This window comes from Mesorhizobium australicum WSM2073, from assembly GCF_000230995.2.
GTDB classification, from domain to species: domain Bacteria; phylum Pseudomonadota; class Alphaproteobacteria; order Rhizobiales; family Rhizobiaceae; genus Mesorhizobium; species Mesorhizobium australicum.
The window spans coordinates 4,343,769-4,398,925 of record NC_019973.1; the positions used below are offsets into that span (position 1 = coordinate 4,343,769).

General features: G+C 62.0%; 60 protein-coding genes and 1 tRNA gene. 30 read left to right on the forward strand and 31 right to left on the reverse strand.

What is annotated here, in order from left to right; genetic code table 11:
- Positions 1–185: 185 nt before the first annotated feature.
- Positions 186–353: a hypothetical protein gene (locus MESAU_RS30370; protein ID WP_015318010.1), complete on the reverse strand. Its 168-nt coding sequence runs from the start codon at positions 351–353 to the stop codon at positions 186–188.
- Positions 354–509: 156 nt separating this feature from the next.
- Here MESAU_RS30370 and MESAU_RS20890 point away from each other — a divergent pair.
- Positions 510–585: transfer RNA gene (locus tag MESAU_RS20890), tRNA-Thr, on the forward strand.
- A gap of 100 nt (positions 586–685) precedes the next feature.
- Here the strand turns inward: MESAU_RS20890 and MESAU_RS20895 are convergent.
- A complete protein-coding gene (locus MESAU_RS20895) occupies positions 686–1,255 on the reverse strand; it encodes a DUF2569 family protein (protein ID WP_015318011.1) in 570 nt (189 codons plus the stop codon).
- Between the two features lie 127 nt (positions 1,256–1,382).
- Positions 1,383–1,997 (reverse strand): TetR/AcrR family transcriptional regulator, encoded by a 615-nt coding sequence (locus MESAU_RS20900; RefSeq protein WP_015318012.1) that lies wholly within the window; start codon positions 1,995–1,997, stop codon positions 1,383–1,385.
- Between the two features lie 91 nt (positions 1,998–2,088).
- Here MESAU_RS20900 and MESAU_RS20905 point away from each other — a divergent pair, with 91 nt between their 5' ends.
- Genes MESAU_RS20905 through MESAU_RS20925 form a run of 5 tightly spaced genes read left to right on the forward strand, consistent with a single transcriptional unit; the run spans position 2,089 to position 6,657 of the window.
- On the forward strand, positions 2,089–3,174 hold the full coding sequence (locus MESAU_RS20905; protein WP_015318013.1) for a polyamine ABC transporter substrate-binding protein: 1,086 nt from the start codon (positions 2,089–2,091) through the stop codon (positions 3,172–3,174).
- 12 nt (positions 3,175–3,186) lie between these two features.
- Positions 3,187–4,047 carry an ABC transporter permease gene (locus tag MESAU_RS20910; protein ID WP_015318014.1) on the forward strand — a complete coding sequence of 287 codons (861 nt, stop codon included), beginning with the start codon at positions 3,187–3,189 and terminating at the stop codon, positions 4,045–4,047.
- Between the two features lie 2 nt (positions 4,048–4,049).
- Positions 4,050–4,832 (forward strand): ABC transporter permease, encoded by a 783-nt coding sequence (locus MESAU_RS20915; protein ID WP_015318015.1) that lies wholly within the window; start codon positions 4,050–4,052, stop codon positions 4,830–4,832.
- Entirely contained in the window at positions 4,829–5,893 is a 1,065-nt protein-coding gene (locus tag MESAU_RS20920; RefSeq protein ID WP_015318016.1) for an ABC transporter ATP-binding protein, read from the forward strand. Before MESAU_RS20915 ends, MESAU_RS20920 begins: the two co-directional genes overlap by 4 nt.
- Positions 5,894–5,895: 2 nt before the next feature.
- Positions 5,896–6,657 carry an MBL fold metallo-hydrolase gene (locus MESAU_RS20925; RefSeq protein ID WP_015318017.1) on the forward strand — a complete coding sequence of 254 codons (762 nt, stop codon included), beginning with the start codon at positions 5,896–5,898 and terminating at the stop codon, positions 6,655–6,657.
- A gap of 135 nt (positions 6,658–6,792) precedes the next feature.
- Here MESAU_RS20925 and MESAU_RS20930 read toward each other — a convergent pair whose 3' ends face one another.
- Positions 6,793–7,716, reverse strand: a complete 924-nt coding sequence (locus MESAU_RS20930) for a hypothetical protein (protein ID WP_015318018.1) — start codon at positions 7,714–7,716, stop codon at positions 6,793–6,795.
- Between the two features lie 284 nt (positions 7,717–8,000).
- Here MESAU_RS20930 and MESAU_RS29645 point away from each other — a divergent pair, with 284 nt between their 5' ends.
- The 5 genes from MESAU_RS29645 to MESAU_RS20955 all read left to right on the forward strand — a co-directional run bounded on the left by MESAU_RS29645 (position 8,001) and on the right by MESAU_RS20955 (position 13,293).
- Complete coding sequence (locus MESAU_RS29645; protein ID WP_140717317.1) at positions 8,001–8,885, forward strand: hypothetical protein; 885 nt, start codon at positions 8,001–8,003, stop codon at positions 8,883–8,885.
- Between the two features lie 15 nt (positions 8,886–8,900).
- Complete coding sequence (gene glf, locus MESAU_RS20940) at positions 8,901–10,085, forward strand: UDP-galactopyranose mutase (RefSeq protein WP_015318020.1); 1,185 nt, start codon at positions 8,901–8,903, stop codon at positions 10,083–10,085.
- Positions 10,082–10,486: a hypothetical protein gene (locus MESAU_RS31280; RefSeq protein WP_015318021.1), complete on the forward strand. Its 405-nt coding sequence runs from the start codon at positions 10,082–10,084 to the stop codon at positions 10,484–10,486. Before glf ends, MESAU_RS31280 begins: the two co-directional genes overlap by 4 nt.
- Positions 10,487–10,743: 257 nt before the next feature.
- A complete protein-coding gene (locus MESAU_RS20950; protein WP_041163462.1) occupies positions 10,744–11,517 on the forward strand; it encodes an NAD kinase in 774 nt (257 codons plus the stop codon).
- A gap of 192 nt (positions 11,518–11,709) precedes the next feature.
- The gene (locus MESAU_RS20955; RefSeq protein ID WP_015318023.1) at positions 11,710–13,293 is read left to right on the forward strand and encodes a DEAD/DEAH box helicase; all 1,584 of its coding nucleotides are present in this window, start codon (positions 11,710–11,712) and stop codon (positions 13,291–13,293) included.
- Positions 13,294–13,444: 151 nt separating this feature from the next.
- Here the strand turns inward: MESAU_RS20955 and MESAU_RS20960 are convergent, their stop codons facing one another.
- From MESAU_RS20960 to MESAU_RS20995, 8 genes are all read right to left on the reverse strand, one after another.
- The gene (locus MESAU_RS20960; RefSeq protein WP_015318024.1) at positions 13,445–14,050 is read right to left on the reverse strand and encodes a hypothetical protein; all 606 of its coding nucleotides are present in this window, start codon (positions 14,048–14,050) and stop codon (positions 13,445–13,447) included.
- Between the two features lie 253 nt (positions 14,051–14,303).
- Positions 14,304–14,954 (reverse strand): YiaD family glycine zipper/OmpA-like lipoprotein, encoded by a 651-nt coding sequence (locus tag MESAU_RS20965; protein ID WP_015318025.1) that lies wholly within the window; start codon positions 14,952–14,954, stop codon positions 14,304–14,306.
- 133 nt (positions 14,955–15,087) lie between these two features.
- Entirely contained in the window at positions 15,088–15,456 is a 369-nt protein-coding gene (locus MESAU_RS20970) for a GFA family protein (RefSeq protein WP_015318026.1), read from the reverse strand.
- Between the two features lie 114 nt (positions 15,457–15,570).
- The gene (locus tag MESAU_RS20975) at positions 15,571–15,939 is read right to left on the reverse strand and encodes a hypothetical protein (protein ID WP_015318027.1); all 369 of its coding nucleotides are present in this window, start codon (positions 15,937–15,939) and stop codon (positions 15,571–15,573) included.
- Between the two features lie 216 nt (positions 15,940–16,155).
- A complete protein-coding gene (locus tag MESAU_RS20980; protein ID WP_015318028.1) occupies positions 16,156–16,341 on the reverse strand; it encodes a hypothetical protein in 186 nt (61 codons plus the stop codon).
- A 183-nt stretch (positions 16,342–16,524) separates the two neighbouring features.
- Positions 16,525–17,656 (reverse strand): peptide chain release factor 2 gene (prfB, locus tag MESAU_RS20985; RefSeq protein WP_015318029.1). Its coding sequence is split into 2 segments (ribosomal slippage): positions 16,525–17,589 and positions 17,591–17,656, totalling 1,131 coding nucleotides; the frame shifts between segments, so codons are not numbered across the junction.
- 124 nt (positions 17,657–17,780) lie between these two features.
- Complete coding sequence (locus MESAU_RS20990; protein WP_015318030.1) at positions 17,781–20,225, reverse strand: penicillin-binding protein 1A; 2,445 nt, start codon at positions 20,223–20,225, stop codon at positions 17,781–17,783.
- Between the two features lie 214 nt (positions 20,226–20,439).
- Entirely contained in the window at positions 20,440–21,717 is a 1,278-nt protein-coding gene (locus MESAU_RS20995; RefSeq protein WP_015318031.1) for an N-acetylmuramoyl-L-alanine amidase, read from the reverse strand.
- Between the two features lie 649 nt (positions 21,718–22,366).
- On the opposite strand from MESAU_RS20995, the gene MESAU_RS21000 reads away from it, so the two are divergent.
- Positions 22,367–25,321: an Rne/Rng family ribonuclease gene (locus MESAU_RS21000; RefSeq protein ID WP_015318032.1), complete on the forward strand. Its 2,955-nt coding sequence runs from the start codon at positions 22,367–22,369 to the stop codon at positions 25,319–25,321.
- Positions 25,322–25,413: 92 nt separating this feature from the next.
- On the opposite strand, the gene MESAU_RS21005 is transcribed toward MESAU_RS21000, so the two are convergent.
- Positions 25,414–26,361: a glutaminase gene (locus MESAU_RS21005; RefSeq protein ID WP_015318033.1), complete on the reverse strand. Its 948-nt coding sequence runs from the start codon at positions 26,359–26,361 to the stop codon at positions 25,414–25,416.
- Between the two features lie 4 nt (positions 26,362–26,365).
- A complete protein-coding gene (locus tag MESAU_RS21010) occupies positions 26,366–27,514 on the reverse strand; it encodes a pyridoxal phosphate-dependent aminotransferase (protein WP_015318034.1) in 1,149 nt (382 codons plus the stop codon).
- A 147-nt stretch (positions 27,515–27,661) separates the two neighbouring features.
- Between MESAU_RS21010 and MESAU_RS21015 the strand changes: the two genes are divergently transcribed.
- The 6 genes from MESAU_RS21015 (at position 27,662) to aat (ending at position 33,020) form a co-directional block, all read left to right on the forward strand.
- Complete coding sequence (locus MESAU_RS21015; protein WP_015318035.1) at positions 27,662–29,056, forward strand: M48 family metalloprotease; 1,395 nt, start codon at positions 27,662–27,664, stop codon at positions 29,054–29,056.
- A gap of 69 nt (positions 29,057–29,125) precedes the next feature.
- A complete protein-coding gene (locus tag MESAU_RS21020; RefSeq protein WP_015318036.1) occupies positions 29,126–29,962 on the forward strand; it encodes a DsbA family protein in 837 nt (278 codons plus the stop codon).
- Positions 29,963–30,108: 146 nt separating this feature from the next.
- Complete coding sequence (gene aroQ, locus MESAU_RS21025) at positions 30,109–30,543, forward strand: type II 3-dehydroquinate dehydratase (protein WP_015318037.1); 435 nt, start codon at positions 30,109–30,111, stop codon at positions 30,541–30,543.
- 26 nt (positions 30,544–30,569) lie between these two features.
- Positions 30,570–31,022 (forward strand): acetyl-CoA carboxylase biotin carboxyl carrier protein, encoded by a 453-nt coding sequence (gene accB / locus MESAU_RS21030; protein ID WP_015318038.1) that lies wholly within the window; start codon positions 30,570–30,572, stop codon positions 31,020–31,022.
- A 10-nt stretch (positions 31,023–31,032) separates the two neighbouring features.
- Complete coding sequence (accC, locus tag MESAU_RS21035; RefSeq protein ID WP_015318039.1) at positions 31,033–32,376, forward strand: acetyl-CoA carboxylase biotin carboxylase subunit; 1,344 nt, start codon at positions 31,033–31,035, stop codon at positions 32,374–32,376.
- 26 nt (positions 32,377–32,402) lie between these two features.
- A complete protein-coding gene (aat, locus tag MESAU_RS21040; RefSeq protein ID WP_015318040.1) occupies positions 32,403–33,020 on the forward strand; it encodes a leucyl/phenylalanyl-tRNA--protein transferase in 618 nt (205 codons plus the stop codon).
- 9 nt (positions 33,021–33,029) lie between these two features.
- Here aat and MESAU_RS21045 read toward each other — a convergent pair whose 3' ends face one another.
- The 3 genes from MESAU_RS21045 to MESAU_RS21055 form a co-directional block, all read right to left on the reverse strand.
- On the reverse strand, positions 33,030–33,413 hold the full coding sequence (locus MESAU_RS21045; RefSeq protein WP_015318041.1) for a hypothetical protein: 384 nt from the start codon (positions 33,411–33,413) through the stop codon (positions 33,030–33,032).
- Between the two features lie 63 nt (positions 33,414–33,476).
- Positions 33,477–34,073: a DUF2155 domain-containing protein gene (locus MESAU_RS21050; RefSeq protein ID WP_015318042.1), complete on the reverse strand. Its 597-nt coding sequence runs from the start codon at positions 34,071–34,073 to the stop codon at positions 33,477–33,479.
- Positions 34,074–34,211: 138 nt separating this feature from the next.
- Complete coding sequence (locus tag MESAU_RS21055; RefSeq protein ID WP_015318043.1) at positions 34,212–34,610, reverse strand: NADH:ubiquinone oxidoreductase subunit NDUFA12; 399 nt, start codon at positions 34,608–34,610, stop codon at positions 34,212–34,214.
- 228 nt (positions 34,611–34,838) lie between these two features.
- Between MESAU_RS21055 and panB the strand changes: the two genes are divergently transcribed.
- Both panB and panC read left to right on the forward strand, forming a co-directional pair.
- Positions 34,839–35,681, forward strand: a complete 843-nt coding sequence (panB, locus tag MESAU_RS21060) for a 3-methyl-2-oxobutanoate hydroxymethyltransferase (RefSeq protein ID WP_015318044.1) — start codon at positions 34,839–34,841, stop codon at positions 35,679–35,681.
- Positions 35,678–36,529, forward strand: a complete 852-nt coding sequence (gene panC, locus MESAU_RS21065; RefSeq protein WP_015318045.1) for a pantoate--beta-alanine ligase — start codon at positions 35,678–35,680, stop codon at positions 36,527–36,529. The genes panB and panC overlap by 4 nt, the downstream gene beginning before the upstream one ends.
- 134 nt (positions 36,530–36,663) lie before the next feature.
- Here the strand turns inward: panC and MESAU_RS21070 are convergent, their stop codons facing one another.
- The 3 genes from MESAU_RS21070 to gatB form a co-directional block, all read right to left on the reverse strand.
- Complete coding sequence (locus tag MESAU_RS21070; RefSeq protein ID WP_015318046.1) at positions 36,664–37,362, reverse strand: AIM24 family protein; 699 nt, start codon at positions 37,360–37,362, stop codon at positions 36,664–36,666.
- 151 nt (positions 37,363–37,513) lie between these two features.
- Positions 37,514–38,008, reverse strand: coding sequence for a GNAT family N-acetyltransferase (locus MESAU_RS21075; protein ID WP_015318047.1), 495 nt, complete (start codon positions 38,006–38,008; stop codon positions 37,514–37,516).
- 4 nt (positions 38,009–38,012) lie between these two features.
- Complete coding sequence (gatB, locus tag MESAU_RS21080; protein ID WP_015318048.1) at positions 38,013–39,512, reverse strand: Asp-tRNA(Asn)/Glu-tRNA(Gln) amidotransferase subunit GatB; 1,500 nt, start codon at positions 39,510–39,512, stop codon at positions 38,013–38,015.
- A 268-nt stretch (positions 39,513–39,780) separates the two neighbouring features.
- Here gatB and MESAU_RS21085 point away from each other — a divergent pair, with 268 nt between their 5' ends.
- Positions 39,781–40,038 carry a YjhX family toxin gene (locus MESAU_RS21085; protein ID WP_015318049.1) on the forward strand — a complete coding sequence of 86 codons (258 nt, stop codon included), beginning with the start codon at positions 39,781–39,783 and terminating at the stop codon, positions 40,036–40,038.
- 44 nt (positions 40,039–40,082) lie between these two features.
- On the opposite strand, the gene MESAU_RS21090 is transcribed toward MESAU_RS21085, so the two are convergent.
- Positions 40,083–40,514: a CBS domain-containing protein gene (locus MESAU_RS21090; protein ID WP_015318050.1), complete on the reverse strand. Its 432-nt coding sequence runs from the start codon at positions 40,512–40,514 to the stop codon at positions 40,083–40,085.
- Between the two features lie 86 nt (positions 40,515–40,600).
- Entirely contained in the window at positions 40,601–41,356 is a 756-nt protein-coding gene (locus MESAU_RS21095) for a rhomboid family intramembrane serine protease (RefSeq protein ID WP_015318051.1), read from the reverse strand.
- A 430-nt stretch (positions 41,357–41,786) separates the two neighbouring features.
- Between MESAU_RS21095 and MESAU_RS21100 the strand changes: the two genes are divergently transcribed.
- From MESAU_RS21100 to MESAU_RS21115, 4 genes are all read left to right on the forward strand, one after another.
- Positions 41,787–42,419 carry a PAS domain-containing protein gene (locus tag MESAU_RS21100; RefSeq protein WP_015318052.1) on the forward strand — a complete coding sequence of 211 codons (633 nt, stop codon included), beginning with the start codon at positions 41,787–41,789 and terminating at the stop codon, positions 42,417–42,419.
- 119 nt (positions 42,420–42,538) lie between these two features.
- Positions 42,539–43,156 carry a PilZ domain-containing protein gene (locus tag MESAU_RS21105; RefSeq protein ID WP_015318053.1) on the forward strand — a complete coding sequence of 206 codons (618 nt, stop codon included), beginning with the start codon at positions 42,539–42,541 and terminating at the stop codon, positions 43,154–43,156.
- A gap of 284 nt (positions 43,157–43,440) precedes the next feature.
- The gene (locus MESAU_RS21110; RefSeq protein ID WP_015318054.1) at positions 43,441–44,049 is read left to right on the forward strand and encodes a transglutaminase-like cysteine peptidase; all 609 of its coding nucleotides are present in this window, start codon (positions 43,441–43,443) and stop codon (positions 44,047–44,049) included.
- Between the two features lie 302 nt (positions 44,050–44,351).
- The gene (locus tag MESAU_RS21115; RefSeq protein ID WP_224682268.1) at positions 44,352–44,834 is read left to right on the forward strand and encodes an ankyrin repeat domain-containing protein; all 483 of its coding nucleotides are present in this window, start codon (positions 44,352–44,354) and stop codon (positions 44,832–44,834) included.
- Between the two features lie 36 nt (positions 44,835–44,870).
- Here MESAU_RS21115 and MESAU_RS21120 read toward each other — a convergent pair whose 3' ends face one another.
- A complete protein-coding gene (locus MESAU_RS21120; protein ID WP_015318057.1) occupies positions 44,871–45,398 on the reverse strand; it encodes a gamma carbonic anhydrase family protein in 528 nt (175 codons plus the stop codon).
- 19 nt (positions 45,399–45,417) lie between these two features.
- Positions 45,418–45,744 carry a DUF6949 family protein gene (locus MESAU_RS21125; RefSeq protein ID WP_041163463.1) on the reverse strand — a complete coding sequence of 109 codons (327 nt, stop codon included), beginning with the start codon at positions 45,742–45,744 and terminating at the stop codon, positions 45,418–45,420.
- Between the two features lie 147 nt (positions 45,745–45,891).
- Between MESAU_RS21125 and MESAU_RS21130 the strand changes: the two genes are divergently transcribed.
- Positions 45,892–46,623, forward strand: a complete 732-nt coding sequence (locus MESAU_RS21130; protein WP_015318059.1) for a hypothetical protein — start codon at positions 45,892–45,894, stop codon at positions 46,621–46,623.
- A gap of 52 nt (positions 46,624–46,675) precedes the next feature.
- On the opposite strand, the gene MESAU_RS21135 is transcribed toward MESAU_RS21130, so the two are convergent.
- Positions 46,676–46,879 (reverse strand): DUF3126 family protein, encoded by a 204-nt coding sequence (locus tag MESAU_RS21135; protein WP_006200852.1) that lies wholly within the window; start codon positions 46,877–46,879, stop codon positions 46,676–46,678.
- 139 nt (positions 46,880–47,018) lie between these two features.
- A complete protein-coding gene (gene cysE / locus MESAU_RS21140; RefSeq protein ID WP_015318060.1) occupies positions 47,019–47,867 on the reverse strand; it encodes a serine O-acetyltransferase in 849 nt (282 codons plus the stop codon).
- A 133-nt stretch (positions 47,868–48,000) separates the two neighbouring features.
- On the opposite strand from cysE, the gene MESAU_RS21145 reads away from it, so the two are divergent.
- Positions 48,001–48,597 carry an HD domain-containing protein gene (locus MESAU_RS21145; RefSeq protein WP_015318061.1) on the forward strand — a complete coding sequence of 199 codons (597 nt, stop codon included), beginning with the start codon at positions 48,001–48,003 and terminating at the stop codon, positions 48,595–48,597.
- A gap of 50 nt (positions 48,598–48,647) precedes the next feature.
- On the opposite strand, the gene MESAU_RS21150 is transcribed toward MESAU_RS21145, so the two are convergent.
- Genes MESAU_RS21150 through MESAU_RS21160 form a run of 3 tightly spaced genes read right to left on the reverse strand, consistent with a single transcriptional unit; the run spans position 48,648 to position 50,614 of the window.
- Positions 48,648–49,415 (reverse strand): alpha/beta fold hydrolase, encoded by a 768-nt coding sequence (locus MESAU_RS21150; protein ID WP_015318062.1) that lies wholly within the window; start codon positions 49,413–49,415, stop codon positions 48,648–48,650.
- A 21-nt stretch (positions 49,416–49,436) separates the two neighbouring features.
- Positions 49,437–49,997, reverse strand: a complete 561-nt coding sequence (locus MESAU_RS21155; protein WP_015318063.1) for a DUF192 domain-containing protein — start codon at positions 49,995–49,997, stop codon at positions 49,437–49,439.
- A 23-nt stretch (positions 49,998–50,020) separates the two neighbouring features.
- Complete coding sequence (locus MESAU_RS21160) at positions 50,021–50,614, reverse strand: cold-shock protein (protein ID WP_015318064.1); 594 nt, start codon at positions 50,612–50,614, stop codon at positions 50,021–50,023.
- Between the two features lie 217 nt (positions 50,615–50,831).
- Here MESAU_RS21160 and gloA point away from each other — a divergent pair, with 217 nt between their 5' ends.
- Together gloA and MESAU_RS21170 are read left to right on the forward strand one after the other, a co-directional pair.
- Complete coding sequence (gene gloA, locus MESAU_RS21165; protein WP_015318065.1) at positions 50,832–51,272, forward strand: lactoylglutathione lyase; 441 nt, start codon at positions 50,832–50,834, stop codon at positions 51,270–51,272.
- 127 nt (positions 51,273–51,399) lie between these two features.
- Positions 51,400–51,693 (forward strand): DUF2218 domain-containing protein, encoded by a 294-nt coding sequence (locus MESAU_RS21170; RefSeq protein ID WP_041163846.1) that lies wholly within the window; start codon positions 51,400–51,402, stop codon positions 51,691–51,693.
- Positions 51,694–51,740: 47 nt separating this feature from the next.
- Here the strand turns inward: MESAU_RS21170 and MESAU_RS21175 are convergent, their stop codons facing one another.
- Positions 51,741–52,295 (reverse strand): DUF1697 domain-containing protein, encoded by a 555-nt coding sequence (locus tag MESAU_RS21175; protein ID WP_015318067.1) that lies wholly within the window; start codon positions 52,293–52,295, stop codon positions 51,741–51,743.
- Positions 52,292–53,548 (reverse strand): threonine ammonia-lyase IlvA, encoded by a 1,257-nt coding sequence (ilvA, locus tag MESAU_RS21180; RefSeq protein WP_015318068.1) that lies wholly within the window; start codon positions 53,546–53,548, stop codon positions 52,292–52,294. Before ilvA ends, MESAU_RS21175 begins: the two co-directional genes overlap by 4 nt.
- Before the next feature lie 396 nt (positions 53,549–53,944).
- Here ilvA and MESAU_RS21185 point away from each other — a divergent pair, with 396 nt between their 5' ends.
- Positions 53,945–55,018, forward strand: coding sequence for an alpha/beta hydrolase (locus MESAU_RS21185; RefSeq protein WP_083883249.1), 1,074 nt, complete (start codon positions 53,945–53,947; stop codon positions 55,016–55,018).
- Positions 55,019–55,157 lie beyond the last annotated feature (139 nt).

Genomic DNA, 55,157 nt, shown 5'->3' on the forward strand with positions numbered 1-55,157 from the left:
TGATCTCCTGGATCTCTGATCGAGGCGACCATTCGCCTCTGAGGATCAGTCGGCGCGCCGCGGCGAAAGGTTCGACAGATCTGGAGATTTTTTTGGCGCACTGTTGGCGAAACTGAGTAGGCAGCACCGGCTCGCGCCATGACCGGCAGCAATTGCTCACTACTCACTACTCACTACTCCCCCACTCAGCCCATGCCGGTGATATGCCGAAGCCAGAAGGCGAGCGCGATAAAGCCGATGAAGGTGGTGACGCCTGTCCAGTCGACATTGGCCTTCTTCACATCGCTGATGAGCTTCACCAGCAGCATCCACGCCACGACGACGATAGGGAGAATGATGACAAGCCTGATCATGCGACACTCCGTTCAGCGCATTGCACTTACCCTGATGTAGGAAGCGCGTTCGCGGATTTCAGCATGCGGACGCGCGGGCATCCTCCACCACGGCTGATGCCCAAAAATGGACTTTTGTCTTTACTGGCGCAACAAATATGCTAACCGGAGCGCCGTGCCCTTGTAGCTCAGCTGGTAGAGCAGCGGTTTTGTAAACCGAAGGTCGGCGGTTCGATTCCGTCCGGGGGCACCACCCTACGCTCTTTGAGCTCCGGGTGGCAGGCCACCCCAAGCCCGTAGACGCAGGAGTGTCCTCCGACCCCCTTGTAGGGCGATTACGTCGCCACCACCATTTACGAAGCGCTCGCGATTTGGGCCGACACGTTCGTCCTGGTGAACGTATTCCTCACCCTCACAGACTTGTAGACATAAGCGGCCCAGATGCTGGTCACCACAAACGAAGCCATGGGTGCCGCCAGCGCGTCGCCTGCGAGCACCTTGTTTACCGGAACGCCCAGGATTGACGAAATCCAGATCGTATCCAGGATAAACACAACAGGAATCGCAAACCATTGGCAGAGAAACAATTGCGGGAATCGACGGCTTCGCCGCAGCATTGAAACCAGCACCACCAGCTGAAGCGCCAGAAATGCCAGATTGAGGGCAACCTCGCCATACACAGCCAGAGAGCCGTTTGGGAGGGTCATGAGTTGCTGGTAGCCGTCGGCGGAATTGCCGAAATCGGCGAGCGTGCGCAGCGGTGACAATGTCTGACCGATAGCCAGCAGCATCAGCCAGCCACCGAAGCCCACAAGTGACTCAGGATTCTGCGACGGCTTCGCGGCTGACCGGACAGCAAAGAAAACAGGCACGCCGATCAGCAGCAGCACGATCGCCCAATGCCAGATGGAAAACGTCCCCATTTACCCTTCCCCCTTTTTATACCCCTATAAGTTGTAGCAGATTTCAAACTCAACTCAAGAGCCAATCATCGCGTAAGACGCCGTCCGATGCCGAAGCGACAACTTCTCCTGCCTGCTCCTGACGCCCTCACACTCCGATCGCCGCCACCAATATCCGGTTCTGCCGCCGTATCGCGGCCCTCAACTCCGGTATCCTGGCTTCATCCCGCTTCACGAATTCGATGAACATCATGTTCATGTTGTTGAAGACCAATTCGCCGAGTGCCGTGCCGTCGATATCCTGCCGCACCAGGCCGATCTCCTGAAGGCGGGCGATCAGAGCGCGGATCTGTTCGGTGAGCGAGCGGTCGAGGCCAGTATAAGCCTGGCCGAACGGGCTGTCGGGCAGTTGCGTCGAGATCGCCATCGCCTGCCGCCACATCTCCTTGCTGAGATAGTGCAGCGAGTGCTCGATATAGATGCCGATCAGCGTGTCCAGGGCGTCGCCGACATTGGCGGGCGGCCGGGCGACCACGCCGCGCCCGGCATTGAGCACCTCGTCGACTTCCATCGAGACGATGGCGCCGAGAATATCGCCTTTGTTCTGGTAGTAATTGTAGATGGTGCCGATCGAGACTTCGGCTTGCGCGGCGATCGTCTCGATCTTGGCGCCCTCATACCCGGCCTCGCGAAAAAGCGCCGCCGCCGCCTCGATGATACGCCGGTGGCGATCCGCCTTTTGCCTTGCCCGCAATCCGCTCATATCAGCCTCTTGCCACAAAAACAGAATTGACTCAATTTTAGAATTGGTTCAGTTTTTTGCAAGAAGCCACAAAGGCAAGGGAGAACACTCGATGTCCGTCAAATCCGGCAATCCGCTTTCCGTCCTGAAGCGCCAGATGCACGCTGCATGTGCCGCCACGGCATTGCTGCTTGCGGCGGGCAGCCTCGCCGAAGCCGCCGATCTCAACGCGCTGATCTGGTGCGACCATTCCGATCCGGCGCTGCTGCAGCCTTTCGAGGAGGCCAACAACGTCAAGGTCAACGTCAAGGAATTCGAAGGCACCGGGGCTGGGCTGGCCATCATCGAGCAGTCGCAGCCGGGCGACTGGGACGTGATGGTGATCGATAGCATCGACGTGCCGCGCGGCGTCGAGAAAGGCCTGTTCGAGCCGCTGCCGGAAGACAAGCTGCCGTTCGCCGATCTCTTCCCGCAGGTGAAGATGGACGGCTCGACCATTGTCGGCGGCAAGCGCTACGGCATCACCGAAAAGTTCGGTTACAACACGATCGGCTTCAACAAGACAAAGGTCGATCCGGCGGACATGCAATCCTTGGCGTCGCTGACATCAGACAAGTACAAGGGCAAGGTCGCCATCTACGATTATTATCTCCCCGTCATCGGCATGGCGGCATTGGCCATCGGCAAGAAGACGGCCGATCTCACGGAAGCCGACCTGCCCGCGCTCAAGGAAGAGCTGCTCAAGATGAAGGCCAATGCCAAGCTGGTCGGTGAAGTCACCGCCAGCCAGACGGCGCTGGCGACCGGCGAGGTCGACATATTGGTCGGCGGCGGCGAATGGGTGACGGCAGGGCTGGCCAAGGAAAACCCGGCGCTGGACTTTTCCATTCCAAAAGAAGGTGCGGTGCTGTGGTCGCAGTCGCTCGCCATGTTCAAGGATTCCAGGAACAAGGACATGGCGCTGAAATTCATCCAGTACATACTGAGCCCCGAGGGCCAGGCACGGCTCGCCACCTCGTCCTGTTACTGGGGCATGCCGTCCAACACCAAGGCCGCATTGACCGACGACCAGAAAAAGGTCCTGCGCTTCGACGAGCAGCCCGGCTTCCTCGCCCGTGCGCAGGCCTATCCGGCGCCGAGCGCCGACCTCGACAAGAAGATGCAGGATATGTGGACCGAAATGCTGCAGGCCAAGTGAGCCGATACGCTGATGAGCGCCGCGGGAAACAGTGAGGGCGCGCGGACAGGCCGTGCCCTTCCCTGGGCGCTGGTCACACCGGCACTTGGCTGGACGCTTCTCTTCTTCGTGCTGCCCTTCGTCGCCATGGGACTTTCGAGCTTCACCGCGCAGGAGGGCGGCGGGGGCACCCTGTCCAACTACAGCCAATTCTTCACCAACCCCGCCTACTGGCAGGCGATGGTGAACTCGCTGCAGGTCACCGCCATCGTCACCGTGGTTTCCGTGCTGCTTGCCTATCCCTTCGCCTGGATTCTGGCCCAACAGATTCCTGAACGCTGGCAGCGGCTGGCGCTGATGCTGGCCGTGCTGCCGTTCTGGACCTCCTATGTCGTGCGCTCCTACTCCTGGCTGCTGGTGCTGGCGCAGAACGGCGTCATCAACCGGGCACTGACTGGCATTGGCGTGGTCTCCGAACCGCTGCAGCTCGCCAATACGCGCCTGGCCACCGTCACAGGCTTCGTGCATTTCTTCGTCATGCTTTTGACCCTGACCATCTTCGCCAATCTGAAGCAGCTCAGCCCCAGTTACCGCAAGGCCGCCGCCGATCTCGGCGCCGGACCGGTGCGCACCTTCCTGCATGTCATCCTGCCATTGACCTTGCCCGGCATCATGGTCGGCGCTTTTCTCACTTTCGTGCTGTGCATCGGCGACTACATCACGCCGCAGATCCTCGGCGGGAACAACGAGCTTCTGATGCCGCAGCTGGTGATGATGCAGATCGGCCGGCGCGGCGATTTTCCATTGGCCTCGGCGCTGTCGATCATCCTGATGGCGGTCGTGACCATCGCCTATCTCGCCTGCGCCCGCTGGCTAAAGATCGAGCGGACCTGATCATGCGCAGCATTGGCCGCATCGCTTCCTGGATTTACGCGCTTGCCGTCTACGGCTTCATCTTCCTGCCGGTCGTCGTGCTGGTGCTGTTCTCGCTGCAGTCGACGTCCTTCCCCATCCCCCCGTTCACAGGCCCATCGCTGCGCTGGTACGAGGCGGTTCTTTCCGATAACCGGCTGACTTCGGCGCTGGCCAATTCGCTGCTGGTCGCGGTTCTTTCCTCGGCCGCAGCCGTCATGCTCGGCTTCCTGTCGGCCTGGGGGTTCGCGCGCTTCGTCCTGCCAGGCTCAGGCCTGCTGCGCGGTTTGATCACCTTGCCGCTCACCGTCAGCTATCTCATCATCGGCATGGGGCTGCTGGTGCTGTTCAACTGGGCCGGCGTGCCGAAATCTCTGCTTGCCGCCGGGATCGGCCATGTGGTGATCAACCTGCCGCTGTGCTTCGCCATCATCTACAGCCAGTTAGGCGACCACCAGATCAACATCGAGCGCGCCGCGCGCGACCTCGGCGCGCCGGAATGGAAGGTGCTGCTGTTGATCACCGTGCCAGTCATGGCGCCGGCCATTTTCGCCGGCTTCTTCCTGTCGATGACGTTCTCCTGGGACGAGTTCGTGATCTCCTTCCTGCTGACGCGCTTCGATACCACGCTGCCGGTGGAAATCTGGAACCTGCTGCGCTCCGGCCTCAACCCCAAGACCAATGCGGTCGGTTCGCTGGTCTTTGCCGTCTCGATCGTGCTGGTGGTGTTCTTCGAACTGACCTTGCTGCGAAGGAAACCGGCATGAACGCGCCCCTGGTCGATATCCGCGACATCTGGCACCGCTTCGGCCAGCATCCCGTGCTGAAGAATGTCTCGCTGACGATAGCGGCCGGCAGCTATACGATCCTGCTTGGACCATCCGGTTCCGGCAAGACGACGCTGCTCTCCATTCTCGGCGGTTTCGTCAATCCGAGCGAAGGCAAGGTTCTCATCCGCGGCCAGGACTGCACCTCGGTGCCGCCCGCCAAACGCCCGACGACGACGGTGTTCCAGGATTATGCGCTGTTCCCGCATATGAGCGTCGGCGGCAATGTCGGTTTCGGGCTGCGCATGCAAGGTGTCGATGGAGCGACGCGGGCAGCAAAAGCGCGCGATGCGCTGGCCCTGGTGGGCCTCGCCGCCGCCTTCGACAAGAAGCCGCACCAGCTTTCCGGGGGCCAGCGCCAACGCGTGGCGCTGGCGCGCGCCCTGGTGATCGAGCCGGCGGTGCTTCTGCTCGACGAGCCGCTCGGGGCGCTCGACCTGAAACTGCGCCGCCAGATGCAGGACGAACTGAAGGCGATCCAGAAGCGGGTCGGCACCGCCTTCATCCATGTCACTCACGACCAGGAAGAAGCGATGGCGCTGGCCGACCATTGCGTGGTGATGAATGACGGCCGCATCGAGGACGAGGGGCCGCCCGAGCGCGTCTATGCGAGGCCGGCGACGCGTTTTTCCGCGACCTTCATGGGCGAGAGCACGATTCTTGCCGGCACTGTCATCGAGTCCAGTGACAGGACGAGCACCGTCACGACACCGGTCGGACCGGTTTCCTTATCCAGTGCCTTGCCGTTGGGGTCCACTGCCGCACTGGCGATACGCCCTGAGCACCTTGTGCTTGGCGCTGCGTCGGCTGGCACGAAGCTCGGCGAGGCTGCTGTGAGCGACGTCGTTTTCCAGGGCAGTTTCAAGCGCGTGCTGGCGACCTCCGTCGAAGAGCCTTCCCTGCGGTTCATCGCCAAGCTGCCGGCGACCTCCATCGTCCATGCGGGCGACAGGGTCGCGATTTCCTGTGATACCGACCAGATCATCTTGCTGACGGATTGAACATGAGCACGCTTGCGGTCATCGACGCACCGGACTGGTACGAAACAATCCGCATGGCCGACGGCATCACGCTAATTCACGAGCCATGGATAAAACCGTTCTTCCGCTGCAATATGTGGCATGTGCGCGGACGCGACCGCGATCTCCTGTTCGACACCGGCCTCGGTCATTTCAGCCTGCGCACCCATGTGTCCCTGGTGAGCGAGCGCAAGCTGACCTGCGTTGCCAGCCACACGCATTTCGACCATATCGGCTGCCACCATGAGTTTTCCGATCGCTCCGTGCATTCGGCCGAAGCGGCAATCCTGGCCGATCCGCGCAACGAATGGACCGCTGCCGGCACCTATGCGACCGAAGAAATGTTCGATGGCATGCCGCGGGGCTGGGACACGGCGCGCTATCGCATCCAGCCCGCGCCGGCCGACCGTATGCTCGCGCATGGCGACATCATCGATCTCGGCGACCGGGCCTTCGAGGTCGTCCACACGCCAGGCCATTCGCCGGGCGGCATTGCGCTCTACGAGAAGAAGACCGGCATCCTCTTGTCCGGCGACATCATCTATGATGGCCCGCTGATCGATGATGTCTACCACTCGGACATACCAGATTACATGGCGACGCTGCTCGCCATGCGCGATCTCGACGTCTCGGTCGTCCATGGCGGCCATTTCTCGAGCTTCGGCAAGGTGCGCTACCGCCAGTTGATCGACGAATATCTCGAACAGAAACGTCAGGCCGGCTGCCATCTGCGGCAGCGCCCTTGAGGGCTGAGTTACGGCATCAAGTCGAAATGGCGTGGGAAGGCCTGGGCGGCACGAGCCCGTCACCACCCCTCGCAGTGCGCTGATGGTGACACAGTGGGCGACCGGCTCGCGACACGAACGGCCGGAGCCAGTGCGTCACTCGGGAATGGGTGCCGGAAGCGAGATTGTATAGCGCGGTGGCGCCGATCCCCTGCGGCGTCTCCTCCATTGCCTCAGCTGCTCCCTCCAGCCGACTGGCGGTTTTTCGTAGACAGGGGGAGCCAGGCCGGCGAGCTCATAATAACCTTCGAGAATGTTGGTGCGCAGTAACTGGCGTTCCTGTGTATAGAAGCTGAAATGCGCGACGAGCAGGTCACCGAAAATCTTGCCCGGCCGGTCCAGCTTGGCCGGAAGCGTCGCCGACAACCACTCTTCCTCGTCGCCGCGCGGTTGAAAGTGCTCTCCGAGATCGACAATGTCCGATCCGAAAAAACCGATTGCGTTGATCGAAAAGCGTGACAGCCTGATCTCCCGGTCCGGCACGCGAAAATCCTGGAGCCGATTGGAGCGCACAGCTTCAATGAACACCGGGTGTAGGGCCTGCGGAAAGGTCGCATGCGCCCAGGAGAATTCGCATGACGCCTGACAGGTAAGCGGGCCATCCACCCGCACCCTGGAAAGCTGCTTGATCAGCGAATTGCAGATTGCGTTGTTGACGATCAACGGAGCGTACCAGATGGCCGATCCCCTTTCGGCCATGACCCTTGCCATGAATTTTCGAAAGAAGCCGTCCTCGACAAAAACTACATCGTCGTCGAGGCGTAGGTAGAAAGCACCGGTATCGTCGCAAAAGCGATAGAAATCGCCGATGACGTTGATCCCGCCATCGGCATGTGGAAGCCGCTTGATCTTGCAACGCGGATCGGAGGCCGCCAATCTTTGTAGATAGGCCCGGTCAGCCTCGTTGCGACAGTTGTCCCAGAGGTGCCACTCATGCACATCGAGGTTTTTCAAAACATGATGGCCAAGCAGACGCAGATATTTCTCACGACCGGCCGGGGTGACAACGATCAGTTTCATAGAATTCCTGGTTCCTGTAAAATCAGAGTCCCGTACATCAGCGAATCTTGATTATCAGAACGCTCGTTCGGGCAATAGCTGTTGACATGACAGGCCCCTGCCCCATTGGATTCGCCTCAAAACACGACGAATCGTCATGACGTTTAAATACACCCGTTATGCCGGCAAGACATCGTGCTCAGGTAACGCCAGGAGATCTTCCTCATGCCCTTCGCATTCAACTTGCTTTCGTGTAGGGCTCGCCGAGGACCCGGATTGAGGGTATGAGTGTCGGAAGCAGGACTTTGACGAACACCACACACCGCAATCTCGTGATAGTCAGGGCAGGCGACAAATCTCTCCATCGTGGATGGGGGGCGGACGATCCCAATTGTGAATTTGATTTGATCGTCAGCTACTTCGGAAGTGATCCATCTGCGTTTCGGCTGCCGCTTGAAAACCGAGTCGACTACAAGGGCGGCAAATGGGATGGCATCCATGCTCTGCTGAGCCAACAGCCCGAACTTCTTGACCGCTACCAGTATGTCTGGCTGCCGGACGACGATCTGGAAGCAGACCGGGCGACCATCGAGGCGATGTTCGCCAACATGCGCCGGCTTGGCCTCCATATCGGCCAGCCGTCACTGACGCTGGACAGCTATTATTCCCACCTCCCGTTCCTCCGCTGCAAGAGCTTCGAGTTTCGCCTGGTAGACACGATCGAGATCATGGCCCCCTGCCTGAGAGCCGATGTAGCGGCCAAGATGCTGCCTCTGTTCAAACACTCCATGAGCGGTTTTGGTCTGGACTTGTTGTGGACCAGGCTTGCCGAAGAAAACCGTGGAACATCTGCCGTGTTCGACGCCTTGCCGGTCCGCCACACCCGGCCGGTGGGAGCTCACCTGAAAACAGCGATGCTCGAGTCAGGAAGAACGCCCGACAAGGAATATCGCCAATTGGCGTCGCAATATGGATTTGGCGAGCTTTTTCCATTGTCCTATGAGGCCGTCGATCGAAAAGGCCGGCGCTGGCGGTCGAAATCGATGATCGGCCTGCGTATGGTGGCCGACTATCTCTTGGACAGGAAAGCCTTTCGCCAGGCGAATCGATTGAGGGAATTGTTATGGCGCCTTCTGCGCAGGCAGTATTCCAAGTCCGTCGATCTGTCCCAAATAATTCTCAAGCCCTAAGGTTCGGATACGCGAATGGACAGGACCCTGCTGGGCAAGGCCGAAATCCTCATTGTCGGCGCTGGTTTTTACGGTGCAACGCTTGCCGAGCGCATCGCCACGCAACTCGGGCGACGCGTGCTGGTAATCGACCGGCGCCGGCACATCGGCGGCAATGCCTACACCGAACAAGATCCTGTCACCGGTGTGGAGATCCATCGCTACGGGCCGCATCTGTTCCATACATCCAACGAGGAGGTCTGGAATTACCTGCGTGCCTTCACCGGTTTTACCGCCTATCGCCATCGTGCATTCTCGACATATCGCGACAAGGTCTATCCGCTGCCGATCAACCTTGCCACGATGTCCCAGTTCTTCGGCAGGCGGCTAAGTCCGGACGAGGCACGCGACATGATTGCCGAGCAGGCGACGGAAGTTGGCGACCGTCCGCCGGCCAATCTTGAGGAGAAGGCGATCTCCCTGGTCGGCCGCCCTCTCTACGAGGCCTTGATCAAGGGTTACACCGCCAAGCAATGGCAGACGGATCCGCGCGAACTGCCGGCCCAGATCATCGCGCGCCTGCCGGTTCGCTACACATTCGAGGACGGCTATTTCAACGACCGGTTCCAGGGCCAGCCTGTGGACGGCTACACGGCGATCTTCGAAAAGATGCTGGCGCAGGAGCTTATCGAAACACGGCTTGGCATCGACTTCTTCGACATCAAGTCCTTGCTGCCGAAGGACCTGCCGGTCGTCTACACCGGGCCGATCGACCGCTACTTCGACTATAGCGAAGGCGAACTCGGCTGGCGAACCATTGATATCGATCTGGAGGTCATGGACACGCCGGACCATCAGGGCACGGCGATCATGAACTACGCGGACGAGGCCGTGCCTTATACCCGCGTGGTCGAATTCCGGCATTTCAACCCGGAGCGCCAGCACGGGAGCGCCAAGACGCTCATCGGCCGCGAGTATTCCCGTTTCGCAGGCCGCGCCGACGAGCCTTATTATCCGATCGACACGCGCAAGGATCAGGCGGTCTATCGCCGCTATCTCGACCGGGCGGGTGCGGAGAAAAACCTGCACCTCGGGGGACGGTTGGGAACCTACCGCTATCTCGATATGCATCAGGCGATCGGCGCCGCCCTTAAGGTCTTCGAAACCGTGCTCGAGCCCTATTTCGCCGGTCGGCTCGATTCCGTCTCGCGTTCGACATGACGGGCCGGGTTCTGAAGCCGCAAATCTCCGGTTTTCAGGTCGTCGCCGCCGATTTGCCATCGGCGGCTATCCGCTTCCTGAACCATTCGAAAGTACGCCGGATCCCCTGGTGCGGACCGATGCGGTGTTTGACCTATAGCGCCCTTTGCGGGCAAGGCATGCCGGCGGCATCGCCGCAACGCGACGCCGTGGGGATCGGCCTGGCGCTCGTTTCTTCCGACTGGCGCACCAGTTCTGCGAAGACAAGCGCGAAACTTCCCAACATGAGAAAGACGATGATCAGGCGTGCTACCGGCAATATGTCGGCCTCGTCTGGCTGGCGCATATCCCCTGGCATCGAGAACCGCGGGTTCATGCACGCATATCTGAACTGCCGCAGCGTCCTTTGCGTCCCGAAGTGACAAGGTCGTGCTGCGGGCGCCCCACGCCACCCATGCCGGCTAACATGATCGATCCGGCTTTACGAGACCTTAAGCCCGGCCTTAACCATCACATTCGCTCGCGCCGTGACATCAACCGCGACCGGCTGGTGCGCCGGTCCTGCCGCACCCTCGCCTCATGGGCTGACAGAGGCTCTCTTTGCAGACGTGCCTGCCCCATGCTACCCCGGCGCTGGCGCCAGAACCTGCCGGCGCCAATCGGTCGCGATCGGGGAGCCATGAGCACAGCCACCAACAGCATCGCCTTCGTCTCTTCCGACACAGCAGACGCCAAGGCGGCGCTGGATAGCCTGTCGGCGCGCTATGGCCAATGTTCGGTCGCCGAGGCGACCGTCGTGGTGGCGCTGGGCGGCGACGGCTTTCTGCTGCAAACATTGCGCGACACGATGGGTACGGGAAAAAAGGTCTACGGCATGAACCGTGGCACCATCGGCTTCCTGATGAACGAATACCGGTCCGGGGGGCTCACCGAGCGCATCGCGGCGGCGGTCGCCGAAACGATCCGCCCGCTGGAGATGCTGGCAACCACCTCGGATGGCGAACACGTCACGGCACTGGCGATCAACGAAGTGGCGCTGTGGCGCCAATCCTACCAGACGGCCAAGATCCGCATCAGCATCGATGACCAAATACGGCTCGAGGAACTGAACTGCGACGGCGTCATGATCGCGACGCCGGCCGGATCGACCGCGTATAATCTTTCCGCGCACGGCCCGATCCTGCCTCTCGACGCGCCGCTTTTGGCGCTCACGCCGGTCAGCCCGTTTCGTCCGCGACGCTGGCGCGGCGCATTGCTTTCCAACAAGGCGACCGTGCGCTTCGACATTCTGGAGTCGGAAAAGCGGCCGGTGAACGCGGCCGCCGACCACACGGAGGTCAAGGCGGTGACCTCGGTCACGGTGCGGGAATCGCCAACGGCCACCGCGACTTTGCTGTTCGATCCCAACCACTCCTGGAACGAACGCATCCTGGCCGAACAGTTCCGTTACTGAGCCGGCACAGTGACAGGAGGCCGGATTAGGCATCGCGATTAAGGTTACAACTTCACAATCGCGCCAATCCTACCCGTTTCTGTTGACAAATCGCGGGCTTGCGCCTAATCGCAATACCAATCTTGCAGGCGCGTGGCGCTTGCCGCGACGAATGACGTTGCGCTTCCCCGAACCAGCCAAAGACAGCAACACTTGTCCTCAGACACGACGATCGCTCAAGAAGCGTTGACCTTTTCAGACCTCGGCCTGTCGCCGAAGGTGCTTTCCGCAGTCACCGATGCCGGCTATCTCCAGCCGACGCCGATCCAGGCTGGTGCGATCCCGCACGCCTTGCTCGGCAAGGACGTGCTGGGCATTGCCCAGACCGGCACCGGCAAGACCGCGTCCTTCGTGCTGCCGATGCTGACCCGGCTGGAAAAGGGCCGTGCCCGCGCCCGCATGCCGCGCACGCTGATCCTGGAGCCGACGCGTGAGCTTGCCGCGCAGGTCGAGGAAAACTTCGTCAAATACGGCAAGAACCACAAGCTCAACATCGCGCTGCTGATCGGCGGGGTGTCGTTCGACGAACAGGACAAAAAGCTGGAGCGCGGCGCCGATGTGCTGATCGCTACGCCTGGCCGTCTGCTCGACCATCGCGAGCGCGGCAAGCTGCTGCTCAACGGCGTCGAGATCCTCGTCATCGACGAGGCGGACCGCATGCTCGACATGGGTTTCATTCCCGATATCGAGCGTATCTGCGAGATGATCCCGTTCACCCGGCAGACGCTGTTCTTCTCGGCGACCATGCCGCCAGAGATCACCAAGCTGACGGAAAAATTCCTGCATGCGCCGGTGCGCGTCGAGGTCTCCAAGGCCGCTTCGGCGGCCACCAACATCATCCAGCGGTTGGTCAAATCGGGCTCGAAGCCTTGGGACAAGCGTGAAACGCTGCGCAACCTGATCAAGGCCGAGGATGCGGAGCTGAAGAACGCGATCATCTTCTGCAACCGCAAGATCGAGGTTTCGGAGCTGTTCCGCTCGCTGCTGAAATATGATTTCGATGCCGGTGCGCTGCATGGCGACATGGACCAGCGCGCGCGCATGCAGATGCTGGCCAATTTCCGTGACGGCAAGCTGCGCTATCTCGTCGCCTCGGATGTCGCCGCGCGCGGCCTCGACATTCCCGATGTCAGCCATGTCTTCAACTACGACGTGCCGATCCATGCCGAGGACTATGTCCACCGCATCGGCCGCACCGGCCGTGCCGGACGCTCCGGCAAGTCCTTCACCATCGCGACCAAGTCCGACACCAAATATATCGACGCCATCGAACGGCTGATCGGGACCAAGATCGAGTGGCATGACGGCGACCTGTCGACGGTGGTTGCCAGCGAAGGCGAGGACGATGCTCCGCGCCGCGGCAAAGGCGCGCCACGCCGCGCCGGCCGCAAGGACGAGGACCGCAACGACAGGGGCGGGCGCAAGAAGGGCGGCGAGCGTCGCGGCAGACACAGCGAGGAAGATGCCTCGGCCGTGGTTGCTCAGCCGCAGGAGCAGCCCGATGTGGCCGAGACGGCCGATATTGTCGAACGGCGCGCGCGCAAGGATGCAATCCGCTCGGAAAACACCGAGCGCAAATCGTCCGACCGCAATGAGCCCCGCGCCCCTGAGCGCGGCGACACCAGGCCGCAGCGCAGCAACAACCGCCCTGCCCGCCACCATCAGGAAGACAACGACGCCACGGTCGGCTTCGGCGACGACATGCCGGCCTTCATGCGCATCGTCGCCAAGGTCTGATTCCAGCCAGCAAGCCGCCTGGCCGGCTTGCCTTCTTTTTTGCCCTGCAGCCGACAGCAATTCGAGGAAAAGCCGCGTAGCGCTCTTCCGTCGCGAATTGCGTGGAAACAAGCAGGTGGGGCGATTCAGGCGAACGCTGGTCCGCTCCAGTTCACATCGGCCCGGACATCATCTTGGTCGGTTTTTCCAGCATCGGAAACTCGGCCTTGTTGCATTTCACCTTCGGGTTCGTCGGACTGAACATGCCGTTCGGATTGTCATCGAGCCAGGCGTGAAGATCGTAGTGGACGAACTCCTTCGGGATGAGCGGATAATGTCCCTCCATCGGGCCCATGAAGGTTTGACCGAACAGCTTCGGCGGCGCCTTGATGTCCGGGGTTAGCGGCACCAGCCATTCCACGCCGACCAACTTCAGGCCTTTCTTGGTCGGCTCGTAGATCAGGACGTTGGGCTTCATCGGGTCGAGTTTCTGGCCGACGCTTGGAACGTTGACGAAGTGGATGCCCATGGCGCCTTTCGGATAGTCCATGGAGCCGGGTATCTTTTCTCCGCTGTAGTAGACGCAGCCGACCGTCGAGAGATAGAGATCGCGGACGGCGGCGGTGTAGTCCTGATATTTGGCGAGCGATTTTTTCAACGCGTCCATGTCGGCCTTGTTGGCGTCCTCGGCATGAGCCGTGGCGAGGCCCAACCATGCACCTACAACACCTGTCAAAGCGAGGACGCCGCAGCGCCCAAGGCTGGCTGTTCTTGTCATGCATTCCTCCCAGATTTCTGATCTGGCCGTGCAAGACCGAGGCGGCGGCAAAGTCGTTGATTGCGCGGCCGATTAAACCGCCCCATCCCCTTTGGAACGCGGCAATGCTAATCCTTTCCACGGCTGCGGAAAAGAACTTATTAGATATTGCTAATTTTATTTGACTGCTGTCACGAAACTGGCACCGCCAGTATACGCCTGGATGAAAACGGCCCCCATTGGGGGCCGTTTAGCGTGACAAACACGGCCCTGCTCAGGTGAGCGGCGAAAGCTGAATCTCGACGCGTCGGTTCTGGGCCCGGCCCTCGGCCGTGGCGTTGGAGGCGACGGGCCTCGTCTTGCCAAATCCGGTGACGGCGAAGCGGCGCTGGTCAACGCCCTGGCCGGACAGATAATTGGCGACCGCCAGGGCACGGCGCTGCGACAGGTCGAAATTGTGCTGGTCGCCACCGGTCGAATCGGTGTGGCCGAAAACGTCGACCGTGGTCTGCTTGAACTTCTTCAGCACCAGCGCCACCGAATTCAGCACCTGGTAGAAGCCGGGCTTCACCGCGTCCTGGTCGGTGTTGAAGGTGATGTCGGACGGCATGTTGAGGATGATCTGGTCGCCGCTGCGGGTGACGCTGACGCCGGTGCCCTCGAGCTGCCGGCGCAGTTCCGCCTCGTTCTGGTCCATAGTGGCGCCAATGGCGCCGCCGGCCAGCGCGCCGATGCCGGCGCCGATCAGCGCATTGCGACGATCATTGCCGCCGGCAAGCAGACCAAGGCTGGCACCGGCCAGAGCGCCAAGGCCCGCGCCCGCCGCCGTGTTCGAAATCTTCTGGTCGCCCGTATACGGATCGGTGGTGGTGCACGCGGTCACGAGCAGAGCCGTCGCCATAACGACGAGCACGGTCTTCTTCATAGGATGGTCCCTCTCCAAGTCACGCCTTACGATGGCGCCAAATCAGCCCTTGCCGCGACTTGTAGCATGAAATGCGGCGAAAAACGGAACGGGAAAAGCGCCTGCCGATTATCCAGTTGGCCGCCCGGTGTGGCTACCAGAGATTCTTGCCGTCAATGACCACCACTTCGACTTTATCGAGATCGAAATCATCGAACAGCCGCGCGTTCACGCTGATCTTCGGATTGTCGAAATCCGGCTCGCCGGTCGACCAGTCCGGCGTTTCGGTGAAGGTGCCGCAGCCGCAGGTTGCGCAAAAACCATGCTTTACGGTTTTTGAGCCCCACTGATAAAAGGAAACATTCTTCAGCGGCGTGACGAGCTTGAACTGCGATGGGGTATAGTAGGCCCAAAGCGAGCCGCGTTTCGAGCAGAACGAACAGGTGCATTGCGTCACCGTCTGCGGCGCTTCCGACACCTCGAACATCGTCGCCTTGCAGTGGCAGCTTCCCTTGATGGCCATGAATATCACCTCTCCATTGTCCGCCGCCCAGGCGGCAAGGCACCATAAAGAAGCGATCCTGACAACTGGCCGTCAGCAGCCTTTGCGCCAATGCACTTCAACTGTCGGCGCGTCTCAAAATGAGCGCGGCGGCACGAACAGGCATATCGTCTTGCCGGCATCGAGACCGGCCTGATGCGCGCACCAGTGAAATTCGCCGTCAGGGCTGTCCTTGACGCGCTTGTCCGTCATCGGAACGACTTCGCCGGTACCGGCAATCACGTAGCCTTCGGGCTTTTCCAGGACTTCGCCGGTGTGCGTGGCACGACAGTCATAGTTGGCGCAGCAGGCGAACGGATAGCTCCAACCCTGCGGCTTTGCTGCCGTGGGCTTGGCATCATGAGCAAAGGCCGCAGGCGCGAACATCGCGACGGCAAACAGAGAAAACATAAGTCGGCCGACCGGTTGAACGGCTCGGGCCGATCTGGGCGTGGCAGCAGACATGGGACGTTCCTTTCGAGCGTCAAGCATTTCGCCTGCCCGTTCCCGGAACGTGTCTTCCCAGTGGCCGGATCATCAGTCGCAGATATGCCGCGTCCGGCCATAAATGCTTTTTGTCTCCCAGCATTTGGATGCTGGGCTGATTCCTTGGTCGGCGCAAGAAGCCGCTGCGCCCAGATATGAGCGCACGCCATAACACACTGCTACCGCTGACGAGATTCAAGCCAGGTAAGTTCCCGGCAGGCGGGGCATGCAAACAACGGGATTGGCCCGCAGTGGTTCCAGCCGCTCAAATCCAATCACATGCTCTTGATTGCCGGTGACAGTGCCGACGATCGTCCGCAAAGGAAAATCAGCCACCCTGCAGCCGAAGAAGGTATAAGCAGCCGGCCGAACGGCGAACATGCGCCGCGCTCGCTTTGGGAGGAAGAAAAGCCCCTTCCCGCACCAGAGCGATATGCCGAGTCGGGACCCAATCACCACGAACTTGTCGCGCCGCACCGGCGAACACTTGAGACCAACACCGGGCGCCGCACGACAATACGTCCGCTTTTCGAACGGCTTGCGATCATTGCCCGCGCAAGCAGCCTAATCCAGATCCGCCACCGCTTCGCCCGCGCCGCCCTCGATGCGTTGCGATAGCGAAGCTTCCATGAAGTCGTCGAGGTCGCCGTCGAGCACGCTCGAGGGGCTGGTGCTTTCGACACCGGTGCGCAGATCCTTGACCAGCTGATAGGGCTGCAGCACGTAGGAGCGTATCTGGTGACCCCAGCCGATGTCGCTCTTCGATGCCTCAGTGGCATTGGCCACCGCTTCGCGCTTCTTCAGCTCTTCCTCGTAGAGGCGCGAGCGCAGCATTTCCCAGGCCTTGGCCTTGTTCTTGTGCTGCGAGCGTTCTGCCTGACAGGCGACCGCGATGCCGGTGGCGATATGGGTGATGCGCACAGCCGAATCGGTGGTGTTGACGTGCTGGCCGCCCGAACCCGATGAACGATAGGTGTCGATGCGCACGTCGGATTCAGAGACGTCGATCTCTATCCTGTCGTCGACGACAGGATAGACCCAGACGCTGGAGAAGGACGTATGACGGCGCGCATTGCTGTCATAGGGTGAGATGCGCACCAGGCGGTGGACGCCGGATTCGGTCTTCATCCAGCCATAGGCATTGTGGCCCTTGATCAGCAAGGTCGCGGACTTGATGCCCGCCTCTTCGCCGTCATGCACTTCCAGCACCTCGACCTTGAAGCGGCGGCGCTCGGCCCAGCGCGTGTACATGCGCAACAGCATCGAGGCCCAATCCTGGCTCTCGGTGCCGCCGGCGCCGGCATGGATTTCGAGATAGGTGTCGTTGGCGTCCGCTTCGCCCGAGAGCAGCGTTTCCACCTGTCGGGCCTTGGCCTCGCCCTGCATCGAACGGATCGCGGCTTCGGCTTCGGCGACGACGCCTTCGTCGCCCTCTTCCTCGCCGAGCTCGATGAGACCGATATTGTCTTCCAGCGCCTGGGTCAGGCCCTTGACCGCCGCGATGCCTTCCTCGAGGCCCTGGCGCTCGCGCATCAGCTTCTGCGCTTCCAGCGGTTCGTTCCAGAGACTGGCGTCCTCGGCCCGCACGTTCAGGTATTCAAGCCGCTTTATGGCCTGATCCCAGTCAAAGATGCCTCCTCAGCAGGGTTATCGCCTGCCTGATCTCGTCGACGATATTCTGCGTTTCCGCGCGCATGGCCTGATGTTTTGTCCTGTTGCTGAAATGACGCTTCGGTCGGCGCGATACATAGGGACGGTGCCGCCATGTGTAAAGCGAAATGGGCCAGCCGGAGGCTGGCCCAACTGGACGCGTGAATTCGTCAGTAAAGGCCGCCGCCGCCGTCCTGGATGGCCTGGTTGGCCTGCGGCGACAGCGCGCCGCCCGAGGCGTTGGAACCATCGGCACCCATGCCGATCACCCAGTAGCTGTCGGCGGGGCCGGTGCCCGGCTTGAAAGCCTCGATGATGGTGCCCGCATCGCCCGAGGAGGAGCGCATGCCGGTCTTGCGGTTGATGGCGATCAGGTTCATGCCGTCAGGCACCTTGAAGTCGACATTGGGCGTGCCGTCCAGCGCCACACGCATGAAGTCCTTGAAGATCGGGGCGGCAAGACCGCCGCCGGTGGCGCCGTGGCCGAGGCCGCGCGGCGTGTCGTAGCCCATGTAGAGCCCAACCACGAGGTTCGGCGTATAGCCGATGAACCATGCGTCCTTCTCATCGTTGGTGGTGCCGGTCTTGCCGGCGATGTGGCGGCCAAGTTCCCCGATTGTGGCGCCGGTGCCGCGCTGGACGACGCCTTCCATCATCGAGGTGATCTGGTAGGCGGTCATCGGATCGAGCACCTGCTCGGAATTGTCGACCAGTTCCGGCTCGGGCTGGTTTTTCCATTCAGGAGCGTTGCAGCCTTCGCAGCCACGCTCGTCCTGCTTGAACACGGTCTTGCCGTAGCGGTCCTGGATACGATCGATCAGCGACGGCTTGATCGACTTGCCGCCATTGGCCATGATCGAATAGGCCGAAACCATGCGCATGACGGTCGTCTCGCCCGAACCCAGCGCCATCGGCAAATATGGCGCCAGATGATCATAGACGCCGAAGCGCTCGGCATATTCGACCACCAGCTTCATGCCCATGTCGTTGGCAAGCCGCACCGTCATCAGGTTGCGCGACTTCTCGATGCCGGAGCGGAGCGTTGCCGGCCCGGCGACGGTGCCGTCATAGTTCTTCGGCGTCCAGGTGGTGTTGCCGCTCTGGATGGTGATCGGTCCGTCCATGATCACCGAGGCCGGAGTATAGCCATTGTCGAGTGCGGCCGAATAGACGATGGGCTTGAATGACGAACCCGGCTGGCGCATCGCCTGGGTGGCGCGGTTGAATTCGGACTGCGAATAGGAGAAGCCGCCGACCATGGCCAGCACGCGGCCGGTGTGCGGATCCATCGCGATCAGTCCGCCTTCCACCTCGGGAACCTGGCGCAAGCTGTAGGTATTGTCGGAGCCGTCGTTCTTCTGGACGAAGATGACGTCGCCCGGCTTCAGCACGTCGGCCGGTGACTTGGCCTTGACCGTCTTGCCGTCGACCACATGGCGCATGGCAAAGCCCATGTCTTCCTTGCTGACGGTGCCTTCGACGCGTTCCTTCACGATATCGCCCGACGCCTGGCGTGCGGGCTGCAGGCCGATCGACAGCCCGGACGCCGAACTGTCGAGCACGACGGCCAGCGACCACTCGGGAACGTCTTCCAGTCCCTTGACGGCGCCCAGCGGCACACCCCAATCGCCGGAGACATCGATCGTCTTCAACGGCCCGCGATAGCCACGCAAAGTATCGTATTTCATCAATCCATTCTGCATCGCCTTGCGGGCGATGAGCTGGACCTTCGGGTCAAGGGTGGTGCGAATCGACAGCCCGCCCTCATAGAGCGCGTTCTCGCCATAGCGGGCGATGATCTGCCGACGGACCTCTTCCGTGAAATACTCGCCGGCGAAAAGGTAGGAGCCGCTGCGGCGCGGAGCAACGCCAAGCGGCTCGGCCTTCGCCTTTGCGCCCTCTTCAGGCGTCACGTAACCGTTCTCGACCATCTGGCCGATGACCCAGTTTCGCCGTTCAATTGCCCGGTCGGCGTGCTTGAAGGGATTGTAGTTGGCCGGACCTTTCGGGAGCGATGCCAGATAGGCGGCCTCGGCCACGGTCAGCTCGTTCACCGATTTATCGAAGTAGGTCAGTGCCGCACCGGCAACGCCATAGGCGTTGAAGCCAAAGAAAATCTCGTTGAGATAGAGCTCGAGGATTCGATCCTTGGAATAGGCCTGTTCGATGCGGAACGAGAGGATGGCCTCCTTGACCTTGCGTTCCAGGGAACGCTCGTTGGTGAGCAGGAAGTTCTTGGCAACCTGCTGGGTGATCGTCGAGCCGCCCTGCATGGGGCCACCCGAAACGTAAGTGATAACCGCTCTGCCCAAGCCCGTTATATCGACACCGGGGTGGCTGTAGAAGTTCTTGTCCTCAGCCGACAGGAAGGCAGCCTTGACGCGATCCGGGATAGCCTGGATCGGCAAATACAGGCGCCGTTCCCGCGCGTACTCGGCCATCAGCGCGCCATCCGAGGCATGGATGCGGGTGGTCACCGGAGGCTCGTACTTTGCCAGCACTTCGTAGTCAGGCAGATCCTTCGCTACATGGCCGATGTAGAGGGCAACGCCCGCCGCGGCCAGGAGGGCCAGCGTCGTGCCTATGCCGAAGAAATAGCCAATGAGACGAATCATACCCGCTCCAGTCCTTGGTTCGGGAATTTCCTAAACGAAGCCGCCTTTCACGCAAGCTTTCGAGCCGGTCCCAACCCGTAATCGAAAACCCATGTCGCCACCATGTGGACAAAATACGGCAAGCCCTGATTTCGCAGCCGCAAGCTCGAAATAAAAGCGCAGGGTGTTGTCATCGCGCAACGCCGCCTCTGGTTGCAGGCGCCGCCGGGCATTGTCAACCTCCGGTTCCAGCCCCGGCACGCGCGGAAGCGAACAATGCCACGGCATTGGTGATGCTTTGCGCTGCCTTGCCGCGCCACTCGGCGTCAAGCAGTTGCGCCTCGTCCTTGGCATTGGAGAGATAGCCGAGCTCGACCAGCACGGACGGCACGTCGGGGGCCTTCAGCACCTTGAACCCGGCCGAACGCTGCGGATTGTTGATAAGACCGACGCTGGTCGACAGCTGACCGACCAATGTGTGGGCAAAACTCATCGAGAAGGTGTGCGTCTCGCGCCGGATCAGGTCGATCAGGATGTCGGTCACTTCCTTGCTGTCGTTCTTGATGACCATGCCGGCGAACTGGTCGGACAGGTTTTCACGGTCGGCCAGCGCCTGCGCTTCCGGATCGGAGGCCTTGTCGGAAACGGTATAGACGGTGGCGCCGCGGATTCCCTTGACGCTGATCGTGTCGGCATGAATCGAAATCAGCAGATCGGCCTCATGCTGGCGGGCAATGCGGACTCGGTCGTCGAGGCGCAGATATTCGTCGGTATCCCGGGTCATGAAGACATCGTATCGGCCGGCGGCCGCGAGTTTGTCGCGCAGCTCCGCGGCAAAGGCCAGCGTGACGTTCTTCTCGATGGTGCCGTTCAAACCTTCGGCACCGCCGTCTATGCCGCCGTGGCCGGGGTCGATGACGACGGTGAATCGGTGGCCTGGATTGGAGACAGGCCCGGTTCCGACCCGGCCGCCCTTGTCGGTCGAAACCGTGGAACCGGTGGTCAGCGCCTGATTGGCAAGAGCGGCGTCGAACTCACGTTCGGAGGCCGCCGACATGTCGACGGCAAGGCGGTAGCCGGTTCCGTCCTCGTTCTTGAGCACATCGAGCTTGTCGACGGCGAACGGCCCCTTGCCGGTGAGGATCAGTCGCGAGACGCCCTCGCCGAGCTCGCCGAGCCGCACGCCCTTGACCAGGCCACGCGGCTTCAGATCCTTGGCATCGATGGCAAATCGGGTGTTCGCAAGATCGATGACAAGGCGATTGGGTCCGCGCAGCAGGAACCATTTGATGTCAGGCTCGCGATCGAAATCCATGACGATGCGCATCTTGGTGGCATCGCCGGCCATTTTGTAGCCCTTGGCCATGAGCGGAGCGTCGGCCGCATTGGCAACCATGGAAAAGGCTACAGGGGAAAAGACTTGGGAAATCGCCACCAGCAGCAGGAGACAGAAGGCACGGAGAACCTGGCCGCCAACACGACATCCCTTGTCTGTGAAGTCCGCCAGTCCCATCTTTCTTCCAGTCGCTCCCGGTTTGGCGCCAGGCGCCGGTTCGTTTCGTCAACATGCCGGTTAGGCCGCGAGCTCGATTAACGATTGGTATCCAGAGAAGGTTAACCAAGCCTTTTCACGCAAGGACGGGGCCAGGCTTACGCTACGGAACTGCTTTTTGCCGGCATCGGAAATCGGGGTTGCCTTCCAACCCGCCAAATCATAAAAGCGATGGTGGATCACTGCAATCCTGGAACCGCCCTCCTCCGCAGCTTCCTGCTACAGGGTCAGATGAAAGGCGGCTCCTTTCGCTTCACGCGAAAAGGCTTCAGGTGATTGCGACGAATTTCGCAGGTGTGCTCCCGTGGCGGGGGAATCGCCTGCGTGAGGAAAACGGCCGGGTTTGTTCCCGCGCCGGCTCTGTATGAGCAAACAAGCTGGTCCGGTTTCCGGGCTTTGGTTCAAAAGGTTCTGCTGGTGACGATGGCTTCAAGCGCAATCATGGAAAGGTCCGCATCAAACCGCGCCAATATGGCTGCGGGCGGCACCGCCATGACACGCAGGCAGCGTCCGGCGGACATTCAGACATCCGGCACCCACACACCAGAAACGCAGCAGCGGGCTTTGCCTTGCAAGCTGCGGCTGACGGCTGCCGGGAGGAAACGAAATAATGCCCAACAAAATGCTGATAGACGCCTCCCACCCGGAGGAAACACGCGTAGTCGTCGTACGCGGTAACCGTATCGAAGAATTCGACTTTGAATCCCAGGACAAGAAGCAGCTCAAAGGAAATATCTATCTCGCCCGTGTAACGCGCGTCGAACCCTCCCTTCAGGCAGCCTTTGTCGAATATGGCGGCAACCGTCACGGTTTTCTCGCCTTCAGTGAAATACACCCCGATTACTACCAGATTCCGGTCGCCGACCGTCAGGCACTGCTGCGCGCGGAAGCGCAGGAGGCCGAGGACGAAGAGAACGAGGACGGCGAAGGCGACGATCGCCAGAGCCGGGATCGTGGACGGCGCGGTCGCCGGCGCGGCGGCAAGCCCCGCGACCGTGGTGAAAACAGGCGCGATGCCGGCACGGCCGAATCCGGCGAGGCAAGCGAAGCCGCCGGCGAGGCAGACGAAAACAACGACAATGGGCCAGATGACAATGGCCCGGATGTTGTCGCCGAGAACATGGCTGACGTTTCCGGGACCACGGAACACGCATCCGACGCCTCGGAATACGCCGACGCATCCGAACAGGACGAGGTTTCTTCCGAACAGGATAAAGGCGAGACCAACGACGGCCCCCCCAAGTCGATCGCCGCGTCCGTCGAAGGCGACGTGATTTCCGAGCCCATCCCGCATGCCGAACAGGGCAGCGAAGCCACCTCCACCGACAATGATCGCGGCATGCTGGAGGAAGTATCCTCTTCCCATCCGGACGATCATGAGATCGAATCGGTCGGCGCCGAGGACGCGCTCGAGGAAGTGCGCAATCGCCGCAAGCCGGTGCGCCGCCAGTACAAGATCCAGGAAGTGATCAAGCGCCGGCAGATCCTGCTGGTGCAGGTCGTCAAGGAAGAGCGCGGCAACAAGGGCGCGGCGCTCACCACCTATCTGTCGCTCGCCGGCCGCTATTCCGTTCTGATGCCGAACACTGCGCGCGGCGGCGGTATTTCGCGCAAGATCACCAGCGCGGTCGACCGCAAGCGCCTCAAGGAGGTCGTCGCCGATCTCGAAGTGCCGCAAGGCATGGGCGTCATCCTGCGCACCGCAGGCGAGAGCCGCACCAAGGCCGAGATCAAGCGCGACTACGAATATCTGATGCGGCTGTGGGAGAACGTGCGCAACCTCACGCTCCAGTCCACGGCCCCTGCCCTCGTCTATGAGGAAGGCAGCCTGATCAAGCGCTCGGTGCGCGACCTCTACAACAAGGACATCGACGAGATTCTCGTCTCCGGCGAAGAGGGCTATCGCGAGGCCAAGGATTTCATGCGCATGCTGATGCCGAGCCACGCCAAGGTGGTTCAGCCGTTCCGCGACACGACGCCGATCTTCGTGCGCAACGGCATCGAGGCGCAGCTCGACCGCATGCTGCAACCGCAAGTGACGCTGAAGAGCGGCGGCTACATCATCATCAACCAGACCGAAGCGCTGGTCGCCATCGACGTCAATTCGGGCCGTTCCACCAAGGAGCACTCGATCGAGGACACCGCGCTCCACACCAATCTGGAAGCAGCCGAGGAGGTCGCCCGCCAGCTCAGGCTGCGCGACCTTGCCGGCCTGATCGTCATCGACTTCATCGACATGGAGGAGAACCGCAACAACCGCTCCGTCGAGAAGCGGCTGAAGGATCACCTCAAGAACGATCGTGCTCGCATCCAGGTCGGCCGTATCTCGCATTTCGGCCTGATGGAGATGTCGCGTCAGCGCATCCGCGCCAGCGTGCTGGAATCGACCATGAAGCCGTGCCCGCATTGCGGCGGCACCGGCCATGTCAGGTCCGATTCGTCGGTGGCGCTGATGGTGGTACGGGCGATCGAGGAGTTCCTGCTCAAGGATTCGCGAAGCCACATCACGGTGCGCACGCCGGCCGCGACCGCGCTCTACGTGCTCAACCACAAGCGCGGCACGCTGGTGGAACTGGAAAGCCGCTTCGGCCTGACGATCACCATCGAGGCAGACGATGCGGTCGGTGCCCAGCACTACGCGATCTTCCGCGGCGCGCTGGCCGAAAAGCCGGAAGGTTTCGTCGAGGTGCGCAGCCTGCCGGCCTATGTCGAGCCGGAAGAGCCCGAGGACGAGATCGTCGTCGCCGAGGAGGAGGACGAGGCGCCGGCCCAGGCCGAACAGCCGCGCCACGCGCAGCAGCCACAGCATCAGCAGCCCAAATCCGGCGAGGACGGCGAAGGCCGCGATCGCAAACGCCGCAAGCGCCGCAGGCGGCGTGGCGGCAAGGACCGCGACCGCGAGCATGGCGCCCCGACCGACGGCGCTTCCCTCGCCACGTCCGATGACGGTTTCTCCGCGCCGGAAGGCGCTGCGGACCATGGCGATGCCGAGGTGGACGACGAGGCTGCGGTCGCCGCAACCGGGACCGTCGAAACGGCGGAAGCGCCCGACGATGGCCAGGGCAAGAAGCGTCGGCGCGGCAAGCGCGGCGGCAAGCGCAACCGTCGCGAAGACGGTGAAGGCGAGACCGAGGCGGAAGCCGGCGAAACGACCGAGCCCGCCGAAGCTGATGCTTCGCTAAGCGAGCCTGTGTCGATCGAGCCGGTGGCTGCCACCGCCGTCGAACAACCCGCGGCTACCGTGAGCGACGAGGTGCCAAGCACCGAGAAACCCAAGAAACCGCGTCGCGCAGCCAAGCCGAAGAAGGCGGCCGCCGAAGCCGTCGCCGAGGAGCCGACCGCGGAACTGGCCGTGCAGGCATCCGCCGAAACGCCAGCCACGGCATCGGACGAGGCAGCGGCCGCCGAGGAGACGCCGAAGGCCCGGCCATCGCGCCGCAAGGCGGCAGCCGCTGATACGCCTGTCGTACCGGTGGTTTCCTCGACCGTCGCCGATGAGCCTGAAGTCAAGACCGAAGAAAAGCCGAAGCGTGCCGGCTGGTGGCAGCGGAAAGGCTTTTTCTAAGCTTTTCAAATCGTTGAATTGATTCTCTGACAAAGAATCCCGCGCCGATCGAATGAACGGCGCGGGATTTTTCTTATCGGCAGGTCACGTTTCTAAGGCGCGAAGATCGACCAGTTCATCATCCTGGCGAGCTTTTCCAGTGCGATCGAACCCAGCTTGGAATTGCCGTTGGCGTTGAGGCCAGGCGACCAGACGGCGAGCGAGGCGACACCCGGCACGATGCCCAATATGCCGCCGCCGACGCCGCTCTTGCCGGGGATGCCGACGCGGAAAGCGAAATCGCCAGAGCCGTCATAGTGGCCGCAGGTCAGCATCATGGCGCCGATGCGCCGCGCCCGCTCCGCCGACACCACGGAATGCCCGGTTGCCGGGTTCTTGCCGCCATTGGCGAGGAAGCGACCGGCCATCGCCAATTGCCGGCAGCTCATGGCGATGGCGCAATGGTGGAAATAGACGCCCAGCGCCAGTTCCGGTGCATGATGGAGATTGCCGAAGGATTTCATGTAATTGGCGAGCGCGAAGTTGCGGTAGCCAGTGGCACGTTCGGAAGCCGCGACCTCGCGATCGATGATGATCGTCTCGTCGTCGGCGAGGAACTGGATGAAGCGCAGTATCTCGCCGATCGCCTCGCGCGGCTGGTGACCGGCAAGCAGGATGTCGGAAATGACGATGGCACCGGCATTGATGAACGGATTGCGGGGAATGCCGTTCTCATGCTCGAGCTGGACAATCGAGTTGAACGGGTTGCCGGAGGGCTCGCGCCCCACCCGCTTCCACAGCGCATCGCCGACATTGCCGAGCGCCAGCGTCAGGGTGAACACCTTCGAGATGCTCTGGATCGAAAACGCCTGGTCGGCATCGCCGGCCACGAGCGTGCGGCCATCATTGGTAACGGCCGCGATGCCGAATTTCTTCGGGTCGACCTTGCCCAGTTGGGGAATATAGGTCGCGACATCGCCGCGATCGGTGCGTTCCGCCATTTCCGCCGCGACTTCCGCCAATGCTTGATCAAGTTTGGGGGCCTGTTCGACTTCCGGCATGACGCTACCTCAACCAGCGTTCGATGCGCGCCATCGCCTCGACCATGTCGTCGTGGCTGCCAGCATAGGAAAACCGCATCGTGCGATGCCCCGCCCTGGTGTCGAAATCGCGGCCGGGTGTCGCTGCAACATGCGCCTCGGCCAGCATCCTGCGGGCGAAGACCATGCTGTCATTGCTGTGCCGGGTGACATCGCAAAAGGCATAGAAGGCGCCATCCATGGGCGCCGCCAGGGGAAAACCCAGCTCCGGCAAACGCTTAATCAAGAGCTCGCGATTCCAGGCATAGCGTCCCTTCACCGCCTCCAGTTCCTCGGTTGCGGCAAAAGCCTCGATCGCCGCAATCTGCGACAGCTCCGGCGGCGAGATGTAGAGGCTCTGGGCGATGCGCTCGACCGGCCGCACGAGTTCTTCCGGCAAAACCATCCAGCCGATGCGCCAGCCGGTCATGCAGTAGTATTTCGAGAAGGAGTTGATAACCGTCACGCTGCCGCTGAAGGCGAGTGCCGTGGTGTCGGGGGCGCCATAGGCCAGCCGATGGTAGATCTCATCGGAAATGACGGCGATGCCGAGCGATTCCGCCGTGGCGACCAGCGTCGCCAGTTCGTCGACTGGGATGACGGCGCCCGTCGGATTGGCCGGACTTGCAAACAGCACACCCTTCAGCGGCGCCTCGCGATGCGCGGCTTCCAGATGGCTAGCATGCAGATAAGCCGCGTCGCCGAGCTCGATTTCGACCACGTCGATGCCAAGGGCTGCCATGATGTTGCGATAGGCGGGGTAGCCGGGCGCGGCGATGGCGACCCGGTCGCCCGGGTCGAACATCGCCAGGAAGGCGAGATTGAAGGCCGCCGACGATCCGGCGGTCACCGCGATCCGGCCGGGGTCGACATCGAGGCCATAATGATCCGCGTAATGCCCGGCGATCGCCTTGCGCAGCGGTGCCAGACCCAAGGTGTCGGTATAGCCTATGCGTCCAACCTCCAGCGCCTTGGCGGCGGCGGCGCGAACCCGTACGGGCGCTGGATCGGATGGCTGGCCGACCGCCATGGAAATCACCGGTATGCCCAGGACCTTCAGCCGGTTCGCTTCGGCCAGCACATCCATGGCGTGGAACGGCTCGACATTGCCGCGATGGGAGAGCGAAACGACCATTTTTACCCCTGTCCCGAGGATTGAGCGCGCCAGGTCCTGACGCATGCGCCGCACAAATGCCCGATTGATGTGAGGATCACAAGTTGAGGAAGTTTTTCAGGCGCCGACTTTTCATCTTTCGCCCGCTCGTCTACCAGTGGACACATTATGTTGAGCCGACCCAGATCGACGATTGCCCGGGCAGCGCGTGTCTTCGCGACGGTTTCGCTTGCCGCCGCGGTTGCGGTTGCCGGTTCGCAGACCGCCTTCGCCCAAGGCGTGCCAGTGGTCCGCGACGCCGAGATCGAAGCCCTGGTGCGCGATTATGCACGGCCGATCTTCAGGGCCGCCGGGCTGGCGAATGACGGCATCGACATCGTGCTGGTCAACGATTCCAGCTTCAACGCCTTCGTCACCGGGCGCCGGTTGTTCATCAACACCGGCGCGTTGATGACGGCTGAGACGCCGAACGAAATCATCGGCGTCATCGCACACGAAGCCGGGCATATCGCCGGCGGCCACCAGCAGAAGCTGCGCGACCAGCTCGAACGCGCCAAGACCATGGCCATCATCGCCACCTTGCTCGGTGCCGGCGCGATCGTTGCCGGTGCGACCACGAACAGCCGCGGCCTTGCCGGCGCCGGCATGGGCGTGGCGGCCGGCGGCGGCGAGATGGCGCAGCGCAGCATCCTCGCTTACCAGCGCACCGAGGAAATCACGGCCGACCGCTCGGCCATCACCTATCTCAATGCCACCGGCCAGTCCGGCATGGGCATGCTGAAGACCTTCCACCGCTTCCAGACCGCGCTATCGCTGTCGGGCGCGCAGGTCGATCCCTACCGGATCAGCCACCCGATGCCGCAGGACCGCATCGCCAACCTCGAGGTGCTGGTCAAACAGAGCCCCAATGTCGACAAGATCGACGCGCCGGCACTGCAGCAGCGCCACGACATGATGCGGGTGAAGATTGCCGTCTACATGGAAGGCCAGGCCGCCGCGACGCGACTGATGCAAAAGATGCGGGGCAGCATGGCGGCGCTGTACGGCGATGCCCAGTCGGCCTATCTCTACGGCAACATCGCCGCGGCGCTCACCAAGACCAACGCCCTGATCAAGGCGCAGCCCAAGAATGCCTACTTCCAGGAGCTGCTCGGCGATATTCTGATGAAAGCCAACAAGCCCGCGGATGCTGCCGACGCTTATTCCAAGGCGGTCAGCCTCGACCCGGCACGGTCCGGCCTGCTGCCTGTCTCGCTTGGCCAGGCGCTGATGGCGGTCGGCACGCCAGACTCGCTGAAGAAAGCTGTCGTGCAGATCAACAATGGCCTGGGCCGCGACAAGGAAAACTCCACCGGATATCGTTATCTGGCGCAGGCTTACGGGGAGCTGGGAGACATACCGGGCGCGGAGCTTGCCACCGCCGAAGGCCATTTCTATTCCGGCAACTACAAGGATGCCAAGATCTTCGCCATGCGGGCGCAACAGCAGATGAAGCGCGGCGAGCCGCGCTGGATACGCGCCCAGGACATCATAAACTACAAATCGTCAGGCAAGAGCCAGTAATCTCATGAACCTTCCGGCCGCGTGCTGCGACACAGCCAGACCGGAAAACAGGCAGAAGGAACGACAACGATGAAAAAGGCACTGCTGCTGGGCACCACGGGGGTTGCGGTCGCCCTTGCCATGCTGGCTTTCGGTTTTGTGGCCGGCAGTCCGCAGGTTGCGAAGGCCGGAACGGCACAGGCTGTCCAGACGGCTCAGCCTGTCCAGACGGCGCAGCCTGTCCAGACGGCGGCCGATACCAAAATCGACCGCACCGAGGTCGAGGGAATCATCCGCGACTATCTCCTGAAGAATCCGGAAGTGCTGCTGGAAGTGCAGGACGCGCTCGAGGCCAAGCAGAAGGAGGAACAGCGGCTCGCGGCACTGGGCGTCATCAAGAACGCCAAGGACCAGATCTTCAATTCCACCTTCGACGGCGTCGTCGGCAACCCGAACGGCAAGGTCACGATCGTCGAGTTCTACGACTACAATTGCGGCTTCTGCAAACGCGCCATCGAGGACATGCGGGCGCTTACCAAGTCCGATCCGGACCTGCGTTTCGTGCTCAAGGAATTCCCGATCCTCGGCCCGGATTCGCAGAAGGCGAGCGTCGTCTCGATGGCGTTTCACCTGATGATGCCGGAGAAATACGGCGAGTTCCACAATGCGCTGCTCGGCGGCCAGGGGCGCGCCACCGAGGCAACCGCGATCAAGATCGCGCTTTCGCTCGGCGCCGACGAGGCGACATTGCACGAGAAGATGAAGGACCCATCGATCACCGAGGCCTTCACCAAAACTTACGATCTTGCCAACAAACTGCAGATCACCGGAACCCCGTCCTACGTCGTCGGCAACGAGGTCGTGTTCGGGGCGCTCGGGCAGGAAGTGCTTGCCGAAAAGATCGAGGCGGCGAAAGCCGCGCTTTGAGCGGCAAGCGGTTTTCTTCACGGGCGCATTTTCGGCCTGTTGTGGACAGTGAAAGAACGCACTTGCGCTCTTTCCGCGGGCGACTATGCCCGGTATAGAGGCCCAGCGCGCCGGCTTGATGCCGGCGCCGGAAAAGGTCGGTTTTTTTGAAAACGGTTTTTGTCCTGAACGGTCCCAATCTCAACGCACTCGGCAAGCGCGAGCCGGGCATCTATGGCGGCAAGACGCTTGCCGCCATCGCTGACGACTGCAAGCAGGCAGGTGCGTCGCTTGGGATCGAGATCGATTTCCGTCAGTCGAACCATGAGGGCGATCTCGTCGACTGGATCCAGGAGGCCGGCGACAAAGCCGCCGGCATCGTCATCAACCCAGGCGCCTATAGCCATACCTCGATCGCAATCCACGACGCCATCCGTTCGATCGCGCCATTGCCGGTTGCCGAAGTTCACCTTTCCAACATTCACGCGCGGGAACCGTTCCGCCACGTCTCCATGGTCGCGCCGGTCGCTGTCGGCATGATCTGTGGCTTTGGGCCGCTCGGCTACACGCTGGCGCTGCAAGCGCTCGCCGCACGCCTATGACCGGCCAACAAACAGAAGGCTCGAAAATGTCGATAAAGAAGACCGGTGTTGACCAGCAACTGATCCGCGATCTGGCGGGCATACTGAACGACACCAACCTGACAGAGATCGAGGTGGAACTCGGCGACCTGAAGGTACGGGTGTCGCGGCAGGCGCCCGCCGTTCACGCGATTGCGGCCCCGCAGCCCACCTATGCACCAACGGCAACCCAGCCCGCGGCCGCCCCGGCGGCGGTCGACGTGTCGAAAAACGCGGTGACCTCGCCCATGGTCGGCACCGCCTATCTGGCGCCGTCGCCGGACGCAAAGCCGTTCATCGAGGTCGGCCAGAAGATCAAGGAAGGCCAGACGCTGCTGATCATCGAGGCGATGAAGACGATGAACCAGATCCCCTCGCCGCGCGCGGGCACGGTGACGGCGATCCTGTTCGAGGACGCGACGCCGGTGGAATACGGCATGCCGCTCGTCGTGATCGAGTAGAGCGGACCTGATGTTCCAGAAGATCCTCATCGCCAATCGCGGCGAAATCGCGCTCCGGGTGCTGCGCGCCTGCAAGGAGCTTGGCATCCAGACGGTGGTGGTGCATTCGACCGCCGACGCTGACGCCATGCATGTCAGGCTCGCCGACGAAAGCGTGTGCATCGGTCCGCCGCCGTCGCGCGACAGCTATCTCAACATCCACCAGATCGTCGCGGCCTGTGAGATCACCGGCGCCGACGCCGTGCATCCGGGCTATGGCTTCCTGTCGGAGAACGCCAAGTTCGCCGACATTTTGGCGGCGCACAACATCACCTTCATCGGCCCGTCCGGCGACCACATCCGCATCATGGGCGACAAGATCGAGGCCAAGCGCACGGCAAAACGCCTCGGCATTCCGGTTGTGCCCGGTTCCGACGGTGCGGTGACCGAGGAAAAAGAAGCCAGGCGCATCGCCGCCGAGATTGGCTATCCCGTCATCATCAAGGCGTCGGCCGGCGGCGGCGGACGCGGCATGAAAGTAGCGCATACGGAGGCAGACCTCGAAATTGCACTGCAGACGGCACGCTCGGAAGCGGGCGCGGCCTTCGGCGACGACGCGGTCTACATCGAGAAATACCTGGAGAAACCGCGCCACATCGAGGTGCAGGTGTTTGGCGACGGCTTCGGCGGCGGCGTGCATTTCGGCGAGCGCGACTGCTCGCTGCAGCGGCGCCACCAGAAAGTCTGGGAAGAGGCCAATTCGCCGGCGCTCAACGCCGAGGAGCGGTCCCGCATCGGCGGTATCTGCGCCAAGGCGATCGCCGATCTCGGCTATTCGGGCGCCGGCACCATCGAGTTCCTGTACGAGAACGGCGAGTTCTATTTCATCGAGATGAACACGCGCCTGCAGGTCGAGCATCCGGTGACGGAAGCGATCACCGGCATCGATCTGGTCCACGAGCAGATCCGCGTCGCGTCCGGCGGCGGCCTTTCGGTCAAGCAGGAAGACATCAAGTTCAACGGCCACGCCATCGAATGCCGTATCAACGCCGAGGATCCCCGCACTTTCACCCCCTCGCCCGGCACGATCACGCATTTTCACACGCCGGGCGGCCTCGGCATCCGCGTCGATTCCGGCGTCTATTCGGGCTACAAGATCCCACCCTACTATGACAGCCTGATCGGCAAGCTGATCGTGCATGGCCGCAACCGCGTCGAATGCATGATGCGGCTGCGGCGGGCACTCGACGAATTCGTCGTCGACGGGATCAAGACGACGTTGCCGCTGTTTCGCGATCTCGTCGGCAATGCCGACATCGCCAATGGCGACTACGACATCCACTGGCTGGAAAAATATCTGGCCAAGGGCGAATAGCCTCAACTTGCCGCTATAATGACGCGATGACCCGTCCCTACGCGCCAGGCTATCGCATCCCAACCGACCTTCTGCTCAAGGCATACGCCTCGGGCGTCTTCCCCATGGCCGAAAGTGCTGGTGACCCAGAAGTCTTCTGGGTGCGGCCGGAGACGCGCGGCATCATCCCGCTCGATGATTTTCACACCCCCAAAAGCCTGAAGAAGACGATCCGCAGGCACCTGTTCGAAATCCGTTTCGATTTCGATTTCGAGGCGACGATCGATGGCTGCGCCGAAAAGCGCGAGGAGCGCCGCTCTACCTGGATCAATGCGCCGATCCGCGAAGCCTATGTGCAACTGCACCGCATGGGTCATTGCCACTCGGTCGAGGCCTGGCGCGAGGGGCGTATGGTCGGCGGCCTCTATGGCGTCTCGCTCGGGCGGGTGTTCTTCGGCGAAAGCATGTTTTCCAAAGAGACGGACGCGTCGAAGACCTGCCTAGTGCATCTCGTCGAGCGCCTGAAGGCACGCGGCTTCGCGCTGCTCGATACGCAGTTCACGACAGAGCACCTCAAGCGTTTCGGCGCGGTCGACGTGCCGCGCTGCAAATACGAAAAGATGCTGGCAGATGCGCTGAAAGGCGAAGCAGTCTTTTTTCCGTAGGATCAGGCCCTACTTGGGCGGCGCCTCGATCGGCGTCTGTGCATGAAACATCATCTTCCAGCCGTTGACGCGATGGACGTAGCCGGTGCTGACCAGCGCCGCATAGGGCTCGCCATTTTCGCGCGTCGCACGCGCTTCATAGGTCAGCATGACGATATCGCTGCCGGGTTCGATTATTCCCTTGAGTTCGATGTCGAGGTCGCGCCAGCGGTTGGGTTTGGCTGCGGTCTTGGCCAGATCGGCATTGTCCATGGCCTGTGCCATCTGTGGAAATGCCACAAGGCATTCGGTGTCGACATTGGCAGCATAGTAGGCAGTGTCGCCCGTCCAGAACCCCTTTTCGAGCTCCAGCAACTCGGCCTTGTTGGCCATGATCCGCTTGCTGTCCGACATTGGCGTATCCTCAACGCGCGTGGTGATGGTCCAACGCGCGCCAGCCATGGCGGTTCCAAGAGATCAGTTGGTGTCCGTCGTATCCGGTTCCACGGCGTCGTCGGGCTGTGCCGCGTCCGGAGCGACCGAGGGCGTTGGCTTGGTCGCGGCTGGCTTCGACGCGTCGGCTTTCGCCCCATCGGCCTTGGTCGCGCCACTCTTGCCAGCATCGGGCGCCGGCACATCCGACTTCTGCTTGCATTCCTTCAGCCAGACGTCATAGACGGCATGTTCGACGGCGTTGAGCCCCGGACTTTCCGCAAACATCCAACCGGTGAAGATACGGCGGATCTTGCGGTCGAGCGTGATCTCGTCGACCTCGACGAAAGAATCGGTTTTCGGCTGTTCGTTCTGCGGCCGGGAATAGCAGACGCGCGGCGTGACCTGCAGGGCGCCGAACTGCACCGTCTCGTCGATATAGACATCGAAGGTGATGATGCGGCCGGTGATCTTGTCGATGCCGGCGAACTCGGCGACCGGGTTGGTGATGCGATCCGATCCCGCGGGCGCCGCCGGCGCCGGGGGAGCGGGTGCGGGTGAAGCCGCAAAGGCGATGGTGCTGACGGCGAGGCTGGCTGCTAACGTCAGGCCGCCCGTCAATATCGGGTTGAAAAAGCTCATGCAGGGGTACCGGTGGTTCGCGCCCAGGTGATTCCGTCGATCGCCAAGGCTAGTCGCCGTTTTCTGATCAGCAAGCAGCTAAACACCAATTGTGGCGATAAAGGACCGGCCTGCACCTTACCTTTGCAACTCGCGCCGTTACGAGCCCGGCGTCCAGGCGTCGTAGTCGCCGGTGACCTGCGGGCGGTGTTGATTGGTCAGCACCGAGCCCTTCGGACGATAGGCCGATGGCGTGCCGGTCAGATTGGGTAAATGCGGCTTTTGCCAGTCGCGCGGCCGGTAGTCATCGCTGGGGGGAGCGATATCGACACGATGGTGAATCCAGCCGTGCCAGCCCGGCGGAATGGCCGAAGCTTCCGAATAGTTGCGGTAGATGACCCAGCGACGCGTGCGGCCTTCCGAATCGATACCGCCTTCGTAATAGACATTGCCGGCCTCGTCCTGGCCGACCCTCTTGCCGTAGCGCCATGTGTGCAGGCGCGTTCCCAGCGTCTGGCTGTTCCACCAGGTGAAAAACTGCGTCAGGAAAGTCTTCATCTCAGAACCCTCGCGCTGGCGGCGCCCGTTTCCTGCTTATGGCGTCAGGCCTTCGGGAAGGCAAGGGTTTTGCCACGAGGAGCGCGCAAATGGCGCGCCAGGGGCCCGACACCAGCCTGTGATCCCCGGGGGTGACCGGATGCGCGCTTGCCAAGCCTTGCCGCTCTTTCTAAAGCTCTGCGCGCCCATGCGAAAATCCTGTCCCGCTGGGGCTGAAGGAGGCGACGATTGGCCACGCAATTGCCGACCACCGATATTCGCGTCGGCGCCGACCTGATTCGCCGCCGCAAGGGCGGCACGCCGATCGTCTGCCTCACCGCCTACACCTATCCGATCGCCCGCCTGCTCGATCCCCATGTCGACCTGCTCCTGGTCGGCGACAGCGTCGCCATGGTCGTGCATGGCCACGAGACGACGCTGGGCGCCTCGCTGGAGATGATGATCGCGCACGGCCAAGCCGTGATGAGGGGCTCGGCCCGGGCCTGCGTGGTCGTCGACATGCCGGCCGGCAGCTATGAGGGGTCCGCCGTGCAAGCCCTGGCCTCGGCACGGCGCATCGTCGGCGAGACCGGCTGCCAGGCGGTGAAGCTCGAAGGCGGCGTCGACATGGCTCGTCAGATTGCCGCGATCGTGGCCGCCGATATCCCGGTCATGGGCCATATCGGCCTGCAGCCTCAATCGGTGAAAAAGGATGGCGGCTACAAGATCAAGGGCCGCACGGACGAGACTGTAGCCGCCCTGATCGCCGACGCGCTGGCGGTCGAGAAGGCCGGCGCGTTCTCGGTGGTCATCGAAGGCACGATCGAGACGGTCGCCGCCGACATCACCCGCCGCATAGCCATTCCAACCATCGGCATCGGCGCCAGCGACGATTGCGACGGCCAGATCCTGGTCGTCGACGACATGGTCGGGCTGACGGTCGACCGCGTGCCGAAATTCGTCAAGCAATACGCCGACCTGCGCAGCGTGATCACGCATGCCGCGGAGCGCTACGCATCGGAGGTGCGGGATCGCGTTTTCCCCGGGCCCGCCCACGTCTTTTCAAAAACCAACGGCGGGGATGACGCGTGAGCCAGCCCCATGTCGTCGACAGCGTTGCCGCGCTTCGCGCGCGAATCCGCGACTGGCGTCGCGACGGACAACGCATCGCCATGGTGCCGACCATGGGCGCCTTGCATGACGGGCATCTTTCTCTGGTCAAGATCGCTCTCGAAAGGGCTGATCGTTGCGTGGTGTCGATCTTCGTCAACCCGACGCAGTTCGCACCGACCGAGGATCTCGACAAGTACCCGCGCCAGTTGGCCCGCGACCTCGACATGCTGGCCGCGGTCAAAGCCGACCTTGCCTTCACGCCCGGTGTCAGCGAGATGTATCGCGCAGGCTTTGCCACGAAGATCTCGGTAGGCGGCCCGTCAGCCGGGCTCGAAACGGACTTTCGCCCCACCTTTTTCGACGGCGTCGCCACAGTGGTGGCCAAGCTTCTCCTGCAGGCTGCACCCGACTTCGCCATCTTTGGCGAAAAGGATTACCAGCAGCTTTGCGTCGTCAGGCAGCTTTGCCGCGACCTCGACCTGCCCGTCGAGATCATCGGCGCGCCGACCATACGCGACGCGCATGGCCTCGCCATGTCGTCACGCAACGCCTATCTCGATGAAGCCGACCTCCAGATCGCTCGCCAATTCAACGTCATTCTGCGCAAGGCAGCTGCTGCGCTGGCGGCGGGCGCAGGACAGGAGGAAACGATCGCCGAAGCAAGCCGCGTCTTGGTCGCGACCGGCTTCCAGAAGGTGGATTATGTCGAGGCCCGCGAAAGCCTGACACTCACGCCATGGCGGCGCGACCGCGCGGGCCGCGTTCTCGCCGCCGCCTGGCTGGGAAAAACCAGGCTGATCGACAATGTGGAAGTTCCCGCCGCCTGATCGGCGTTGGCATTCTCAATCAAGGTCGAAGGCTCGCCCTGCCGATGCCATGGCACGGGGAGCCGATCCGCTGATAAGTCACCGCCGCGTTCGCGCTGGCCAGACTTTCATCCGTCTGGCTTCTGGCTCCCAGCCTATTCCTCGGTCGGCATATGCAGGTACATCGACTGGATGCCGACCCTGCCCGGCCCGGTGAAGCGGTTGACGATGAAATTCAAGTTGGCACCGAAGAAGCCGCTCGACAGCCGGTCGATCTTGGTCTCCATCCTGACCGAGGCATCCTTGAACAGCCAGCCGCCGGGCTCGATGTCTATGATCTCGCCCGGAGCGAGCGTCTTTTCAAAAACGTTGCCATAGCCGTGCAGCCAGACGATGCCGTCACCGGTATCGCCGCGAAACCGGTCGATGAAGAAGCCGCTCTGGCCGAACAGCATCGTCGCCAGGCCGCGTACACGCTCGAACGTGTAGTCGACATTGCTGGTGGCGGCTAGAAACTGGTGCTCGCGGACCTGGATCTCCTCGCCTCGCCGCAGGTGAATCGGCACGATGTGACCCGGCCCATCACGGCTGAAGGCGATGATGCCCGCCCCCGACGCCTCGGTGACGAAGATTTGCATGCCGGCCATCATGCGCTTCAGCGCGCCCTTCAGCGATTTCAGGCCGATGGTGATTGTGGAATTCTTCCACAGGAGGATGTGGTGCTCGAAATAGACAGGCATCCGCGTCACATCGACGGAAAGCACGGGCACCAGTTCACCCGCTATGTGATAGGTGACGCCACCAAAGGTTTCGTCCGACACCTCGGTCGGCATCAGTTCCGGCAGACTTGGCATGGTTCCCCCCAAAGCCATCCCGCGTGTGTCGGTTTATTCCGGCTTCACACGGGTCGGCCTAGGCAGCTTTGGTGCCGGACACCGGGGCCGTCAAACGAAAACAGATCCCGCGACGCGCGCTCGCGCGAAGGTGATCACGCCGCCACGGTGCTCAGGCGGCAAGTACCCGTTCATAGATCAGCGCCGGGATGGCAGAGCTGGCGGAGCCGCAATTCTCGGTGCGGCCGATCTGGACGAAGCCGTTGGCCTGATAAAAGGCAACGGCGCGGGTGTTCTTCTCTTCCACTTCGAGCCGAATGCGGTGAGCTTCCGGAAAACTCTCGATGATCTCGTCGAGGAGCATGCCGCCGATACCGCGGCCCTGCAGCGAGGGAAGCACATAGAGCTGCCTGAGCATGACCACGCCGCCGCCATCGACGGCTTCGGCAAACGCCATGCCGCCAATGCGCTTGCCGTCATCGGCAACGAGGAACTCGCTGTTCGGCTTTGCCAGCCTGGCCTTCAACGAGGCGATGGAGTGCCATTCATTGGTGATTTCGGTGACCCGCTCAGCGCCATAGATGGCGTCATATGTCGCATGCCAGGTCTCGACCAGCAACGCCCGGACGGCTGCGAGGTCGCGATCCCCGGCGGTGCGAACGAACATGCTTTTACTCGATGCCCAGCTTGGCCTTGACGAGGTCGTTGACGGCCTGCGGATTGGCCTTGCCGCCAGTCGCCTTCATCACCTGGCCGACGAACCAGCCGGCCATGCTGGGCTTGGCCCGAGCCTGCTCGACCTTGTCGGGATTGGCCGCGATCACCTCGTCGACCGCCTTCTCGATGGCTCCGGTGTCGGTGACCTGCTTCATGCCACGGCTTTCGACCAGCTGGCGCGGATCCCCGCCCTCGTTCCAGACGATCTCGAACAGGTCCTTGGCGATCTTGCCGGAGATGGTGCCTTCCTTGATCAGATCGATGACAGCGCCAAGCTGGTCTGGCGAAACCGGAGCGGATTCAATGTCCTTGCCGGCCTTGTTGAGAGCACCGAGCAGATCGTTGATGACCCAGTTGGCGGCGAGCTTGCCGTCGCGACCGGCCGCCACCTTCTCGAAATAATCGGCGATCGGCTTTTCCGACACCAGAATCGCGGCGTCGTAGGTCGAGAGGCCGAGCGAGGAGATCAGCCGCAGCTTCTTGTCATCGGGCAGTTCCGGCAATTCCTTGGCCAGCCTATCGACATAGGCCTGGTCGAATTCCAGCGGCAGAAGGTCGGGATCGGGGAAGTAGCGATAGTCGTGCGCCTCTTCCTTGGAGCGCATCGAGCGCGTCTCGCCCTTGACGGCGTCGAACAGCCGCGTTTCCTGGTCGATCCTGCCGCCGTCCTCGATGATGGCGATCTGCCGGCGCGCCTCGTAGTCGATGGCCTGGCCGATGAAGCGGATCGAGTTCATGTTCTTGATTTCGCAGCGCGTGCCGAATTCGCCACCTGGCCGGCGTACCGAGACATTGACGTCGGCGCGCAACGAGCCTTCGTCCATGTTGCCGTCGCAGGTGCCGAGATAGCGCATGATGGTCCGCAGCTTGGTCACATAGGCCTTGGCCTCATCGCCGGAGCGCATGTCGGGTTTCGACACGATCTCCATCAGCGCCACGCCGGAGCGGTTGAGGTCGACATAAGACATGGTCGGGTGCTGGTCGTGGATCGACTTGCCGGCATCCTGCTCCAGGTGCAGGCGCTCGATGCCAACCTCGATGTCCTCGAACTCGCCCTGGCGGTCGGGGCCGACCGAGACGATGACCGTGCCCTCGCCGACGATCGGCTGCTTGAACTGCGAGATCTGGTAGCCCTGCGGCAGGTCCGGATAGAAATAATTCTTCCGGTCGAAGACCGACTTGTGGTTGATCTGCGCCTTCAACCCCAGGCCGGTGCGGATCGCCTGCTTGACGCATTCCTCGTTGATGACGGGCAGCATGCCTGGCATTGCCGCATCGACAAGGCTGACATTGGCATTGGGCGCGGCACCGAAAGCGGTCGAAGCGCCGGAGAACAGCTTTGCTTCCGAGATGACCTGTGCGTGCACCTCGAGACCGATGATGATCTCCCAGTCGCCGGTGGCGCCGGATATCAGGCGTTTTGCGTCAGGGGTGCGAGTGTCGATGATGCTCATTGTGGCCTACGGACTGAAGTGCATTAATGCAACTTCGCTAGTGCAAACCGCCAAAAGAGACAAGCGCAAAGCCGTGGGCGCAAAGCCGTGGGCTGGCCTCTTCGACCGCTTTCGCCTGTATCCGTTCGTCTCAATGGAGAGTGGATGTCCACTTACGCTCAGTCCCGGTGAGGCCCTGACCTCGTAGCGAGGCAGGGCAGAAAACCTGAAACCCCGTGCCGCGAAGCTTCGCGGCGGCGGTATTTCTCGTTTTCCGGGAACTCTTCACATGGATATTTCGCGCATTGAACAGCGCATCCTGCACCTGCTCGCGCAGGGTGGACGCATTGAAATCGAAAAGAACGACAAGAAACGGATCGCCTCGGTCAAATGCCTGACCCGCGACGGCTGGCATTACCCCGGCGTCGATCCCGACCTGTTTCGAAAATTGAAACGCAAGAAGGCGGTTTCGTCGTCCGGCGGCGGGCCCTACCGCATCACGAAGCGCGGGCTCGAACTCGTTCGCTCCGAACTCGACAACAGGTAGCCTTGGTGCCGCCGGCCGGCACCCGGCCGGTAGTTGCCGGCCGCTCAGGCGGTAGCGATGTAGGCCCGGATTTCCTCGGCCTCGCGCTCGACGTCCTCGATGCGGCGCTTGACCACGTCGCCGATGGATACGATGCCATCGAGCAGGCCGTCCTTTTCCACCGGGAGATGGCGGAAGCGGCCCCTGGTCATGATCTCCATCACCTCGTTGACGGTGTGGTTTTCGTTGCAGATCTTCACCTTCGGCGTCATCGCCGAGCGCACTGCTATATCGAGGGCGGCACCGCCTTCCCTGGCTACCACGCGCACGATGTCGCGCTCCGAAAGGATGCCGACGATCTTGCGATCGCCATTGGTGATGACCAGCGCGCCGATCCTGTGCTCGGCAAGGATGCGGATGGCTTCGCTCAGTTTTTCGTTCGGCCCGAGCGTCAACACGTCATGGCCTTTTTGCTCGAGAATGGCCTTAACCGTCATGGCGTCCTCCTCTACTTTGCCAACCGGTTCCTGCCTGACCGGCTTTCACATAAGAGTGAACATCGTGCGCCGTGATCGGTTGCATTTCAAGCCCGGTCGGAGGTCTCCCATTCGGGCGCTTGCCATATCCCGTCGAACCAGCGCAGGCCGAAGAAGCCCGCGACAAAGCCGCCGATATGGGCCTCCCAGGCGACCTGGCCATCCACGCCGGGCGCGAAGCCGAGAAGGCCGGTGGCCAGATTGATGATCATCCACATGGCCAGGAAGATGACGACGCCGCGCGAGCGCAGCACGACCCCGACCGGCAGCACCGGGCCGGCGAAAGCAGCCTTGCCGGCCGAGCGGTCGGTGCGGAAGCCAAAGCGCGCCGCAGCCCCCATCATGCCCGATATGGCGCCCGATGCGCCGACCAGCGGCGCTTCTCCGTACGGATGCATCGCCCAGAAGAGCGCCACCGAAGCCAACCCGGTGGCGGCAAAGAACAACGCGAACCGAAGCGCGCCGAGCCGATTGGCCAGCGGCGAGCCGAAGGCGGCAAGCCAGACCATGTTGATGGCGATATGGGCAAAGCCGCCATGCATGAAGGCATAGGTGAAAGGCCGCGTGAAGAGAAACCAGTCGAACCCGTACCGGCCGGTATAGAGGACCGGAATGAAAGCTCCGTCATAGAGCAGCGTCATCTGCTGGGCGTCGTTCAGCGCATATTGCTGCAGCAGGTAGACGACCGCGCAGATGCCGATCACCGCCAGCACGATCGGCGGCAGATTGAACGCCGGCTCACGCACCGGTGGCGGCATGGTCTCGGCCGGTTCGGGCTCGGACGGATTTTGCTGTTCGCTCATCTGCAATCGCACTCGATGCTGGTTCGACGGGGCTGGTTCGACTGGGCTGGTTCGGTCTGGCGAGCATCTAGATCACCGCCGATGGAACCGCAAACGGCGAATCGTCCCGCTCCGAATCAAAGGGGCGAATCAAAAAAGAAGCCGTCCAAGGTTTCCCCTGAACGGCCGGTCGAGCCCCTGCTCCCCTAAAACTCTTGACTGAAGTGCTGCCGATCGTCGCGAAACGACCGCTTCTGGAGTGGTTTTGGTGTGCCACGCGGCGGCCCCGGGCGCAACGTAAACCAGTTGTTAACCTTAACGGCCCCGACCCGTGAACAAGTGTTAACGACGCTGGCACGCTTCCTGCTCCCCAACGCATGTAGGTCATCGGAGGGCGCCCTTCTGTTCACCGATGGGACATCAGACGACAGAATGCGCGGAGCTTTGTAGTATGAACCAAAACGGATCGATCACGCTGTTCCACTATTGGAACCGCCTGCGTGACGGACGCCCCGCTCCGAAGCGATCGGAAGTCGAGCCGGCCGATATCAAGTCGCTGTTGGCCGATACGTTCATCCTCGAAAAGGACACGCGTGGGCAGCCTGTATTTCGCCTGGCCGGCACCAGGCTCTGCGCCTCCTACGGCCGCGAACTCAAGGGATTCTCCTTCCCGTCGCTGTGGCGGGAGAAGGACCAGAGGCTGGTTTCGCGGCTCATTCACGGGGTTTTCGAGCAGAAATCGGTCGTGCTGATCATTTTCGAGGGCTTCAGCCGCAACGGCCGCTCCAACAAGTTCGAATTGCTCGCCTTGCCGCTCGACGGCGGCATCGAAAATCCACGCTGCCTCGGCGTGATCAGCGCCGTGGAGAAGCCGTTCTGGCTGGGCGCGGATCCGATCACCGACGCCTTGATCGATTCCATCCGCGTCATCGACCCGGAGAAGGAACTGCTGAACAGCCGTCCGGCGATCAACGTTCCCTCGCTCGTTCCCGACGAGATCGAGGCGCCCGAAACGATCTCCGCGCTCGGCCGTGCCCGCCGCATCCGCCATCTCGTCGTTTTCGATGGCGGGCGGGACGAATAGTTGACGATCGCATGGTCTTGCAGGCTCGTTTTTCCCCTTTGTTAACCCGATTTGTTGTAGTTCTCTGCTGAAGTTCCTCGCATCCACGCGCGGGAATGCCAAACGGGGTGTAGGCAGTCATGAGGTCAGCGGCGGTCGACTACGCGCCGTCCCAAGCTGAAAGGCGTAACTTTCAGCGCGTCCGGGTCAAAATCTACGGACGTTTCATGCTGGAGGACCGCACCGAGCACCCATGCCAGGTGGTGGACATGTCGCCCGGCAACGTGGCGCTTCGCACCGACCGCATCGGCATGCCCGGCGAGAAAGTCATCGCCTATATCGACCATATCGGCCGCATCGAGGGTGTGCTGACACGCACGCTGCCGGATGGCTTCGCAATGACGGTGATCGCGTCCGACCGCAAGAAGGACAAACTCGCCGCGCAGTTGACATGGCTTGCCAACAAGCACGAACTCGACCTGCCGGAAGACCGCCGCCACGAGCGCGTCTCGCCCCGCAACCCGACCAGCGTGCTGCAGCTCACCGACGGCCGCCAGTATCAGTGCCGGATCATCGATCTGTCGCTGTCGGGCGCCGCGATCGAGATCGACGTGAAACCGGCGATCGGCGTCCAGGTCATGCTCGGCACGATGCGGGGTCAGATCGTCCGGCATTTCGAAGATGGCGTCGCCATCGAATTCGCCGTCATCCAGCGCCCCGAGACGCTCGATTCCGAATTCAACACGCCGCGCGCCTGATCGGCCGCAAAGCATGCCCGTCAAGCCGGCCCTCGCGGCCGGCTTTTTCGATTTCGGGGTGCGGCGATCGATAGGTCTTGGATGGCAGGTCGCCATAGTCGGAAATGGTCCGCGGGAGGCCGAACTTGCCGAAAACCCCAGCGCAGCAATCCAACCAATTCAATACTAAAATGATTCAAATTTTATGTTTATTCTATAGGCGTTTTACTTAAAATCTACTTCGGGCCTTTGCGTCGAATAAATCCAGATGTGGCACTGTCTCCTTCGAACGGGGAGACTGAACAATGAAAAAAACGAGGGGCAAGCTGTTGCTGATGGCAATGGCGATGCAGCTTTTCGCCTGGGGATCAGCATATGCCGCGGGACCGGCCTATATGCATACCGGCGGACGCACGACGCAGCCTGTTGGCCACTATGAATTCTGCCAACGCATCCCCGGCGAATGCAACGAGAAGACCGCCAAGGGGGCGCCTGTCGACCTGAGCCGCAAGCTCTGGGCGACGATCGTCAGCATCAACAATTCGGTCAACACCCGCATCAAGCCGCGCACCGACATGGAAAACTACGGTGCCGAGGAATACTGGGCCTACCCGGACAATGGCTATGGCGATTGCGAGGACTACGCGCTGGAAAAGCGCCGCGAGTTGATGGATGCGGGCGTGCCGGCCGGTGACCTCTTGATGACGGTTGCGCGCCAGCCGAATGGCGACGGCCACGCGGTGCTGACCGTGCGCACCAGCCTCGGCGAGTTCATCCTCGACAATCTTGAGACCAAGGTGCTGTCCTGGACGGATACCGACTACACCTATCTCAAGCGTCAATCGACGGAGAATTCCGGCGTTTGGGTGACGATCAACGACGGCCGTTCCGACGCGGTCGCCAGCGTCCGCTGAGGACGCCAATGAGATCAGGCGCGTTGCACGACGCGCTTAACGAGAAACCCGGTCGAGTCCCCACCCTCCCCGTCCCCAACGACCGGGTCAAAGGAGCCGGCCCCGTCCCCGGGCCGGCTCCGCCATTTCTGGGAAGACATCAGTACATTGTGGTATAAATTTCCACAGGCGGAAGATCGAGATATTATCAGTCGGCAACTCCGCCTTCTGGACCGCAGCCGATGCAGGAAATTCCGGAAGATCGATGCGAACGCCATCGTCTGTTCAGGGCGATCGACGATGCCTTCAAGGCTGGCGACTTCGTGGCCCTCGGCACCGCCCTGGGTCGTTCGCCCCGCTGGTTTGACGAGCGCATGCCGTTTGAGCTCGGCCTTGGCCATCCGCTCGAATACGCGATCTACTGGAGCCCGCTTGCCTTCGTCGTGGCGCTGCTCGACGCCGGGTCGAGCCCAAACTACGACGATCATGCCGGATTTCCATCGATCATCGCGGCGCTGTCCACCGAGCGCGCGGACAAGCTCGACATCATCCGCATCCTCATCGATCACGGCGCCGATGCGGACATGCGAGGTGTCAACGACTGGACGCCGCTCCATCACGCCGTGGCCATGCGAGACGCCGAGGCGATCCGCCTGCTTCTTGCCGCCGGCGCGGATCCCTCTTTGAGGACTCGCATCGACCACTGCACGACAGCGCTGGAAGAAGCAGAGATTGCAGGGTTCGAGGTGGGCGCGTCGCTGCTGCGGGCAGCCCTTGCGGAGCGCTCAACCGGCAGCCGGGATTAATAGGCGCCGGTGGCCGACGGCATGCCGGCCGAGACCTCAGACCTTCTTCAACCCGAGCTTGAAGCGCCTGGCGTTGGCGACGTAGTGCGCGGCCGAGGCCCGCAGCCGCTCGACCGCCGCGTCGTCCAGCACCCGGATCGCCTTGGCGGGCGAGCCGACGATCAGCGAATTGTCCGGAAATTCCTTGCCTTCGGTGACCAGAGCGCCGGCGCCGACGAGTGAATTCTTGCCGATCCTGGCGCCGTTGAGCACGATGGCGCCCATGCCGATCAGGCTGTTGTCACCAATCGTGCAGCCATGCAGCATGGCGCGATGGCCGATCGTACAGCCCTCGCCGACGGTCAGCGGAAAGCCGGGATCGGTGTGCATGACGGTATGTTCCTGCACATTGGTGTCGGCGCCGATGACGATGGGCTCGTTGTCACCCCTGATGACGGCGCCGAACCAGAAGCCGGCATTGCGGCCGATCCTGATGTCGCCGATCAGCGTCGCATCGGGCGCGATCCAGTTCGAGTCCGCGTCGGCGAAGCTCGGCTCCGTTCCATCGATCGCATAAAGCGGCATTGTCTGTCTCCGATTCGCCTCAGCCTGGAAACCCTAGGAGACCGACAGCCCAGGAAGCAATGGCCAGCACGACGATGCCCAGCGCCAGCGACCAGGCAATAGCGGTGCAGCCGCATGACAGGAGCGCCACTGTCGAGATGCGGTTCGCGCGCCTCGCGTCAAGCGCATCGTTGACCAGCATGAACGGCCCGGCGCCCGCGGTCACAGCCAGCGAGCGCAGCACATGGGCAGGCGATACATAGGGTTCGGTGAAGGCGACCTTGCGACCCGATACCAGCTCCATTGTCGAGCCCGCCAGACCGCAAACCGTCAAGCCGACGATAAAGGCGAACAGCAAGAGTTCCATCTGGGCCACATTAACCCTCCATTTACCATGAAATCGCACAGTCGTTTCAGGAAGTCTGCAAGGGCCGTGCCGTGCGAAGTGTGCCGTCAAGGGACACTTGGACCGCGGACACCCGGATGGCCGTTTGGCGGTGGAACGAGGACCGAGATGAAGCAGGCAGCGATCGCCGACGGCCCGAAACTGACCGTGGTCGATTCCATGCTGATGAAGCGGGTGTTCTACGCGTTCGCGGCTCTGGCCTTGCTGTCGATAGCCATCAGCCTTGGCGGCAAATGGTTCGGCCGTTCCATTGCCATGGCCGGCTACACCGACGACGCGACCGTGCGCGAAGTGGTGATCGGCAACAACGTCATAACCGTGCCGGCCAATTTCATCCGGTTCGAGCAGGCCCGGCGCGACGGCGTCGCCACGCGCCTCGACCTTTATATGCGCTATCCCCAGATGGACGGCTACAGCGAGGCGTCGCGCGATGATTTCAATCACGCCGGAGCCAACAGGAACATCATTTTCCTGTCCTTCGAGCAGCAGATGATGTCGCGCGACATGAGCGGCCGGTTCGGGCCGATCTACAGCGCGCTCATCATCCAGCCCGGCATACCAGGCCCCGGCGGCACGACGGTCTACGGGTTCAATGAGAAATCAGGCTACCTGAACGAGGTGCTGGTCGTCGGCAAGCGCGCGGGCACCGACCCTTTCGTGGCCCGCTGCCTCAGCGGGCCGAGCGCCGGCGAATCGCTGGCGCCCTGCGAGCGGGACATCCATGTCGGGGACGATCTCAGCCTTACCTATCGCTTCCCAAGGGAATTCCTTGGCGATTGGCAGACGCTCGACCTGGCAATCACGGCCAAGGCGAGGCGAATCCTCAAGACCGGACATTGACAGGCTAAAGAGGCCGGCCGCGCTCGATGCGGCCTGCCGTGGCATTGCGGGCTCAGGCCAGGTCGATGTCCAGGATCGCCATCGAGAAATTGTAGTCGCCGTCGTCCTCGTCCTTGAAGACGATGCCGAGGAATTCGTCACCGACATAGACCTCGGCCGAATCTTCCTTGCGCGGCCGTGCCTTGACCTCAAGCTTGGGGTTCTGGAAGACGCGCTTGAAATAGGCGTCCAGCTTTCTGATTTCGTCCGGCTTCAACAGTCTTCTCCGATCATCGGCTTGCTCGTTTGAACGGCGCTTCTGGCACGTCGACAATGGCGATGTAAAGGCAAGCCGGCCTTATTGCACCGGAAGCGGCAGCGCTGCCGGGCATTCATCCGGGGCAACTGCCGGCAAATCAGATATCGAAACTGATGACATGGTCCATCTTCTGCGACGGCAGAAGCTGGTCCATCTGGCGCGAAGGCTGGTCGCAGCCGGTCTCGCCAACCACGCGGGCCGGTACGCCGGCTACCGTCTTGTTGTGCGGCACAGGCGACAGCACCACCGATCCGGCGGCAATCTTGGAGCAATGGCCGATCTCGATGTTACCGAGAATCTTGGCGCCGGCGCCAATCAGCACGCCGTGGCGGATCTTGGGATGGCGGTCGCCACCGGCCTTGCCGGTGCCGCCCAGCGTCACGCCATGCAGGATCGACACGTCGTCCTCGATAACCGCCGTCTCGCCGACGACGAGGCCGGTGGCGTGATCGATGAAGATGCCCTTGCCGATGCGCGCGGCCGGATTGATGTCGGTCTGGAAGACCGCGGACGAACGGCTCTGCAGGTAAAGCGCGAAATCCTTGCGGCCGTGGTTCCACAGCCAATGCGCCAGCCGGTGGGTCTGGATGGCATGAAAGCCCTTGAAATAGAGCACCGGCATGATGAACCGGTCGCAAGCCGGGTCGCGGTCATAGTAAGCCTGTATGTCGACGCGCACCGTGGTCGGCCAGTCCTTGTCGTCGGCGAGCATCGACTTGAAGGTCTGGCGGATGAGATCGGAGCCGATATCCTGATGGGCAAGCCGCTCCGCGATCCTATGGATGACAGCCTCTTCCAGACTCTCCTGGTTGAGGATCGTGGAATAGAGGAACGCGGCCAGCAAGGGATCGCGGTTGACCGCTTCCATCGCTTCGTCGCGGATCGAACGCCAGATCGGGTCGACCGGCTGCAATGCGCTTTGGCGGGAAATGCTGATGCTGTTCATCGACGTCTCGTCCTGCGTCCTGCTAGTCTGCCTGCCATCTGGCCGCACATATAAGCCAGTTCATAGCATGATTGAACTCAATTTTCCTTAGTGCTGTGTCAAATGGATTTGGTTCGCGGGAATTCAAGCAGCCATGGAAAACGAACCCTTGATCGACGATGCCCTTAAAACCGAGCTTTCGGTCCTCTACAAGGCCGGCGATCGCCCCTATCACAACCTCGCCCATATCGAAGCGATGCTGGGTCTGGCCGGCGACTATCGAACGCTTCTGGACGACCCGGAGGCCGTCGAAGCGGCGATCTGGTTCCACGACGCCGTCTACGACAGCAGGGCCAAGGACAATGAGGCGCAAAGTGCCGCCCTTGCCGAGCAAAAGCTCGCCGGCCGCATCGATGCCGGGCGGCTGAGCCACGTCAGCGCAATGATCCTCGCCACCGCCACGCACCAGGTGCCGCTGTTCGACGACGTTGCGGCGACGCGCGACGCCAGCTTGTTCCTCGACATGGATCTTTCGATCCTGGGTGCCGCACCGGATGCATTCGACGCCTATGAACGCGCGGTTCGCCGCGAATATGGCTGGGTGGAAGAGCCTATGTGGCGTGCCGGGCGCGGTGCGGTGCTGAAAGGCTTCCTTGCCCGCCCGCATATTTTTCACACGCAGGAGTTCCGGCAGCGCTTCGAGCCGCAGGCAAGGCGGAACATGGCACGGTCGCTGCAGGCCTTGACCTGATTTAGATCATTTTCGCGACCCGAGACGCTCGTCCCCCAAACGCCGGAGCCTCAGAGCGGATTTTCGGCATAAAACTCCAGCACGCGCTGCTTGAAGGTCTTGTCCCCGACGGCCAGCATATGGTCCCTGCCCTCGATGTGGAAGGCCCTGGCGTTCGGCATCAGCGCCGCAAGCTCGTCCGGCGATCCGCCAATGTCGTCGGTGGTACCGACCGCGATCAGCGTCGGCTGGGCGATGCGGGCAATATCCTGCTCATCAAGCAGTTCCCGTGAGGTCACGATGCAGGCGGCAAGCGCCCGGCGGTCGCTGCGGGTCTGGTCGGCGAAGGCGCGAAAAGAGCGACCGCGCGGATGGGTGGTCGCGGCCGGATCCTCGGCCAGAAGGGCGGCCGCGATCGGATCCCAATCGCCTACTCCATCGATCATGCCGATGCCGAGGCCACCAAAAACCAGCGTCGCCACTTTGTCCGGGTCGGACAGTGCCAGGAAGGCCGCGATGCGCGCGCCCATCGAATAACCCATGACATGGGCGCGCTCGATGCCGAGATGACCGAGCAGGGCTGCCGCGTCCGAAGCCATTTTCGCCGGTGTATAGTCGGCCTCCTCATAGCTCTTGGATGACGAGCCGTGGCCGCGATTGTCGAAGGCAATGGCGCGGTAGCCGGCATCGTTGAGCGTCTTGAACCATCCGGGCGACACCCAGTTGACATAATGGCTCGATGCAAAGCCGTGGATCATGAGCACCGGATCGCCCTCGCCCGATGCCGGCTGGCGGTCGAGGAAGGCTAGATCGAACCCGTCATGAGAGAAAAACTGCATCGGCTACACCACCATCGGCATTCAGCCGCCGCCACTTGGCGCATCGCCCTTGTCCGCCGGCGGCGAGCTCGGACCGGAGACCGTGCCGATCGCCGGATGGCTCAACAGATTGCCATATTCGATGCCGTTCCTGGCGGCCGTGCCGGCCTTGAGTTCAAGTACGAAACGCACGGGTACGCCAGGTGAAATGACGGCCTCGGACTGCGGTACGCCCTGTTTGACAGCCCGGATCTTGCCGTCCTGACCAATAAAGATCAGGTCAAGCGGCATCGACGTGTTCTTCATCCAGAAGCCGACCTGTTGCTGGATCGGAAAAACGAACAGCATGCCATGGTCGTCCGCCATCTCCTGGCGATACATCAGCCCGGCCTCCCGCTCCGCGTCGGTGTCAGCGACTTCAATGGAAAACGAGCGATCTCCGTTTTTCGTCGCCACAACCAGCGGCGCGGGATCGACGGGAAGGACCATGGCCCGGCCATCGGCCGCGCTGGGTACCTGGAAATAGAAGAATGCGGCGGCGGCGACCATGACGGCAGCCACGGCGCACATCACGCCCGCCGTCAGCCCGTTCCTGTGTGTCATATGAAATCCTCGGCCGGATCGCCCTAGTGCGAAACCGGCAAGGTGCCCATATCGGGGTGAATTTCGGCGGCCATAAGGCCTTTGTCACCGCGGCCGAAACGGACAAGCACGACCTGCCCTGGCCGAAGCTCGGTGATGCCGTAGCGCCGCAAGGTCTCCATATGGACGAAAATGTCCTCGGTGCCCTCGCCGCGCGTCAGAAAACCAAACCCCTTGGTGCGGTTGAACCATTTGACCAAAGCGCGTTCGAGCCCGCTCTCCGGAGTCACCGAGACGTGGGTGCGCTGCTCCTGCATTTCCGCGGGATGGACGGCGGTGGTGACATCCATGGAAAGCACACGGAACGCCTGCAGCCCGCGCTCACCCTGCTTGACAAGGCAGACCACGCGCGCGCCTTCCAGGGCAGTCTGGAAGCCGTCCCGTCGAAGGCAAGTCACATGGAGGAGGATATCGCCCGAAACACCGTCATCGGGAAGGATAAAGCCATAGCCCTTGGCCACATCGAACCATTTGATGGCGCCGGCAATCTCGGCCAGGTCGGCATCGCCGCCTTCATCGTGAGACAAAGCGTCGCCAAGGGTATTGGCCCGCCCCGTCAAAGAGGCCTTTTCCCCCATAAGAATGCCCCCTTTATTCAAGAACACCGCAACTGATTCTTGACACCAGATTAACACCGCGGCTTCCGGTGTGTGCAAGACCTGACGTGCCTTTTTTCACGGTTCATTGCGGGAATACCGGATTTGTTCTTTGCCGGCACCGCTTGCCGCCTCACGATTGCCCTTTGACCGGGCCGACCCTATGTTGCGCCGCAACCCAACAGATCGAGGAAAACACATGCGCTATCTGCACACCATGGTCCGCGTCGCCGATGTCGATGCCTCACTCGATTTCTACTGCAACAAGCTCGGCCTGAAGGAAGTTCGCCGCTATGAAAACGAGCAGGGCCGCTTCACGCTGATCTTCCTGGCCGCTTCGGAAGACGAGCAGAGCGGCATCAACGAGAAGGCGCCGCTGGTCGAACTCACCTACAATTGGGATCCGGAAGACTACAAGGGCGGGCGCAATTTCGGTCACCTCGCCTATGAGGTCGACGATATCTACGCCACTTGCCAGCATCTGATGGACAATGGCGTCACCATCAACCGGCCGCCGCGCGACGGCAACATGGCTTTCATCAAGTCGCCTGACGGCATCTCCATCGAGCTTCTGCAAAAAGGCCCAGCGAAGGCCAAGGCCGAGCCGTGGGCATCGATGGCGAATACCGGAAGCTGGTAATCGATCACCTTTTCGAGTGGCCGGCGGCCACTCGATGGTGTTTGGCGAGGTTGTGCCTATCTATGCAGCCATGGCGCCTGCCCGGAAGAGCGGCGCCTCGTATGAGATTGAGCTTCGGAGAACCTTCATGCCGACAAGCCATGCCAATGTCGCCACGGCCCATGCAAGCCGCTATCTGCAACAGCTGTGCAAGCATTGGGCGCACAAGTTTCCCGTCGAGTTCGACCCCAACCACGGCATCATCGACCTTTCACTCGGCCGTACGGTCATGGACGCCGACGGGGCAGCGCTGCACATCACGGTATCGACCGACGAGCCCGCTTCGATCGAGCGCCTCGAAAGCGTCGTTGCCGACCACATCAAGCGCTTTGCGTTCCGCGAAGAACTGGCCTTCGACTGGAAACGCGCCGAGGCGGCATAGTTCGTTCATGCGTGTCGCCGCCGCGCATTTCCGGCGAGACGCATGGATCAATCGCTGCCGGACTTGCCCGCCATCTCCAGCAGCGCCAGCACCGAACGCCAATTGCGTGCCGTGCCCGGCACTTTCAACGTGCGCGGAATGAGGTTGGCGAACACCGATTTGCCGAGCCCGTCCGGCGCGCTGAGGTAGAGCACGTCGCCCTTGACCTCGAAACGCTCGGGACCAGTGCACTTTTCCGCCAACCGCGCCACCTCGTCGGCGGTCGGCTCACGCTCCAGCGCATAGGCGTGGAGCTTTGTGTGGTCGGCGGCCGCTTCCGGATATGGATTTTCGCGCACCAGCCTTTCGAACCATTTGAAATCGCGCACCATGATGCGCGAATGGAAACCCCATTTTGTCTCGAAGGCCGCCTCGATCCGTTTGGTCAGCGCGGCCGCATCACCGTTGTCGGCCCGGAACACGACATTGCCGCTCTGCACATAGGTGGCGACATCGGAAAAGCCGAGATCCTCGAAGAAGGCCCGCAACTCCGCCATCTTGACGATGCGGTTGCCGCCGACATTGATGCCGGAAAACAGGGCGATGAAGATCTTTCCGCTCATATGATGAACCCGGCCAATGTCTCGTTTTCGGTGATGTCCTGATACTGGACGCCCTCGGCCCCGAAATTTGCCTCAAGGAGATCGAAATTGCGCCGATCCTTGGTTTCGATGCCGATCAGCACCGAGCCGAAATTGCGCGCCGACTTCTTCAGATATTCGAAGCGGGCGATGTCGTCGTCGGGACCCAGCATGTCGAGGAAGTCGCGCAGCGCGCCCGGCCGCTGCGGAAAACGGATGATGAAGTATTTCTTCAGGCCCTCGAAGCGCAGCGCCCTTTCCTTGACGTCCGGCAGCCGCTCGAAATCGAAATTGCCCCCAGACACCACGGCGACGATGGTCTTGCCCCTGATCTCCTTCCTGGAAAAATCCTTCAGCGCGTCGATCGCCAGCGCGCCGGCGGGCTCCAGGACCACGCCTTCGATGTTGAGCATCTCGATCATGGTCGCGCAGAGCCGATTTTCCGGGATGAGCCGCACGCTGTCGGCGGCAAACTCCTTGAGATAGCGCAAAGGTTCGCGGCCGATCTCGGCCACCGCCGCGCCGTCGACGAAGTTGTCGACCTTGGCGAGCTTCAGCCGTTTTCCCGCGGCGAGGCTCTCGCGCAGGCTCGGCGCGCCGGCCGGCTCGCAGAAGACGAAACGCGCCTCGCGGCCCTGATCGGCGAAATAGTGCGTCACCCCGGCGGCGAGCCCGCCGCCACCCACCGGCAGCATGACGATGTCGGGCATGCGCCCGCCCGGCATCTGGTCCGCGATCTCGTAGGCGACCGTCGCCTGACCCTCGATGATATCCTTGTGATCGAAGGGCGGCACCATGTGGGCACCGGATCTTTCGGTGAATTCGAAGGCGGCGCGGTAGCAGTCGTCGAAGAAATCGCCGACCAGCCTGATCTCGACGAAATCGCCGCCAAACAGCCTGGTCTTGTCGATCTTCTGCTGCGGCGTCGTCACCGGCATGAACACCACGCCCTTCTTGCCGAAATGGCGGCAGACGAAGGCGAAGCCCTGCGCGTGGTTGCCGGCGGACGCACAGACAAACAGCTCGGCCTGGTTGCCTTCGCCAAGCGCCTTGCGGAAGAAGTTGAAGGCGCCACGGATCTTGTAGGAGCGCACGGGGCTCAAATCCTCGCGCTTCAGCAGCACCCGCGCGCCGGTCTTCTTCGACAGATAGTCATTTTCCTGCAGCGGCGTTTCCGGGAAGATCTGGCGGATCGCGGAGGCGGCGGTGGCGACGCGCGAGGAAAAGCTGGTCATGGCAAGATCATCCCGGGATCGCCCGCGGGCGAGTTAGAGGAGAACCCTATTACACATCCGGCCCCGCAAGACCATTGCCCGGTCGAGCCCGTGCCCGCAACGGCGCCTTCCCGAAATGCTAGCAAGCACTTGGGGACGTTTGTTCATGCCTCTTCGTCGCGCTGAGCCGCGCATTGGTGGACGCGGAAGTTCGACATCCGGCCAGTTGCAGGTGCCTGACTTGTGCGACGTTGCGGCCTTGCCACCCGCTTTGGCTTTCGCGCAACACTGCGCCCGCGGTCGCGAGGCGCCGACCGCATTTTGGCTGGACACGACTTACTTCCGCCGCACTTCGCCTGCTGGGGAGATATCGCGGAGGGTGGATTGGCCCTTTTTGGGCTCGAGTGGATTTTTGACGTGCATTTGAAGACGATTTGCATTCTTGCGCTTGCGCTGCTGGTGGCGGGCTGCGGCGGCCGCAAAACCGAGGAACTGCTCGGCAGCGCGGTCATGTCCGCGCCGGTGACGGAAATCGCAGGCAACCACTCGATCTTCATTGCCACGACCCGTAAGGCCTCCGACGATCCAAACAAGGTTTTCGACGGCGAACGCTCGGCGACGCTGAACTACGCCCGCGTCAACGTCACCGTTCCCGGTCTCCACCAGACCGGGCAGATCGAGCGGCGCTCACGCGGCAAATCGAACGATCCGGCCAAGTATTTCATGGCTTCCGAAGTCGTCGGCTACGACACGCAGCCGAAATTCGCCAGCGCGCTCAGCGCCGACATAGCGGCACGCGGCGGCCGCGTCATGGTCTTCGTCCACGGCTACAACACCGGCTTCGACGACGCCGTCTACCGCTTGACCCAGATCGTCCACGATTCCGGTTATCCGGGAACGCCGGTGCTGTTCTCGTGGGCCTCGGGAGCCAAGACCACCGACTATGTCTATGACAAGGAAAGTGCCAGTGCCGCCCGCGACCAGCTCGAAGTGACGTTGCGCATGCTGGCGCAGAGCGGCGCGCGGCGCATCGACATCGTCGCCCATTCGATGGGAACCTGGGTGACGATGGAGACACTGCGCCAGCTCGCCATCACCGGTGACCGCGACCTCGGCGGCAAGCTCGGCGACGTGGTGCTCGCCTCTCCCGACATCGACGTCGATGTGTTCAAGAGCCAGATGCGCCGCTATGGCAAGCCGGACAAGCCGTTCATCCTGCTGTTGTCTGATGACGATCGCGCGCTGAGATTGTCCGGCCTGATCGCCGGCTCGCGCCCACGCGTCGGCGACTACAAGGATGCCGCGGACCTTGCCTCCTATGGCGTGACGGTCGTCGATCTCTCCAAGGTCAAGGGCAGCGACAGCTTCAACCACACGAAATTCGCCGACAATCCGGCACTGGTGAAGATGATCGGCCAGCGGCTGCGCGAGGACGATGGTTTCGCCAGCGACCGGGACGTGACCGACCGCATCAGCCTGCTTGGGCAGTAGATGCGGCGCAGCGGATTTCGCCGTGCCTGTCCGGCATCGCCGAACGATCGGCTCACTTTGAACTGGACCGCGCCCGCCTCTGGCCTTATCGGAGTATCGAGCGACGTCATGCGTTTGACGTCCCCCTATGCGGGAGCCG

Bases quoted from the DNA above. Each gene is read 5' to 3' on its own strand.
- MESAU_RS21155 (WP_015318063.1), bottom strand. From the start codon at position 49,997: ATGACACACAGGAACGGGCTGACGGCGGGCGTGATGTGCGCCGTGGCT.
- MESAU_RS30370 (WP_015318010.1), bottom strand. From the start codon at position 353: ATGATCAGGCTTGTCATCATTCTCCCTATCGTCGTCGTGGCGTGGATG.
- MESAU_RS20980 (WP_015318028.1), bottom strand. From the start codon at position 16,341: ATGTTCGCCGTTCGGCCGGCTGCTTATACCTTCTTCGGCTGCAGGGTG.
- MESAU_RS31280 (WP_015318021.1), top strand. From the start codon at position 10,082: ATGACGGGCCGGGTTCTGAAGCCGCAAATCTCCGGTTTTCAGGTCGTC.
- cysE (WP_015318060.1), bottom strand. From the start codon at position 47,867: ATGAACAGCATCAGCATTTCCCGCCAAAGCGCATTGCAGCCGGTCGAC.
- MESAU_RS21110 (WP_015318054.1), top strand. From the start codon at position 43,441: ATGAAAAAAACGAGGGGCAAGCTGTTGCTGATGGCAATGGCGATGCAG.
- MESAU_RS20920 (WP_015318016.1), top strand. From the start codon at position 4,829: ATGAACGCGCCCCTGGTCGATATCCGCGACATCTGGCACCGCTTCGGC.
- MESAU_RS20905 (WP_015318013.1), top strand. From the start codon at position 2,089: ATGTCCGTCAAATCCGGCAATCCGCTTTCCGTCCTGAAGCGCCAGATG.
- MESAU_RS20915 (WP_015318015.1), top strand. From the start codon at position 4,050: ATGCGCAGCATTGGCCGCATCGCTTCCTGGATTTACGCGCTTGCCGTC.
- MESAU_RS21145 (WP_015318061.1), top strand. From the start codon at position 48,001: ATGGAAAACGAACCCTTGATCGACGATGCCCTTAAAACCGAGCTTTCG.
- MESAU_RS20975 (WP_015318027.1), bottom strand. From the start codon at position 15,939: ATGTCTGCTGCCACGCCCAGATCGGCCCGAGCCGTTCAACCGGTCGGC.
- MESAU_RS21000 (WP_015318032.1), top strand. From the start codon at position 22,367: ATGCCCAACAAAATGCTGATAGACGCCTCCCACCCGGAGGAAACACGC.
- MESAU_RS20965 (WP_015318025.1), bottom strand. From the start codon at position 14,954: ATGAAGAAGACCGTGCTCGTCGTTATGGCGACGGCTCTGCTCGTGACC.
- MESAU_RS21095 (WP_015318051.1), bottom strand. From the start codon at position 41,356: ATGAGCGAACAGCAAAATCCGTCCGAGCCCGAACCGGCCGAGACCATG.
- MESAU_RS21010 (WP_015318034.1), bottom strand. From the start codon at position 27,514: ATGGTCGTTTCGCTCTCCCATCGCGGCAATGTCGAGCCGTTCCACGCC.
- accC (WP_015318039.1), top strand. From the start codon at position 31,033: ATGTTCCAGAAGATCCTCATCGCCAATCGCGGCGAAATCGCGCTCCGG.
- MESAU_RS21005 (WP_015318033.1), bottom strand. From the start codon at position 26,361: ATGCCGGAAGTCGAACAGGCCCCCAAACTTGATCAAGCATTGGCGGAA.
- MESAU_RS21020 (WP_015318036.1), top strand. From the start codon at position 29,126: ATGAAAAAGGCACTGCTGCTGGGCACCACGGGGGTTGCGGTCGCCCTT.
- ilvA (WP_015318068.1), bottom strand. From the start codon at position 53,548: ATGACCAGCTTTTCCTCGCGCGTCGCCACCGCCGCCTCCGCGATCCGC.
- MESAU_RS21120 (WP_015318057.1), bottom strand. From the start codon at position 45,398: ATGCCGCTTTATGCGATCGATGGAACGGAGCCGAGCTTCGCCGACGCG.
- MESAU_RS20900 (WP_015318012.1), bottom strand. From the start codon at position 1,997: ATGAGCGGATTGCGGGCAAGGCAAAAGGCGGATCGCCACCGGCGTATC.
- gatB (WP_015318048.1), bottom strand. From the start codon at position 39,512: ATGAGCATCATCGACACTCGCACCCCTGACGCAAAACGCCTGATATCC.
- MESAU_RS20950 (WP_041163462.1), top strand. From the start codon at position 10,744: ATGAGCACAGCCACCAACAGCATCGCCTTCGTCTCTTCCGACACAGCA.
- MESAU_RS21085 (WP_015318049.1), top strand. From the start codon at position 39,781: ATGGATATTTCGCGCATTGAACAGCGCATCCTGCACCTGCTCGCGCAG.
- MESAU_RS21175 (WP_015318067.1), bottom strand. From the start codon at position 52,295: ATGAGCGGAAAGATCTTCATCGCCCTGTTTTCCGGCATCAATGTCGGC.
- MESAU_RS21170 (WP_041163846.1), top strand. From the start codon at position 51,400: ATGCCGACAAGCCATGCCAATGTCGCCACGGCCCATGCAAGCCGCTAT.
- MESAU_RS21090 (WP_015318050.1), bottom strand. From the start codon at position 40,514: ATGACGGTTAAGGCCATTCTCGAGCAAAAAGGCCATGACGTGTTGACG.
- MESAU_RS21125 (WP_041163463.1), bottom strand. From the start codon at position 45,744: ATGGAACTCTTGCTGTTCGCCTTTATCGTCGGCTTGACGGTTTGCGGT.
- MESAU_RS21160 (WP_015318064.1), bottom strand. From the start codon at position 50,614: ATGGGGGAAAAGGCCTCTTTGACGGGGCGGGCCAATACCCTTGGCGAC.
- MESAU_RS21100 (WP_015318052.1), top strand. From the start codon at position 41,787: ATGAACCAAAACGGATCGATCACGCTGTTCCACTATTGGAACCGCCTG.
- MESAU_RS21075 (WP_015318047.1), bottom strand. From the start codon at position 38,008: ATGTTCGTTCGCACCGCCGGGGATCGCGACCTCGCAGCCGTCCGGGCG.
- MESAU_RS21050 (WP_015318042.1), bottom strand. From the start codon at position 34,073: ATGAGCTTTTTCAACCCGATATTGACGGGCGGCCTGACGTTAGCAGCC.
- MESAU_RS20910 (WP_015318014.1), top strand. From the start codon at position 3,187: ATGAGCGCCGCGGGAAACAGTGAGGGCGCGCGGACAGGCCGTGCCCTT.
- MESAU_RS20930 (WP_015318018.1), bottom strand. From the start codon at position 7,716: ATGAAACTGATCGTTGTCACCCCGGCCGGTCGTGAGAAATATCTGCGT.
- MESAU_RS20925 (WP_015318017.1), top strand. From the start codon at position 5,896: ATGAGCACGCTTGCGGTCATCGACGCACCGGACTGGTACGAAACAATC.
- accB (WP_015318038.1), top strand. From the start codon at position 30,570: ATGTCGATAAAGAAGACCGGTGTTGACCAGCAACTGATCCGCGATCTG.
- MESAU_RS20990 (WP_015318030.1), bottom strand. From the start codon at position 20,225: ATGATTCGTCTCATTGGCTATTTCTTCGGCATAGGCACGACGCTGGCC.
- MESAU_RS21045 (WP_015318041.1), bottom strand. From the start codon at position 33,413: ATGTCGGACAGCAAGCGGATCATGGCCAACAAGGCCGAGTTGCTGGAG.
- MESAU_RS21055 (WP_015318043.1), bottom strand. From the start codon at position 34,610: ATGAAGACTTTCCTGACGCAGTTTTTCACCTGGTGGAACAGCCAGACG.
- glf (WP_015318020.1), top strand. From the start codon at position 8,901: ATGGACAGGACCCTGCTGGGCAAGGCCGAAATCCTCATTGTCGGCGCT.
- MESAU_RS20960 (WP_015318024.1), bottom strand. From the start codon at position 14,050: ATGACAAGAACAGCCAGCCTTGGGCGCTGCGGCGTCCTCGCTTTGACA.
- gloA (WP_015318065.1), top strand. From the start codon at position 50,832: ATGCGCTATCTGCACACCATGGTCCGCGTCGCCGATGTCGATGCCTCA.
- MESAU_RS21105 (WP_015318053.1), top strand. From the start codon at position 42,539: ATGAGGTCAGCGGCGGTCGACTACGCGCCGTCCCAAGCTGAAAGGCGT.
- MESAU_RS21070 (WP_015318046.1), bottom strand. From the start codon at position 37,362: ATGCCAAGTCTGCCGGAACTGATGCCGACCGAGGTGTCGGACGAAACC.
- MESAU_RS21015 (WP_015318035.1), top strand. From the start codon at position 27,662: ATGTTGAGCCGACCCAGATCGACGATTGCCCGGGCAGCGCGTGTCTTC.
- MESAU_RS21150 (WP_015318062.1), bottom strand. From the start codon at position 49,415: ATGCAGTTTTTCTCTCATGACGGGTTCGATCTAGCCTTCCTCGACCGC.
- MESAU_RS20895 (WP_015318011.1), bottom strand. From the start codon at position 1,255: ATGGGGACGTTTTCCATCTGGCATTGGGCGATCGTGCTGCTGCTGATC.
- aat (WP_015318040.1), top strand. From the start codon at position 32,403: ATGACCCGTCCCTACGCGCCAGGCTATCGCATCCCAACCGACCTTCTG.
- MESAU_RS20970 (WP_015318026.1), bottom strand. From the start codon at position 15,456: ATGGCCATCAAGGGAAGCTGCCACTGCAAGGCGACGATGTTCGAGGTG.
- MESAU_RS20995 (WP_015318031.1), bottom strand. From the start codon at position 21,717: ATGGGACTGGCGGACTTCACAGACAAGGGATGTCGTGTTGGCGGCCAG.
- MESAU_RS21130 (WP_015318059.1), top strand. From the start codon at position 45,892: ATGAAGCAGGCAGCGATCGCCGACGGCCCGAAACTGACCGTGGTCGAT.